The sequence below is a fragment of the Roseomonas sp. WA12 genome, from assembly GCF_054165765.1.
This window is the reverse complement of the sequence record NZ_CM135108.1, coordinates 4721250-4776205: the sequence shown is the minus strand read 5'-3', so window position 1 is coordinate 4776205 and position 54956 is coordinate 4721250. Positions and strand designations below refer to the sequence as shown.

General features: G+C 70.2%; 54 protein-coding genes and 1 tRNA gene (2 of these 55 cut by a window edge). 27 read left to right on the top strand and 28 right to left on the bottom strand.

The annotated features are described in order from the left end of the window. Window positions 1-1311, top strand: the 3' portion of a protein-coding gene (locus tag ACVBD7_RS22440; protein ID WP_458095455.1) for a cation:proton antiporter domain-containing protein. 432 nt of this gene lie to the left of the window's left edge; the window shows 1311 of its 1743 coding nt (coding positions 433-1743); its start codon lies beyond the left edge, outside the window; the stop codon is at window positions 1309-1311. Then, window positions 1308-2033: an alpha/beta hydrolase gene (locus tag ACVBD7_RS22435; RefSeq protein ID WP_458095454.1), complete on the top strand. Its 726-nt coding sequence runs from the start codon at window positions 1308-1310 to the stop codon at window positions 2031-2033. The genes ACVBD7_RS22440 and ACVBD7_RS22435 overlap by 4 nt, the downstream gene beginning before the upstream one ends. A gap of 78 nt (window positions 2034-2111) precedes the next feature. Here ACVBD7_RS22435 and ACVBD7_RS22430 read toward each other — a convergent pair whose 3' ends face one another. Then, entirely contained in the window at window positions 2112-3353 is a 1242-nt protein-coding gene (locus ACVBD7_RS22430) for an amidohydrolase family protein (RefSeq protein ID WP_458095453.1), read from the bottom strand. Window positions 3354-3487: 134 nt separating this feature from the next. On the opposite strand from ACVBD7_RS22430, the gene ACVBD7_RS22425 reads away from it, so the two are divergent. Further along, a complete protein-coding gene (locus ACVBD7_RS22425; RefSeq protein ID WP_458095452.1) occupies window positions 3488-4468 on the top strand; it encodes a Bug family tripartite tricarboxylate transporter substrate binding protein in 981 nt (326 codons plus the stop codon). Window positions 4469-4496: 28 nt separating this feature from the next. Here ACVBD7_RS22425 and ACVBD7_RS22420 read toward each other — a convergent pair whose 3' ends face one another. Then, entirely contained in the window at window positions 4497-4757 is a 261-nt protein-coding gene (locus ACVBD7_RS22420; protein ID WP_458095451.1) for a hypothetical protein, read from the bottom strand. A 131-nt stretch (window positions 4758-4888) separates the two neighbouring features. On the opposite strand from ACVBD7_RS22420, the gene moaB reads away from it, so the two are divergent. Both moaB and ACVBD7_RS22410 read left to right on the top strand, forming a co-directional pair. Then, entirely contained in the window at window positions 4889-5428 is a 540-nt protein-coding gene (gene moaB, locus ACVBD7_RS22415) for a molybdenum cofactor biosynthesis protein B (RefSeq protein WP_458095450.1), read from the top strand. A gap of 106 nt (window positions 5429-5534) precedes the next feature. Further along, a complete protein-coding gene (locus tag ACVBD7_RS22410) occupies window positions 5535-6032 on the top strand; it encodes a cupin domain-containing protein (protein ID WP_458097756.1) in 498 nt (165 codons plus the stop codon). A 9-nt stretch (window positions 6033-6041) separates the two neighbouring features. On the opposite strand, the gene ACVBD7_RS22405 is transcribed toward ACVBD7_RS22410, so the two are convergent. Both ACVBD7_RS22405 and ACVBD7_RS22400 read right to left on the bottom strand, forming a co-directional pair. Beyond that, a complete protein-coding gene (locus ACVBD7_RS22405; RefSeq protein WP_458095449.1) occupies window positions 6042-7016 on the bottom strand; it encodes a threonine ammonia-lyase in 975 nt (324 codons plus the stop codon). Next, entirely contained in the window at window positions 7016-8131 is a 1116-nt protein-coding gene (locus tag ACVBD7_RS22400) for an NAD(P)/FAD-dependent oxidoreductase (protein ID WP_458095448.1), read from the bottom strand. The genes ACVBD7_RS22405 and ACVBD7_RS22400 overlap by 1 nt, the downstream gene beginning before the upstream one ends. A gap of 226 nt (window positions 8132-8357) precedes the next feature. Between ACVBD7_RS22400 and ACVBD7_RS22395 the strand changes: the two genes are divergently transcribed. Genes ACVBD7_RS22395 through ACVBD7_RS22380 form a run of 4 tightly spaced genes read left to right on the top strand, consistent with a single transcriptional unit; the run spans window position 8358 to window position 11742 of the window. Further along, a complete protein-coding gene (locus ACVBD7_RS22395) occupies window positions 8358-9422 on the top strand; it encodes a methionine ABC transporter ATP-binding protein (RefSeq protein WP_458095447.1) in 1065 nt (354 codons plus the stop codon). Next, window positions 9419-10084, top strand: a complete 666-nt coding sequence (locus ACVBD7_RS22390) for a methionine ABC transporter permease (protein ID WP_458095446.1) — start codon at window positions 9419-9421, stop codon at window positions 10082-10084. The genes ACVBD7_RS22395 and ACVBD7_RS22390 overlap by 4 nt, the downstream gene beginning before the upstream one ends. Before the next feature lie 17 nt (window positions 10085-10101). Further along, a complete protein-coding gene (locus ACVBD7_RS22385; RefSeq protein WP_458095445.1) occupies window positions 10102-10902 on the top strand; it encodes a MetQ/NlpA family ABC transporter substrate-binding protein in 801 nt (266 codons plus the stop codon). 21 nt (window positions 10903-10923) lie between these two features. Further along, entirely contained in the window at window positions 10924-11742 is an 819-nt protein-coding gene (locus ACVBD7_RS22380; RefSeq protein ID WP_458095444.1) for a MetQ/NlpA family ABC transporter substrate-binding protein, read from the top strand. 72 nt (window positions 11743-11814) lie between these two features. On the opposite strand, the gene ACVBD7_RS22375 is transcribed toward ACVBD7_RS22380, so the two are convergent. Beyond that, a complete protein-coding gene (locus ACVBD7_RS22375; protein WP_458095443.1) occupies window positions 11815-13347 on the bottom strand; it encodes a transglycosylase SLT domain-containing protein in 1533 nt (510 codons plus the stop codon). 300 nt (window positions 13348-13647) lie between these two features. On the opposite strand from ACVBD7_RS22375, the gene ACVBD7_RS22370 reads away from it, so the two are divergent. Genes ACVBD7_RS22370 through ACVBD7_RS22360 form a run of 3 tightly spaced genes read left to right on the top strand, consistent with a single transcriptional unit; the run spans window position 13648 to window position 15890 of the window. Then, on the top strand, window positions 13648-14235 hold the full coding sequence (locus ACVBD7_RS22370; RefSeq protein WP_458095442.1) for a glycine zipper 2TM domain-containing protein: 588 nt from the start codon (window positions 13648-13650) through the stop codon (window positions 14233-14235). Between the two features lie 60 nt (window positions 14236-14295). Next, entirely contained in the window at window positions 14296-15138 is an 843-nt protein-coding gene (locus tag ACVBD7_RS22365; RefSeq protein WP_458095441.1) for an ABC transporter permease, read from the top strand. A gap of 5 nt (window positions 15139-15143) precedes the next feature. Beyond that, window positions 15144-15890 (top strand): ABC transporter ATP-binding protein, encoded by a 747-nt coding sequence (locus ACVBD7_RS22360; protein ID WP_458095440.1) that lies wholly within the window; start codon window positions 15144-15146, stop codon window positions 15888-15890. Between the two features lie 48 nt (window positions 15891-15938). Here the strand turns inward: ACVBD7_RS22360 and ACVBD7_RS22355 are convergent, their stop codons facing one another. Next, the gene (locus ACVBD7_RS22355; protein ID WP_458095439.1) at window positions 15939-17093 is read right to left on the bottom strand and encodes a DegT/DnrJ/EryC1/StrS family aminotransferase; all 1155 of its coding nucleotides are present in this window, start codon (window positions 17091-17093) and stop codon (window positions 15939-15941) included. Between the two features lie 91 nt (window positions 17094-17184). Continuing rightward, window positions 17185-17841, bottom strand: a complete 657-nt coding sequence (locus tag ACVBD7_RS22350; protein ID WP_458095438.1) for an acetyltransferase — start codon at window positions 17839-17841, stop codon at window positions 17185-17187. A gap of 209 nt (window positions 17842-18050) precedes the next feature. Here ACVBD7_RS22350 and ACVBD7_RS22345 point away from each other — a divergent pair, with 209 nt between their 5' ends. Next, entirely contained in the window at window positions 18051-19469 is a 1419-nt protein-coding gene (locus tag ACVBD7_RS22345) for a glycosyltransferase family 4 protein (protein ID WP_458095437.1), read from the top strand. Window positions 19470-19530: 61 nt separating this feature from the next. Here the strand turns inward: ACVBD7_RS22345 and ACVBD7_RS22340 are convergent, their stop codons facing one another. The 4 genes from ACVBD7_RS22340 to ACVBD7_RS22325 form a co-directional block, all read right to left on the bottom strand. Then, window positions 19531-20502, bottom strand: coding sequence for a GDP-mannose 4,6-dehydratase (locus ACVBD7_RS22340; RefSeq protein ID WP_458095436.1), 972 nt, complete (start codon window positions 20500-20502; stop codon window positions 19531-19533). Window positions 20503-20512: 10 nt separating this feature from the next. Further along, entirely contained in the window at window positions 20513-21496 is a 984-nt protein-coding gene (gene gmd, locus ACVBD7_RS22335) for a GDP-mannose 4,6-dehydratase (RefSeq protein ID WP_458095435.1), read from the bottom strand. A gap of 137 nt (window positions 21497-21633) precedes the next feature. After that, window positions 21634-22791 (bottom strand): glycosyltransferase, encoded by a 1158-nt coding sequence (locus ACVBD7_RS22330; RefSeq protein ID WP_458095434.1) that lies wholly within the window; start codon window positions 22789-22791, stop codon window positions 21634-21636. After that, window positions 22788-23966, bottom strand: coding sequence for a glycosyltransferase family 4 protein (locus tag ACVBD7_RS22325; RefSeq protein WP_458095433.1), 1179 nt, complete (start codon window positions 23964-23966; stop codon window positions 22788-22790). Before ACVBD7_RS22325 ends, ACVBD7_RS22330 begins: the two co-directional genes overlap by 4 nt. A 132-nt stretch (window positions 23967-24098) precedes the next feature. Between ACVBD7_RS22325 and ACVBD7_RS22320 the strand changes: the two genes are divergently transcribed. The 3 genes from ACVBD7_RS22320 (at window position 24099) to ACVBD7_RS22310 (ending at window position 26673) form a co-directional block, all read left to right on the top strand. Then, window positions 24099-24722, top strand: a complete 624-nt coding sequence (locus tag ACVBD7_RS22320) for an SGNH/GDSL hydrolase family protein (RefSeq protein WP_458095432.1) — start codon at window positions 24099-24101, stop codon at window positions 24720-24722. Window positions 24723-24750: 28 nt separating this feature from the next. Next, complete coding sequence (locus ACVBD7_RS22315; RefSeq protein ID WP_458095431.1) at window positions 24751-26142, top strand: leucyl aminopeptidase family protein; 1392 nt, start codon at window positions 24751-24753, stop codon at window positions 26140-26142. Between the two features lie 114 nt (window positions 26143-26256). Then, the gene (locus ACVBD7_RS22310; protein ID WP_458095430.1) at window positions 26257-26673 is read left to right on the top strand and encodes a MarR family transcriptional regulator; all 417 of its coding nucleotides are present in this window, start codon (window positions 26257-26259) and stop codon (window positions 26671-26673) included. A gap of 27 nt (window positions 26674-26700) precedes the next feature. Here ACVBD7_RS22310 and ACVBD7_RS22305 read toward each other — a convergent pair whose 3' ends face one another. The 7 genes from ACVBD7_RS22305 to ACVBD7_RS22275 are packed head-to-tail and all read right to left on the bottom strand — an operon-like array spanning window position 26701 to window position 34094. Then, on the bottom strand, window positions 26701-27117 hold the full coding sequence (locus ACVBD7_RS22305; RefSeq protein ID WP_458095429.1) for a hypothetical protein: 417 nt from the start codon (window positions 27115-27117) through the stop codon (window positions 26701-26703). After that, window positions 27114-28733: an ABC transporter ATP-binding protein gene (locus ACVBD7_RS22300; protein ID WP_458095428.1), complete on the bottom strand. Its 1620-nt coding sequence runs from the start codon at window positions 28731-28733 to the stop codon at window positions 27114-27116. The genes ACVBD7_RS22305 and ACVBD7_RS22300 overlap by 4 nt, the downstream gene beginning before the upstream one ends. Next, window positions 28730-29767 (bottom strand): ABC transporter permease, encoded by a 1038-nt coding sequence (locus ACVBD7_RS22295; protein WP_458095427.1) that lies wholly within the window; start codon window positions 29765-29767, stop codon window positions 28730-28732. Before ACVBD7_RS22295 ends, ACVBD7_RS22300 begins: the two co-directional genes overlap by 4 nt. 10 nt (window positions 29768-29777) lie before the next feature. Beyond that, on the bottom strand, window positions 29778-30887 hold the full coding sequence (locus ACVBD7_RS22290) for a microcin C ABC transporter permease YejB (protein ID WP_458095426.1): 1110 nt from the start codon (window positions 30885-30887) through the stop codon (window positions 29778-29780). A 3-nt stretch (window positions 30888-30890) separates the two neighbouring features. After that, window positions 30891-32741 (bottom strand): extracellular solute-binding protein, encoded by a 1851-nt coding sequence (locus ACVBD7_RS22285; protein WP_458095425.1) that lies wholly within the window; start codon window positions 32739-32741, stop codon window positions 30891-30893. A gap of 46 nt (window positions 32742-32787) precedes the next feature. Further along, a complete protein-coding gene (locus ACVBD7_RS22280; RefSeq protein ID WP_458095424.1) occupies window positions 32788-33561 on the bottom strand; it encodes an inositol monophosphatase family protein in 774 nt (257 codons plus the stop codon). Between the two features lie 2 nt (window positions 33562-33563). After that, entirely contained in the window at window positions 33564-34094 is a 531-nt protein-coding gene (locus tag ACVBD7_RS22275; protein ID WP_458095423.1) for a c-type cytochrome, read from the bottom strand. A gap of 210 nt (window positions 34095-34304) precedes the next feature. Between ACVBD7_RS22275 and ACVBD7_RS22270 the strand changes: the two genes are divergently transcribed. The 7 genes from ACVBD7_RS22270 (at window position 34305) to ACVBD7_RS22240 (ending at window position 41281) form a co-directional block, all read left to right on the top strand. Next, a complete protein-coding gene (locus ACVBD7_RS22270) occupies window positions 34305-35096 on the top strand; it encodes a 3-deoxy-manno-octulosonate cytidylyltransferase (RefSeq protein WP_458097755.1) in 792 nt (263 codons plus the stop codon). After that, a complete protein-coding gene (locus tag ACVBD7_RS22265) occupies window positions 35093-35947 on the top strand; it encodes a prephenate dehydratase (RefSeq protein WP_458095422.1) in 855 nt (284 codons plus the stop codon). The genes ACVBD7_RS22270 and ACVBD7_RS22265 overlap by 4 nt, the downstream gene beginning before the upstream one ends. Before the next feature lie 192 nt (window positions 35948-36139). Further along, window positions 36140-38038 (top strand): autotransporter domain-containing protein, encoded by a 1899-nt coding sequence (locus ACVBD7_RS22260; RefSeq protein ID WP_458095421.1) that lies wholly within the window; start codon window positions 36140-36142, stop codon window positions 38036-38038. A 144-nt stretch (window positions 38039-38182) separates the two neighbouring features. Beyond that, a complete protein-coding gene (locus ACVBD7_RS22255; protein WP_458095420.1) occupies window positions 38183-39286 on the top strand; it encodes a TRAP transporter substrate-binding protein in 1104 nt (367 codons plus the stop codon). Window positions 39287-39372: 86 nt separating this feature from the next. Continuing rightward, on the top strand, window positions 39373-40179 hold the full coding sequence (locus tag ACVBD7_RS22250) for an undecaprenyl-diphosphate phosphatase (RefSeq protein WP_458095419.1): 807 nt from the start codon (window positions 39373-39375) through the stop codon (window positions 40177-40179). Window positions 40180-40254: 75 nt separating this feature from the next. Further along, a complete protein-coding gene (locus ACVBD7_RS22245) occupies window positions 40255-40716 on the top strand; it encodes a hypothetical protein (RefSeq protein WP_458095418.1) in 462 nt (153 codons plus the stop codon). A 121-nt stretch (window positions 40717-40837) separates the two neighbouring features. Next, a complete protein-coding gene (locus ACVBD7_RS22240; protein ID WP_458095417.1) occupies window positions 40838-41281 on the top strand; it encodes a hypothetical protein in 444 nt (147 codons plus the stop codon). A 44-nt stretch (window positions 41282-41325) separates the two neighbouring features. Here ACVBD7_RS22240 and ACVBD7_RS22235 read toward each other — a convergent pair whose 3' ends face one another. Together ACVBD7_RS22235 and ACVBD7_RS22230 are read right to left on the bottom strand one after the other, a co-directional pair. Further along, window positions 41326-41973, bottom strand: a complete 648-nt coding sequence (locus tag ACVBD7_RS22235) for a CoA transferase subunit B (RefSeq protein WP_458095416.1) — start codon at window positions 41971-41973, stop codon at window positions 41326-41328. Window positions 41974-41987: 14 nt separating this feature from the next. Next, entirely contained in the window at window positions 41988-42743 is a 756-nt protein-coding gene (locus ACVBD7_RS22230) for a CoA transferase subunit A (RefSeq protein ID WP_458095415.1), read from the bottom strand. Between the two features lie 121 nt (window positions 42744-42864). Here ACVBD7_RS22230 and ACVBD7_RS22225 point away from each other — a divergent pair. Then, a tRNA-Ala gene (locus ACVBD7_RS22225) sits at window positions 42865-42940 on the top strand. Window positions 42941-43316: 376 nt separating this feature from the next. Here the strand turns inward: ACVBD7_RS22225 and ACVBD7_RS22220 are convergent. The 6 genes from ACVBD7_RS22220 to ACVBD7_RS22195 all read right to left on the bottom strand — a co-directional run bounded on the left by ACVBD7_RS22220 (window position 43317) and on the right by ACVBD7_RS22195 (window position 50062). After that, complete coding sequence (locus ACVBD7_RS22220; protein WP_458095414.1) at window positions 43317-43682, bottom strand: hypothetical protein; 366 nt, start codon at window positions 43680-43682, stop codon at window positions 43317-43319. A gap of 36 nt (window positions 43683-43718) precedes the next feature. Continuing rightward, window positions 43719-45557 carry a potassium transporter Kup gene (locus ACVBD7_RS22215; RefSeq protein WP_458097754.1) on the bottom strand — a complete coding sequence of 613 codons (1839 nt, stop codon included), beginning with the start codon at window positions 45555-45557 and terminating at the stop codon, window positions 43719-43721. A gap of 180 nt (window positions 45558-45737) precedes the next feature. Further along, window positions 45738-46532 carry an amino acid ABC transporter ATP-binding protein gene (locus ACVBD7_RS22210; RefSeq protein ID WP_458095413.1) on the bottom strand — a complete coding sequence of 265 codons (795 nt, stop codon included), beginning with the start codon at window positions 46530-46532 and terminating at the stop codon, window positions 45738-45740. Between the two features lie 23 nt (window positions 46533-46555). Beyond that, window positions 46556-47701 (bottom strand): amino acid ABC transporter permease, encoded by a 1146-nt coding sequence (locus ACVBD7_RS22205; RefSeq protein WP_458095412.1) that lies wholly within the window; start codon window positions 47699-47701, stop codon window positions 46556-46558. Window positions 47702-47715: 14 nt separating this feature from the next. Continuing rightward, window positions 47716-48837 carry an amino acid ABC transporter permease gene (locus ACVBD7_RS22200; protein WP_458095411.1) on the bottom strand — a complete coding sequence of 374 codons (1122 nt, stop codon included), beginning with the start codon at window positions 48835-48837 and terminating at the stop codon, window positions 47716-47718. A 175-nt stretch (window positions 48838-49012) separates the two neighbouring features. Continuing rightward, the gene (locus ACVBD7_RS22195) at window positions 49013-50062 is read right to left on the bottom strand and encodes an amino acid ABC transporter substrate-binding protein (protein ID WP_458097753.1); all 1050 of its coding nucleotides are present in this window, start codon (window positions 50060-50062) and stop codon (window positions 49013-49015) included. Between the two features lie 174 nt (window positions 50063-50236). On the opposite strand from ACVBD7_RS22195, the gene lhpI reads away from it, so the two are divergent. Next, entirely contained in the window at window positions 50237-51241 is a 1005-nt protein-coding gene (gene lhpI / locus ACVBD7_RS22190) for a bifunctional Delta(1)-pyrroline-2-carboxylate/Delta(1)-piperideine-2-carboxylate reductase (RefSeq protein WP_458095410.1), read from the top strand. 4 nt (window positions 51242-51245) lie between these two features. Here lhpI and ACVBD7_RS22185 read toward each other — a convergent pair whose 3' ends face one another. Next, window positions 51246-51806: a hypothetical protein gene (locus tag ACVBD7_RS22185; RefSeq protein ID WP_458095409.1), complete on the bottom strand. Its 561-nt coding sequence runs from the start codon at window positions 51804-51806 to the stop codon at window positions 51246-51248. Then, a complete protein-coding gene (locus ACVBD7_RS22180) occupies window positions 51803-53683 on the bottom strand; it encodes a transglycosylase domain-containing protein (RefSeq protein ID WP_458095408.1) in 1881 nt (626 codons plus the stop codon). The genes ACVBD7_RS22185 and ACVBD7_RS22180 overlap by 4 nt, the downstream gene beginning before the upstream one ends. A 77-nt stretch (window positions 53684-53760) precedes the next feature. Here ACVBD7_RS22180 and ACVBD7_RS22175 point away from each other — a divergent pair, with 77 nt between their 5' ends. Together ACVBD7_RS22175 and ACVBD7_RS22170 are read left to right on the top strand one after the other, a co-directional pair. After that, window positions 53761-54687 carry a DUF4189 domain-containing protein gene (locus ACVBD7_RS22175; RefSeq protein WP_458095407.1) on the top strand — a complete coding sequence of 309 codons (927 nt, stop codon included), beginning with the start codon at window positions 53761-53763 and terminating at the stop codon, window positions 54685-54687. A gap of 88 nt (window positions 54688-54775) precedes the next feature. After that, on the top strand, window positions 54776-54956 hold the 5' end (the start) of the coding sequence (locus ACVBD7_RS22170) for an amidohydrolase (RefSeq protein ID WP_458095406.1). Its footprint extends 1418 nt past the window's final position; only the first 181 of its 1599 coding nucleotides appear in the window; the start codon lies at window positions 54776-54778; its stop codon lies off the right edge, out of view.

Sequence of the window (54956 nt, the reverse complement as noted above, 5' to 3'; positions counted from 1 at the left end):
GGCGAGGCGGGGCGGATCGCGCTGGGCTGGCTGGTGCTGCAGGACCTGCTGGTGGTGCTGGGACTGGTGCTGCTGCCCGCCGCCTCGGGCGGCGGGCTTGCCGGGGCGGCGGTGGACGGGATCGGGACCGCGATCCTGCTGGCCCTGGCCAAGCTGGGTGCCTTCGCCGCGCTCATGCTGGTGGCCGGGCGGCGCACCCTGCCCTGGGCGCTGGGGCAGGTGGCGCGATCGGGCTCGCGGGAGCTGTTCACCCTGGCCGTCGTGGTGGTGGCGCTCGGTGTCGCCTTCGGGGCCTCCACCCTGTTCGGCGTCTCCTTCGCGCTCGGCGCCTTCTTCGCCGGGGTGGTGCTGGGCGAAAGCGACCTGGGCCATCAGGCGGCGGCGGAAACCCTGCCGCTGCAACGGATCTTCGCGGCGATCTTCTTCGTCTCCGTCGGCATGCTGCTTAACCCGCTCTCGGTACTCGAGGCGCCGGTGACCTCGCTGCTGGCTCTGGCCGTGGTGCTGCTGGGCACGGGGGTGGCGAGCTTCCTGCTGCTGGTCGGGCTGCGCGTGCCGCCCGCCACCGCCGCGGTGGTCGCGGCCGCGCTGGCCCAGATCGGCGAGTTCTCCTTCGTGCTGATGGAACTGGCGATCGGCCAGGGCATCCTGCCGGCGGCCCTGCGCGGGCCGATTCTGATGGGCAGCTTCGGCGCCATTCTCCTCATGCCTCTCACCCGTCGCGCGCTGGCGGCGCTGGCGGCGCGGATGCCGGTGCCGCCACAGCCAGGGCGGGAGGGGGCCGCGCTCTTCGCCGCCAACCTGCCGCGGCTGGAGAAGCACGCGGTGCTGGTCGGCTACGGGCGGGTGGGCGTGCTTGTGGCGGCGGCGCTGCGGCGGCACAACCTGCCCTTCATCGTCATCGAGGATGACCGTCATCGGGTGGACGTGCTGCTCGGCCAAGGCGTGCCCGCGTTATGGGGCGACGGCACGCAGCCCGAGATGCTGGAGGCAGCGCATGTGGGCCGCGCCCGGCTGCTGATCGTCACCCTGCCGCTCGCTTTCGAGGCGCGGCGGGTGGTGGAACTGGGACGGGCCGCCAATCCGACCATCGTGGTCACGGTGCGCGCCCATCAGGATGCGGAGGTGGACTGGCTGCATGACCAGGATTCGACGGGGCTTGCGGTGATGGGGGAGCGGGAGGTCGCACTGGGCATCGCCGATTTCGCCCTGCAGCGCATGGGCGTCGCGGCCAGCACGGCGCAGGCGACCGTGGATGTGCTGCGCCGGCGCCGCGTAGCCGACGCCGCCGTCGCGGGGCTGGGCGTTTGACCCTGCGCTTCGATCCGCCCGCAGGGGTGGCGCCGGCCACTCGCATGGTGCTGCTCCACGGCGCCGCATGCGGCCCCTGGATCTGGGCGGAGGGCTTCGCGCAGCGTCTGGCCGCCGCCGGCCATCCCTGCCTGGCCGTACCGCTGCATGGGGAAACGCTGTCGGACCGGGTCTCGGTCGTGCGTGCCGTGCTGGAGGAAGGGCCGGCGATCCTGGTGGGCCATTCGCTCGGTGCATTGATCGCGCAGCGCGTGCTGGACCACCGCCATGTGCGCGGCGCCGCGCTGCTGGCGCCGGTACCGCCAGAGGGGTTGTGGTGGTCCAACGCGCATCTCGCGGCCTCGGACCCGGTGCTGTGGGGCGAGGTTTCGCGGATCGTGGGTCCTGGGGCGCCCTCCCCCGCCGTGCTGCGCGGGCTGTTCGGGCCGGGCATGGATCCGGAGGCCGCGCTGCACCACGCGGCACGGCTGGGGAATGAAGCGCCGACCGCGATGATGGAGGCGCAGATGCCGCAGCCCGTGACGCCGGGCTGGGTGCATGGCCGCCCGGTGATGGTGCTGGGCGCGGCGCATGACCGGCTGATTCCGCGCGATGCCGTGGAGCGCTGCGCTGCGTGGCACGGCACCTCGGCTCGCTTCCTGAGCGAGGCCGGGCATCTGCTGATGCTGGATGTCGGCTGGGAGGATGCGGCCGACCGGATCGCGGCCTGGGCACCCGGGTGAAGGAAGGCCGGGGAGAAGGAATTCTCCCCGGCGCACCAACATTACAGACATCCGGGGGATACATCCCCCCGGCCTTTCTCACACCGGCCGATGCAGCACCGGCACCGCCCGCGTCACCGTCCGCCGCCCGCCCTTAAAGGCCGCGAGCACGGGGCTGATCTCGCGCAGCGCGTCGGCGGGGGATGGTGCGTCCACCAGGGTGAGGTCGGCGGGGTTGCCCACGGCCACGCCGTAGTTGTCACGCCGCAGCAGCTTCGCGGAGCCGGCGGTGAACATGTCCCAGGTGTCGCGCAGGTCGTCGCGCATGCCGCGCTGGACGATGTTGGCGTAGAGATTCGCCTGGCGGATGAGCTGGCCGTCGCCCATCGGGGTGAAGGGGTTCAGGATGTTGTTCGACGAGATCGAACAGGTGACGCCGGACTTCACCAGCCGGTTCGCGTCCACCACGTTGCGGCGGATGTTGTCGACCTGGTCGCGCCCGCCGAGATAAAGATCAGTGGAGGGCAGGACGGTGAGGGCAACGCCCACATCGGCCATGCGGCGCGCCACTGTGTCCACGGCATCCGGCGGAATAAGCGAGAGCTTGCTGACATGGCCAATGGCAACGCGGCCGCCCCAGCCGTACTTCTCCGTCAGCTCGCAGACGAGAAGCGTGTCCAGCCCCTCGGCGGAGTTGCCGCTGTCGAGATGCATGTCGATGTCCACGTCGAACTCGCGGGCCATCTCAAACACGCGGCGGATCTGGCCGGCGCGGTCGCGGTCGAAATTGGGCGCGGCGCCGACGACGCCGGCGCCGTTCTTCAGCGCGGCCACCATCAGCTCATCCGTGCCGGGGTTATCCAGCAGGCCTTCCTGCGGCATCACGCAGATCTCGACGTCGATCGCCCAGGCGTATTCGGCGATGAGGGACTTCACCCCCTCGAAGCCGCGCAGGCCGACCTTGGGATCCACCTCCACATGGGTGCGCATGGTGGTGCAGCCGTGGAGGATGCATTTCTCGAGCGTGCGGCGGGCGCGGGCGCGCACGTCATCGACGGAGAATGTGTGCTTGACCTCGGAGACGCGCTCCATCGCGCGGTGGGCGCGGCCGGTCTCGCAGGCGCAGCGGTCAATCACGCAGCTCTTGTCGAGATGAATATGGGTTTCCACGAAGCCGGGCGCGAGCAGGCGGCCCGCGCCGTCCACCACCTCGACCGCTTCGCAGGACAGGTTCGGCCCGATCTCGGCGATCTTTCCCCCGGCAACGGCGACATCCACCGGCGCGCCGTCCGGCCCCGTATCCACGAGACGCACCTGGCGGAAGAGAAGATCGAAATTCATCGGGGATCCTGACGCAGCTCGGAACGGTCTTGCGGGCATGTGGCACGCGGCGTGCCAGGAACCGCCGAGGAATGGTGATAGCGTTATCCCCGCCCCCTTGCGCTGGCAATCGCCGGCCCGTCGAGAGAAGCACGATGACGATGCAGACCGCCCACTCACGCCGCGCACTTCTCGGGGCGGGTGCTTCGCTGCTCGCGGCCCCTGCGCTGCGCGCGCAGCCAGCCTGGCCGGTGCGGCCGATCCGCTGGATCATCAACTTCCCGCCCGGTGGTGCGGCCGACACCCTCTCCCGCGTGCTGGTCCAGCAGATCGGCAACGAACTCGGCCAGCCGATCGTGCTGGAGAACCGCGTAGGCGCGGGCGGCATGGTGGGCGCCGATATCGTTGCGAAGGCGCGCGGCGATGCGCATGTGGTCATCATGTCGAGCGGCGCGTCGCACGGCACCGGGCCGGTGCTGTACCGCAGCGTGCCCTATGACGCGTTAGGCGACTTCACCCACCTGCATCTGGTGGGCACCTTCTCCTGCGTACTGGCGGTGAACAACGACCTGCCCGCGAAAGACGTGGCGGAGTTCGTGGCCCTCGCGAAGACAAGGCCGGTGATCTACGGCTCGGGCGGGAATGGCACGCTGAACCACCTGGTCGGGCAGCTTCTTGCACGGGATGCGGGCATCACGCTGGAGCATGTCCCCTATCGCGGCTCAGCCGCGGCGCTGACGGACACGATGGGCGGGCAGATCCCCTGCCTGATGGAAAGCCTGCCGATCGTCCTGCCGCATCTGCAGGCAAACCGCCTGCGCCCCCTGGCCGTGAGCGGGCCGGAGCGCGATTCCACTCTTCCTGACGTGCCCACCTTTGCCGAAGCCGGATATCCGGGTGCCACCGCGACGAGCTGGTTCGGCTTCTCGGCCGCTGCCGGCATCCCGGATGCAGTCTCGGATCGCTGGCAGAAGGTGATCGGGGAGGCGCTGAAGACGGAATTCGTGAAGGAGCGTTTTGGCCGCATCGGCGTCACGCCCGGCACGTTGGACCGGGCCGGCTACACCGCCCTGGTGCAGGAGGAGCTGGATCGCTGGCGGCCGGTGATCGCCGCCGCGCGGATCACCGCGGACTGAGAGGGGCCGGGGGAACCAGCCCCAGCCATCACGGCGCGACGGTGTCCTGCATCTCGCGCCGCCACTCGGCACGCGCCGAGATGCGGGCCAGCACGGCGCCGAGGATCAGAAGCACCAGCCCGGTCACGAGCGTGACGAGCATCGTGGTCGTCCCCGCGATCAGCGGCCGGCCGTAGCTGAAGGGATTCCAGCCGACCACCCCGGCCAGCAGGATGTAGAGCGTGACGGCCAGGGCCACGGCCCCGATCACGAAGGCCAGGAAGCCGAGGATGTTCAGCAGCCGGGGCATCCAATTCTCCTGACCCTTGTTGCGTGACTGAGCCGGGCAGACCCTGCCACGGCGGGAACGCGCCGCGAAGGGGGCGGCTTCGCCCAGGGCTGTCCCTATATTCACCGGATCTGCCAGAGGATCTTCCATCCATGCCGATCGATGAAACGCGCCCCTTCCTTCCCGTGAACATCGCGATCCTGACGGTCAGCGACACGCGGGACCTCGCCTCTGACCGCTCCGGCGACACGCTGGCCGCGCGGGTCGAAGCCTCGGGCCACCGCCTGGCGGACCGCGCCATCCTGCGCGACGAGGCGGAGACGATCGAAGCCCAGCTCCGGCGCTGGATCGCGGACCCGCAGGTGGACTGCGTGATCACCACCGGCGGCACCGGCATCACCGGGCGGGACGTGACGCCCGAGGCCTTCGCCCGGGTGCTAGAGAAGGAGATCACCGGCTTCGGGGAGCTGTTCCGCATGCTGAGCTACCAGAAGATTGGCACCTCCACGATCCAGTCCCGCGCTATCGGGGGTGTGGCGGGCGGCACCTATCTGTTCGCCTTGCCGGGCAGCACGGGAGCGGTGAAGGACGGGTGGGACGACATCCTCGTCCACCAGCTCGATTCCCGCTTCCGCCCCTGCAACCTAGTGGAGCTGATGCCGCGCCTGCTGGAGCACCTGCGGGCCGCCTGAAACGGCGCGCCCGCCCTGGCAACTAGCCCTGGCAACTTCCCGCTCCGCCCCCACGTTCGTTGCGCTCGAAGGAATGGAGGCGACAGTGGCGGATAGCGGCTTGCAGATGGCTCAGGCGGGCGAGGCGGTGCCCTTCGAGATCCCGGGCGCCACCGGCGCGTTCAAGATCCAGATCCTGAACGAGGACCGTTCGAAGGGCGTGGTCACCTCCATCGTTCACCTGCCCGCGGGCGGGGTGATCCCGGCGCATTTCCACGATGCCGGGTCCGAGATGCACTACGTTCTCGAGGGAGACCTGATCGAAAAGGGCGAGACACTCGGGGTTGGCGCCTTCCTCACCCATGCCAAGGGCGTGGTGCACGGCCCGCATGAGAGCAAGGGGGGTGCGCGGGTGCTGACGGTGCAGACCTGGCAGAGCGAGGGCGGCAACTTCGACTTCCGCCCGGCCGAGGGGGGTGCTTCCTCCGGCTCCGGCCAGGGCGGTGCAACCCAGCCGGCGTCCGACGGTACCGGCTCAGGCCAGACTTCGGCCGACCAGGTGAACAAGCGCGCCGAGACCCAGGAAGAGGCCTCCAAGGACCACGAGCAGAAGGGCTACTCCTGAGGCCCTGCGCTAGCCCAGGGCGCGGGCGAAGACGGCGGGATCGACATTCCCGCCGCTGATCACCACGCCCAGGGTACGGCCCTTCGCGGGCACGCGTCCGGCCAGCACGGCGGCGAGCGCAACGGCGCCGCCGGGCTCCACCACCAGCTTCAGGTGGTCGAAGGCGAAGCGCATGGCGGCCAGCACCTCCTCCGGCGTCACGGCAACGCCGCCGGCCAGGCGGGGTTGGTTCACCGCGAAGGTGATCTCGCCCGGGCGGATGGAGAGCAGCGAATCGCAGAAGGTCGAGCCCTTCCCGTCCGCCGAGAGCCGTTCGCCGGCGGCGAGGGACCGGGCGGTGTCATCCCAGCCCTCGGGCTCGGCGGCATAGATCTGGGTTGAAGGGCTCGCGCCCTCGAAGGCCAGGGCGCAGCCGGCCGTCAAGCCACCGCCACCCGTGCAGATGGCCATGGCGTCCAGCCGCAGGCCGGCCGCTTCCGCATCCTCGATCAGTTCCAGCGCCAGGGTGCCCTGGCCGGCGATCACGTCCGGGTGGTCGAAAGGCGGGATGACAGTGGCGTCGCGCTCCTCGGCCAGCCGGGCGGCCAGGGCCTCGCGGTCGGTGGTCAGGCGATCGAAGAACTGGATCTCGGCACCCCAGCGGCGGGTGCTCTCCACCTTGATGGCGGGGGCGTCCTGCGGCATCGCGATCAAGGCGCGCACGCCTGCGGAGGCGGCCGCGGAGGCCAGGGCCTGGCCGTGATTGCCGGAGGAATGGGTCACCACCCCGCCGGCGCGGCCTTTTTCCGCCAGCTTCAACACGGCGTTGGTGGCACCGCGGAACTTGAAGGAACCGGTGCGCTGCAGCGGCTCCGGCTTGATCAGGACCGTGCCGCCGGTCAACGCATCCAGCACGGGATGGCGCAGCATCGGCGTGCGGACCACGCGCCCGGCCAGACGGACTGCGGCGGCGCGGACATCGTCATGGGTGGGGAGCGGGATCATCAGGCGGTTCCGGCGAAACGGCAGGGATCGACCAGCGGGATGATGTCCCGCAGGCCCTCGGGGTCCTCGTCATTGACCAGCAGTGCCAGAAGGCGGCCGGCGGCGGGGGCGGTCTGGATGCCGTAGCCGCCCTGGCCGCAATTCCAGAAAAAGCCATTCGTGCCCGAGGGGCCGATGGCCAGGCCGCGATCGGGGGTGAAGGTGCGCAGGCCCGCCCAGCGGTGCTCCACCCGGCGGACGGGGATGTCGAGGGCGCTCTCGAAGCGATCCACGGCGATGGCTACGTCCAGCTCGTCGGGCTGTGCGTCCATCGGGTCGCTGTCCGTTTCGTCGGCGGGGGAGACCATGAGCTTGGTGCGGGCCTCCGGGCGCGCGTACCAGCTGTGCGCCACGTCGCCGAGCAGGGGCCAGTCCGAGACGTCGTGCGGCGCGGGATCGACGATCAGCGCGGTGCGGCGCTTCGGCTGCAGGCCGAGCGGGGCGACGCCGGCGAAACGCGCCACCTCGTCGCCCCAGGCGCCGGCAGCATTCACCAGCACAGGGGCGGCGAAGACGGTGCCGTCGGCGGTTTCGGCGTGCCACAGGCCGGATTCCTGCCAGATGCGGCCGGCGCGCTGCCGCAGGGCGAGGGTGCCGCCATGGGCCTTCACCTGCCGCAGGAAACCCGCATGGAGGGCGGCCACATCCATGTCGAAGGCGTTGCGCTCGATCGCGGCGGCCACTGCGTAGCCTGGGCGCAGGCCGGGGGCCATGGCGCGCACGGCCTCGGGGGTGATCGCCTCAATACCCTCGCCGCGTGCCATCAGGGCTTCCAGCGCGGGCAACTGGTCTTCAGGGGCGAGGTGGACGACCGGACGCGGCGCCATGAGCGGCACATCGGCGAAACCTGGCGGAGGCGCGCGGAAGAAGGGGCCGGAGGCAGCCGTGAGAAGCTGCGCGTCGGCCGTGCCGTAGTTGAGGATCCAGATCGCGGCCGAGCGCCCGGTCGTATGATAGCCGGCGCTCTCCTCCGCCTCGACCAGGGCCGTGCGGCGGGTGGGGGCGAGATGAGCAGCGGCGGTCGCGCCGCCAATTCCGGCACCGACCACCAGTGCGTCGAAGCGTTGGATATCCATGCGCGGCATGGTGCGGCCCGGCCCCGCGGGCGGCAAGTCGGTCGCTCGCGTTGACAGCGTTGCACGACCGCATTAGGTGCCAATCTGGATACCACGCTTCGAAAGAGGAGAAAGGCCGGTGCGCCGGACCAGGGTCTGCCCCGCGGCCTGTTGCATTTCGCGCCCCCTCCATCCGTGGCAGACCCGCCGGGCCTGACCCCCCTCCCCTTCCCTCCGGGTTCCGCCGATGTCCGCTCCACCCGGCCCCGCGCCGGCTATCCTCCTCCGCGACCTGGTTCGCGAATTCCGCGGCCGCGGGACCCCGCTACGCGCGCTCGACGGCGTTTCGCTCGAGGTCGCGCCCGGAGAGATCTTCGGGATCGTCGGGCGTTCGGGTGCCGGCAAATCCACCCTGCTGCGCTGCGTGAACCTGCTGGAGCGACCCGATTCGGGCGAGGTGACCGTGCTGAGCGAGGCGATGACGCGGCTGGACGAGACCGCGCTGCGCGGCGCCCGGCGCGGGATCGGCATGGTGTTCCAGCACTTCAACCTGCTCTCCTCTCGCACGGTCGCCGGCAACATCGCCTTCCCGCTGGAGATCGCGGGCGTGCCCCGCGCCGAGCGGGAGGTGCGGGTGGCCGAGCTGCTGCCGCTGGTCGGGCTGGAGGCGCGGCGGGATGCCTATCCGGCCCAGCTCTCGGGCGGGCAGAAGCAGCGCGTCGGTATCGCGCGCGCCCTGGCCTCCCGCCCCCAGGTCCTGCTCTGCGACGAGGCGACGAGCGCGCTGGACCCGGAGACGACGGAGGAGATCCTCGCCCTCATCCGCTCCGTCCGCGACCGGCTGGACCTGACGGTCCTGCTGATCACGCATGAAATGGCGGTGGTAAAGGCGATCTGCGACCGGGTGGCCGTCATGGAGGCCGGGCGCGTGATCGAGCAGGGACGGGTCTTCGACGTGTTCACCCGGCCCGCCCATGCCACGACGCGACGCTTCGTCTCCGAGGTGATCGGCTATGTCGTGCCGCCCGGCACCGTGGCGCAGCTGCCTGCCCCGAACCCGGGGGAGGAGCGGCGGCTGCTGCAGGTGCTGTTCGCCGGCCCTTCCTCCACCCGCGCCGTGGTCAGCGAGGCATCCCGCCGCTTCGGGCTGGACCTGAACATCGTCTCCGGCCGGATCGACGCCATCGGGTCCGAGCCCTACGGCCTCATGGCCTTCGCGGCCTACGGCCCGCCCGCCGCCATCGCCGATTCCATCACCTGGATGCGCGGCCTCGGCCTCGACGTTTCCGAAATCGGGGAGGACCCGGCATGATCCCCTGGCTGCCCCCCGCGCTGACGGACCTCATGATCGAGGCTGCCTGGCAGACGCTGCTGATGACCTTCGGCAGCGCCGTCATCGCCGTCCTCATCGGCCTGCCGCTCGCGCTGCTGCTGCACACCACGGATTCCAACGGGCTCTCGCCCAATGGCTGGATCAACCGGCCGATCGGGCTGCTGGTGAACGCCGTGCGCTCCACCCCCTTCATCATCCTGATGGTGGCGATCGTGCCCTTCACGCGGATGGTCGCGGGCACCTCCATCGGCACCACGGCCGCGCTCGTGCCGCTCTCGCTGGCCGCCATCGCCTTCATCGCGCGGCTGTTCGACAACGCGTTGCGCGAGGTGGATCGCGGCGTGATCGAGGCGGCGCGCGCCATGGGCGCCACGCGCACGCAGATCATGGCGCGCGTTCTGGTGCCGGAAGCCCTGCCCGGGATCATCGCGGCCATCACCGTCACCCTCGTCAGCCTCGTCGGCTACTCCGCCATGGCGGGGGCGATCGGCGGCGGGGGGCTGGGCGATCTCGGCATCCGCTTCGGCTACCAGCGCTTCATGCCGGAGGTGATGGCGACCGTCGTCATCATCCTCATCCTCTTCGTCCAGGGGCTGCAATCCCTGGGCGACTGGCTCGTCCGGCGGTTCAGCCGGCGCTGACACACGGGACAACAACGATGCAGATCACACGCCGCACCCTCGCGACCCTCGCCGCCCTCGCCCCCGCCGCTGCGTTCGCGCAGGATATCGGCACGGCGCAGCGCCCCCTTCGCATCGGCGCCACGGCCGGCCCGCATTCCCAGGTGCTGGACAAGGTGCGGGAGATCGCGGCCCGCGACGGGCTGGTGATCCGCGTGGTCGAGTTCACCGACTACATTCAGCCCAATGCGGCGCTGACCGCGGGCGACCTGGACGCCAACTCCTACCAGCACCAGCCCTTTCTGGATGCAGCGGTGCGCGACCGGCGCCTGCCGCTGGTGGCCGTTGGCAAGACGCTGATCTTCCCGATGGGCGTCTATTCCCGCCGCCTCAAGGCCGTGGCCGATGTGCCGAACGGCGCCCGGGTGGCCGTCCCGAACGATCCGAGCAATGGCGGCCGCGCCCTGGTTTTGCTGGCCAAGGCCGGGCTGTTCACCCTCCGGCCGGGCGCCGACCACACCGCGACGGTGGCCGACATCACCGAGAATCCGCGCCGCATCCGCGTGGTCGAGCTCGAGGCCGCGCAGATCCCGCGCGCGCTGGAGGATGTGGAAGCGGCCGCGATCAACACGAACTTCGCCATCCCCGCCGGGCTGAACCCCGTGCGGGACTCCCTGGCCGTTGAGGGCGCCGACAGCCCCTATGCCAACCTCATCGTCGTGCGCCAGCCGGACCGCGAGGCGCCCTGGGTGCGCCGCCTGCTCGCGGCCTACCAGAACGACGAGATCAAGCGCTTCGCTGAGACCACCTTCCAGGGCGCCGTCGTCCCCGCCTTCTGATCCCAGAGAGGAAATCCCACCATGCTCCGCCGCAGCCTTCTCCTGGCAACGCCAGCCCTGATCCTGGCGCGTCACGCCCTTGCCCAGGGGGCCGCGATCGGCACCGCCGCCCGGCCGCTTCGCGTCGGCGTCACCGCGGGCGTCCATGCGCAGGTGCTGGAGCAGGTGCGGGACGCCGTGTCCAAGGATGGGCTGGTGGTCCGCATCACCGAGTTCAGCGACTTCATCCAGCCCAACGTCGCCCTACAGGGTGGCGAGATCGACGCCAACACCTATCAGCACCAGCCCTTCCTGGACGCGCAGAAGACCCAGCGCGGCTACGACTTCGTGCCCGTCGGCAAGACCGTGCTGACGGCGATGGCGGTGTTCAGCCGCAAGGTGAAGACGCTTGCCGAGCTGCCGAACGGCGCCCGCGTGGCCATCCCGAATGACCCGACCAATGGCGGCCGCGCGCTGGTGCTGCTGGCAGGCGCCGGGCTGTTCAAGCTGCGCGCCGGCGCCGATTACAGCGCGACAGTGGCCGACATCACGGAAAACCCCCGCCGCATCCGCATCGTGGAGCTTGAGGCGGCGACCATCGCCCGTGCGATCGACGACGTGGACGCCGCTGCCATCACCGGCAACTACGCGGTGCCGGCCGGGCTGCAGCCCGGGCGGGACAGCCTGGTCGCGGAATCGGCCGATGGGGCGCGCACCAACCCCTATACCTGCCTTGTCGTGGTGCGCCGCGCCGATGCGCAGGCGCCCTGGGCGGCAAGGCTGGCCGCTGGCTACGCGGATCCGGCGGTGAAGGCTTTCGTAGACCGCAGCTTCGGCGGGGCGGTCGTCCTGGGCGTTTGAGCCGAAGAGCCCTGAACGGAAAAAGGCCGGGGAGCTGCCTCCCCGGCCTTTTTCATGTTCAGAGCGCGGCCTTCAGCTCTGGGCGTCGGGCGAGACGATCATGCAGGTCCCGCGGGCGCGAAGGCGGTCGCAGGCCGTCTGGGCGGCATCGCGGGAAAGGCCGGTGACGCGTGCGCGGTAGAGGGTGCTGCGGCCCTGCGGCACGGGGGTGACGACCGCCTGGCCGTTGCCGGCGCCGCTGCGGGCCTGTCCGGCGGCATCGCGGGCGAGGTTCTCGCTGGCGAAGGCGCCCACCTGGATTGCCCAGCCGCCGGTGGCCGGAGCAGCCTGGGCGGGGGCGGAGGGAACACCGGCGCGCATCACGCCCGGGGGCAGGCCTCCCTGGCGCGTCATCGGCGCCGGGAGCGTGCCGGCCTGGGCCGGGGAGACGAAGGAGAAGCCGCGCCCGGTCGCCCGCTCGAAGGGGATTGCGGCGGGCGCGCTGGACGCCTGGGCGAAGGGACGGGCCTCGGCCGAGGCGACGGCAATGCCGCCACGCGGCGCGGCGACGGGCGGATCGGGGATCGGATCCATCCGCGCGACCACCGTCGGGGCGGGCTCGCGGGCATAGGTGGAGCCGTCGGGAATGGGGTCCATCCGGGCGACGACGACGGGCGCGGTCTCCCGCGGATAGGTCGACCCGTCGGGGATCGGCTCCATCCGGATCACGTTCGGGCCGAGCGAGGCGAGCTGCGTGTTTGCGGCCGGCGTGCTGCTGTAGGTCGAGCCGTCCGGGATGGGCTCCATGCCGTAGACATTCGGCCCCAGCGAGGCGAGCTGGGACTGCGCGGGCGCCACGGCCGGCGACTGGCGGGCCATCTGGACGGGGGCCGCGTTGCGGCGCTGCTCGCGGATCGCCAGCATCGTGGCGGGGTCGGCGCCGCTGCTGCGGCGGGAGGGCGGGTTCAGGCCGATATCGGCCGCGGCATAGACCTCGTCCGGCGCGCGGCGGCGCGGCTCGCCGCTCAGGCGCGGCCCGATGCGGGCGACGTAGTTGCGCGTCTCGTCCGGCATGCGCCCGCCGGCCCAGAGGTAGTTCTCCAGCCGCCGCGGGCCGCCGTTATACGCGGCAAGGAAGCCCGGCGAGCCGTACAGGTCGTACATCTCGCGGATATAAGCCGTGCCGGCCATCATGTTGGACCAGGGATGGTAGGGGTCGTCGCCCAGGCCGTGCTTGGCGTTCAGCTCGGCATAGGTGCCCGGCATCAGCTGCAGCAGGCCCATGGCGCCGACGCGGGAGGTGGCTGCGACGCGCCCGCCGCTCTCCTGGCGCATCACCTCGCGGATCCAACGCTCCGGCACGTCGAAGCGAGAGGAGGCCTCGCGGATATAGGGGCCCCAGGGGTCGGAGGGCGGGCCGGGCGGGTCGTAGCTGGCGATCCGGGAGGAGGAGGCGGAGATACGGGCACTGGTGGCTGGGCCCGTTTCCGGCTGGCTGCTGCAGGCGGCAAGGGCCGCCACCAGCGAGACCGCCGCCAGGGCCCGCGCACCGCGCTTCATCCCCGACGAGACCGAACCGGGCATGCGCGCATCTGGCGCGAGCGCGCCTCCAGCGATCAGGTTCATCCCCTCAACCCCCTGTCCTGTGGCCCATCCGGTTGCCCGGAGGGCGCGGAAGGCAACGGCACCACGTCCCCACGCGGTTCCGCCAGCTCCCGCCGGCCGCGACAACTGTCGCACCGGCAGGGCTAACGGATGCTTGCGGCCGCGGCAAGGAGACTTTGCGGCCGGGTTGCGGCGAGGCAGCGCCCGCGGCAGGGATGGCACGCCGTACGCCGCGCCCGCATCGGGCACCGGCCGGGGGTGGTGCAGGCCGCGGTCACTCCCAATCTGGCGCTTTCCACGACTGATCCAGGGGATTTTCGCATGTCGATCCGTCACCTCACCCCCATTCTCGCCGTGGCGCTTCTCGCCGGTGGCGTGTCGGCCTGCGCGCCCCAGGATACGGGCGCGGTCTACAGCACAGGGGCGCTCGGCCGGACGGCAATGGTCTCCTATGGCACCATTGTCGGCACGCGGCCGGTTACGGTGCGCGGAAATGGCGGAGGGGTCGGCACAGTGGCAGGCGCAGTGGCGGGCGGCGTCGCCGGGTCCTTCATCGGCGGGGATCCGCGCTCGAACGTGCTTGGCGGCCTGGGCGGGGCGTTGCTCGGCGGTCTGGCCGGCAATGCCATCGGCTCCGGTGTCAGCTCCGGCCAGGCGGCGGAGTTCACGGTGCGCGAGGACACGGGCGGAGACTTCCAGGTGGTCCAGACGAATGAGGAGGGGCTGCAGGCCGGCGACCGCGTGGTGATCTCCCGCGGGGATCGCACGCGGCTGAGCCGGGCCGCTGGTGGCCCCCCGCCTTCCGCCTACGCGCCGCAGGCGGTTCAGAAGCCGGGCTTTGCCGAACCCGCCGGCTACGCGCCCTATCCCGGCGCACCCTATGGCGGGCCCGGCGCTACCGTTCGGTAACGCCTGTCCGGTGCCCCGCCGCTGGCCGGCGGGGCACCGGCCGGTGTATAGGGCCGCCCGATGCTCGCAGGACCTCTTCTCGCCCCTGATTCCTACGCCTTCGACGCGGCGATGCCGCGCCGGGCGGAACTGGCCCGAACGGACCTGCGCGAGGGCTTCGCCTCCTGGCGCCTGGCCTGGGCGCTTGCGCGGCTGGATATGCGCAACCGCTACCGCGGCTCGGTGATCGGGCCGTTCTGGATGACTCTCTCCACCTTGCTGATGATGGTGGGGCTGGGCCTGCTCTACTCCCGGCTGCTGGGGTTGAGCCTGGCCGACTACCTGCCGCACCTGACCGTCAGCCTGGTGGTCTGGAACGTCATCTCGGGCATGGTGGCCGATGCTTGCCTGTCGATGACCTCGGCCGAGGGCGTGATCCGCCAGCTCCGCGTGCCCTTCACCGTGCACGCGCTGCGCAGCGTGTTCCGCAACGTGCTGACCGCGGCGCACAGCCTGCCCCTCATCCCCATCGTGTTCCTGGCTTTCGGCCACATCCCGGGGCCAGAGGCGTTCCTGGCCATCGGCGGGCTGCTGATCCTGCTGGCGAACGCCTTCTTCGCATCCCTCCTCCTCGGCATGATCTGCGCGCGCTTCCGCGACATCGGGCCGATCGTCGCCAACATCCTGCAGCTGGCCTTCTTTCTCACCCCCATCCTGTGGAAGCCGGAACTGCTGAAGGAGGCGGCCGTGTGGCTGCCGCTGAATCCCTTCTACGCGGTGCTGGAGACGATCCGCGGGCCGCTGATCGAGGGCGGGGGCGGCGTGCTCGTCTGGGTATCGGCCCTTCTCTACACCGCCGTGGTCGGCATCGTGTCGCTGGCCTTCTTCGCCCGCTTCCGCGGGCGGCTCGCCTTCTGGGTCTGAACATCATGGCGCATATCGAAGCGCAGGGGCTGCGGGTCGAGTTCCCGCTCTATCATCTGGGCGCGCGCAGCCTGAAGAAACGGCTCCTCGCCAAGGCCGCCGCCCGCGTGCGGACCGACGAGTCCAACCGCGTGGTGGTCAGCGCCCTGCGCGATCTGACCTTCCGGATCGAATCCGGGGAGCGCGTTGCGCTGATCGGCCGCAACGGCGCGGGCAAGACCACGCTGCTTCGCTCGCTGGCCGGAATCTACGAGCCGGTGGGCGGGCGGCTGGCGCTGGATGGGTCCATCGGCTCCCTCATCGACCCCGCCGCCGGCATGGATCCGGACAGCACGGGCCGGGAAAATGTCCGCCTCCGCGCGCTGTACCGGAACCTCGACCCCAGCGGCCAGGCGGCCCTGGAGGAGGAGGTGGCCGATTTCGCGGGGCTCGGCGAATTCATGGATGTGCCCATCAAAGGCTATTCCGCCGGCATGGCCATCCGCCTGGCCTTCGCCATCGCCACCGCCATGCAGCCGCAAATCCTGCTGATGGACGAGTGGTTCATGGCCGGCGACGCGTCCTTCATGGAGAAGGCCGAGGCGCGGCTGACCACCCTCGTCTCGGGCGCGGACATCCTGGTGATCGCCACCCACGACATGGAAATCGCTCGGCGCTGGTGCAATCGCGCCATCCGCCTGGACTCCGGGCGGATCGTGGCGGATGGGCCGGTGGCACCGGTGGTCGACGCGATGATGGCCGAATTGGGCTGAGGCGCCCGGGGCGGCGAAGCCCCGGCGGCCCCCACACGCTCCCGGGGCTCAGGCTTTGCCCTGGGCCCGCAGCGCGTCCGTCAGCGCCTCAACGACCCGGCCCAGCTCGTCATCGGTCAGCGCCGGGAAGCTCGGGAGGGAGATGCCACGGGCCGCGATGTCCTCGGCAATCGGGTAGCGCGTGTCCTCGCGGTACATCGGCATGTGATGCGCGGGGAAGAAGACCGGGCGCGTCTCGACGCCAGCGGCCTGCATCTCGGCCATCAGCCGGTCCCGGTCCGTGCCTTCCGGCAACAGAAGGCTGACGAGCCAGTCCGCGCTCTCCACACCCTCGACCGGCACCTGGAAGGTGACGGGCAGCTCCGCCATCGCGTCCTTGTAAAAGCGGGCGAGGCGGCGCTTGGCGGCCAGGATTTGCGGCAGGCGCTCGGTCTGCGCTAGGCCGATGGCCGCGCAGATATTGGTCATGCGGTAGTTGAAGCCGAGCACCTCATGCCAGTAGCGGCGCGTGAGAGACTGGCCCTGGCCCTTCACCTGACGGAGCTGGGCGGCAAAATCGTCGTCATCGGTCACCACCATGCCCCCCTCGCCGGTGGTCACGGTCTTGTTGCCGAAGAAGGAGAAGCTGCCGGCATCGCCGAAGGTGCCGACATGGCGGCCGTGAATGGTGGTGCCGAGTGCCTCGGCCGCGTCCTCCATCACCTTCACGCCACGGCGGCGGGCGATCTCCATGATCGCCGGCATGTCGCAGGCGCCGCCATAGAGATGGACGGGCATGATGGCCTTCGTCCGCGGCGTGATGGCGCGCTCCACATCCTCGGGGTCCAGCAGCCAGTCGCCGGCGCGGCTCTCGACGAAGACGGGCTTCGCGCCGGTCTGGGCGATGGTGTTGACGGAGGCGATGTAGGTGAAGGCGGGGACGATCACCTCGTCGCCCGGGCCGATGCCCATGCAGTGGAGCGGCAGGTGGAGCGCGACGGTGCCGTTGCAAACGGCAGCAGCGTGCTTCGCGCCGGTGAAGCCTGAGATGGCTGCCTCAAACTTGCCGATATAGGCGCCGATCGAGGAGATCCAGGTGCTGTCCACGCAGTTCAGCACATAGGCCCGCTCGTTCCCCGAGAGGTCGGGGCGATAGACGGGGATCAGGGGCTGCGCCGTGCGGGCCGGACGCTCGCCCTGCGCCGGATTCGTCGCACCGCTCATCGTGACCTCGCCTCCCATGGCCGGCTTGTCGCCGGCGAAACATGCGGGGCCTCTTACACCCCTTTCCGGCCCGGCGCGCCAGGGCATTTCGTCAGCCGCGCTGCCCAAGAACCTTGGCCGGGGCGCCCCCGACACGAGCACCCGGCGGAACGTCCCTCACCACGGCGGAGCCGGCGCCCACCACCGCATCCGCCCCGATGGTGATCCCTGGCCGCACCGCCGAGCCCACCCCCACCAGCGCCCGCTCCCCAACCGTGACATTGCCGGCCAAGGCGCAGCCGGGGGCGATATGGGCTGCCGGGCCAAGAATGTTGTCGTGCTCGACCACCGCGTTGGTGTTGACGATGGCCAGCGCGCCGATCCGGGCGTCGGGGCCGAGGCAGGCCCGGGCCATGATGACGGCACCCTCCTCGACCGTGGCGCTGGGCGAGAGCTGGACCGCAGGGTGCAGCACCGCGGGCAGGGCGTAGCCCAGGGCGGCCAGCCGGTCGCCCACGCGCTGCCGCAGGGCATTGCCGCCCAGCGCCACCACGGCGGCCGCCGCGCCCTCCGCCCGCAGGCGCTCCAGCAACTCGTCCCCGCCGAGCACGGGAAGACCGAGCACCTCGGCGGCGGGCGGGTGCGGATCGATCAGGCCGAGCGGCATGGGGAAGCCGGCAGCCCGCAGAGCCTCGATCACCACCTTGGCGTGCCCGCCCGCCCCGATGATGACGACGCGGGGACGATCGGGGGACGAGGGGTCGGGCAACGGGCAGCTCCGGGGACAGGTCCTGGCCCCCATATGAGGGAAGGCCGGGTAAGACGATCTTCGTTCAGGATCGCACGTGCATCCCCGTCCTGTCGCCCCGGCTGGCCGCGCCTGACAGCCGTCCGTCCCGGGTCCGGTCGCCGGGCCATCCCCGCTTGTCCCCCGGGCGCGGCTGGCCTACCGCTGTCCGGGATGGAAAGCCGGCCCCGATGACTCTCTGGCTCGATGTGGAGGACCTCTTCCACTACGCCCTCCGCAACCCGCGCCCGAGCGGGATCCAGCGCCTTTCGTTTGAGCTCTACGCGGAGTTGCGAGGCCTGCTGGGCGAGGGCGTGCAGTTCTGCCGACACGACCCGATCGGGGATAGCTTCCGCACTGTGACCTGGGAGGCGGTGCAGCAGGTCTTCGCGGGGCTGCTGGAGCCGGCTGTGCAGCCGGCATCCGTGCCGCGCGGACGGCTGCGCAACCCCGGCCGGCCCGGCCTCGTCCGCTCGCTCGCCGGGCGGCTGCCGCTGACCATCCGTGACCCGCTGATGCATGCCGCAGCCGCCCAGCGGGCGGCGCTGGTCGCGCAAAGGACGGCGCTGGGCCATGGCGGGCGGGCGCTGCGGGCGGCACCATCCCTGTTCCGCGGCCCGGCGTCCCGGGGCAGCACGGGTGCGGCCACGGTGGGGGAGGACATCCGCCGTCTGGCCGGCCCGGGGGACGTGCTCGGCGTGCTCGGCTCACCCTGGTTCCACACCGATTACCGTGCCTTCGTGGACCGGGCCACCGCGGGCACCTCTATCCGGACCGCGCTGCTGGTCTACGACCTGATCCCGCTGCTGCGCCCGGAATGGTGCGATGCGGGGCTGGTCCGGGTCTTCGGGCGCTGGTTCGACGGGTTCGCCCCACGGGCAGACCACCTCCTCGCGATTTCAGAGGCCACCGCGCGGGATGTGGAGCGCTGGGCGGCGCGGGAGGGGGTGGCGCTGAACGGGCCCGTCCGTACCATCCCCGTCGGCACCGGCTTCTCCGGACCGACGCAGGAAGCCGCCTCCGCGGCCCTGCCGGGCGGGCTGACACCGGGCGGCTACGCGCTGGTCGTCTCGACGATCGAGGCGCGCAAGAACCACCTGCTGGCCTTCCGCGCCTGGCGCCGGATGGTGGAGGAAATGCCGCCCGAGCGCGTTCCGCACCTCGTCTTCGCCGGGCGGATCGGCTGGCTGGTGCAGGACCTGATGCAGCAGATCGAGAACTCGGGAAATCTCGGCGGCAAGCTGGTGGTGGTGCCGGACCCGACGGATTCCGAACTGGCCGCCCTGTACCGGAGCTGCCGCTTTACCCTGTTCCCCTCCCTCTATGAGGGCTGGGGCCTGCCGGTGACCGAGAGCCTGTCCTTTGGGAAGCTCTGCATCGCCTCGGACCGCACCTCGCTGCCTGAGGCGGGGGGGCCGTTCTGCCTCTATATCGATCCCGAGAACATCACCGCAGCCACTGAGGTTATCCGCCGGGCCTGCACGGATGACGCGCTGGTCGCGGAGCGGGAAACGGCAATTCGCGAGGGGTTCCGGCCGATGCCGTGGCGCCGCTCGGCCGAGGTGCTGGCGGAACATCTGGGTGTCGGCGCCCGCGCGGGCGAGGAGTAACGAGGCTTGTGGTCTGACCGGGTCATCCGGCCGGCCAGCCCGGCCGAGCGGTAACTCGTCCCTACTCGCCCGCCGCGACCCGGGCGCGCCAGTCGGCGAGGACGCTCGCCAGGGTTTCTTCCCAAGGGATTTCCGGCGCCCATCCCAGCGCCGTACGGGCGCGGGTGCCGTCGCCCAGCACCTGGGTCACGTCGGTCGGGCGCAGCCGGGCCGCCTCCTGCTCCACCCGCGCTTCGACCCCGGCCAGGCGGAGAAGGCTGTCCAGCAGGTCGCCGATGCGGCGGGGGGTGCCGGAGCAGATGTTCAGGGCGATGCCCGGGGCCAAGGTCTCCGCCCTGGCCAGGGCCGCGACATAGGCTGCGCAGACGTCCCGCACGTCCAGGAAGTCGCGCCACCGGTCCAGCGCGCCGGTGCGCAGGACAGGCGGTTGCCGGCCGGCCTCGATACGGGCGATCTGATGGGCGAAGGCGGCCACGACGAAGCCGTCCGTCTGGCCGGCGCCGGTATGGGTGAAGGGGCGGAGGCGAATGGCGCGCAGGCCCCGCAGCGCGATCTCCCCGACCGCGAGATCGGCCGCCGCCTTGCTGGCGGCATAAGGGTTGGCCGGGGTGGGCGCGGTGTCCTCCGCCACAGGCAGGCCGCTGCGGAAGGCAAGCCCGTAGACCTCGCCGGAGGAGGCGAGGAGGAAGGATGCGGCGGGCGCCACCCGCAACACCGCCTCGGCCAGGGCCACGGTGCCCGTGAGGTTGGTGCGCCAGGCCCCCATCGGGTCGCGGAAGGAAGCACCGACATTGGCGCGGGCGGCCAGATGGACCACCGCATCGGGTCGGGCTGCCGAGACGGCATCCGGGATCGAGGCGGCGTCGTCGAGGTCGAAGGCCAGCGCCTCGTCCGCACCGGCAGACCGATCTTCCCCGGCACTGCGCGTCGCGGCGACGAGGACGGCATCCGGAAAGGCGGCGCGCAGCGCGGGCAGCAGATGGCAGCCGACGAAACCGCCGGCTCCCGTCAGCAGGATGCGCGCCGGCCGCATGTTGGCGGGCCTAGCGGAGCTGGCGCGCGCGGTGACGGGCGAGGTCGGCCTCGACCATCTCCTTGATCATGTCCTCGAGGCTCGTCTCGGCGGCCCAGCCGAGCTTGGCCTTCGCCTTGGCCGGGTCGCCCAGCAGCACGTCCACCTCGGCGGGGCGCATGAAGGCGGGATCCACCTTCACGAATTCCTCGTAGTCCAGCCCGACATGGGCGAAGGCAATGCGGGCCATGTCGCGCACGGTGACGGTGCGGCCGGTGGCCACGACGTAGTCGTCCGGCACCTCCTGCTGCAGCATCAGCCACATGGCCTTCACGTAGTCCCGCGCATGGCCCCAGTCGCGCTTGGCGTCCATGTTGCCCATCAGCAGCTCGGAAGCCAGGCCGAGCTTGATGCGGGCGGCGCCGTCCGTGACCTTGCGGGTCACGAACTCGATGCCGCGCAGCGGGCTCTCATGGTTGAACAGGATGCCGCTGCTGGCGTGGAGGCCGAAGCTCTCGCGGTAGTTCACCGTCATCCAGTGGGCGTAGAGCTTGGCGACCGCATAGGGAGAGCGCGGGTAGAAGGGCGTCGCCTCGCTCTGCACGGGCTCCTGGATCAGGCCGTACATTTCGCTCGACGAGGCCTGGTAGAAGCGGGCCTTGGGCGCGGCGAGGCGCACCGCCTCCAGCATGTTGCCGGCACCCAGCGCGGTGACCTGGCCGGTCAGCAGCGGCTGGTTCCAGGAGGTCTTCACGAAGGACTGGGCGCCGAGGTTGTACACCTCGTCCGGCTGGACCTCCTGCAGGATGCGCAGGAGCGAGGACAGGTCGATGAGGTTGCCGTCCATCATCGTCACCCGGCCGGCGATGCCGAGCCAGCGCAGCCGCTCGTCGATGACGTCGCCCGAGGAGGATCGGCGCAGCAGCCCGAAAACCTCGTAGCCCTTCTCGAGAAGGAGTTGGGACAGGTAGGCCCCGTCCTGTCCGGTCACACCGGTGATGAGCGCGCGCGGCATTGGATCCAGTTTCGCTGGTGTTCAGGCCGGGTGCGTTTAGCGGCCTTGTTGCGCCGTCGCTAGAGCGGGATGACCAAACGGGCCGGACCACCTGCCGATTATGTCGGGCACTGCCCTGTCGAACCCTGCCCTTCCGGTCAGAGCCCGAGGGCGGCCCGGTAGTCGGGAGGGGGAAGCAGAACGGGCGAAGGCCGCCGCAAGGCGGGGGTGCCAGCAATCCGCCGAAGCGCGGCGGCGGCCTCGTCCAGATCCGGCTCGGCCCAGCGGGCCTCCGGCATGTCGTAGGTGCCCTGCGGGTCCCGGGCGGGAACGGGGGTGAAGGGCACCGCGTGACAGCCGGGCCCGGTCATGAAATCCATGTTCCCGGACCAGCCCGTCGCCACCACGGGGCGGCCGAGCGCCATCGCCTCCGCGATCGCCAGCCCGTAGCCCTCGGCCCGATGCAGCGAGAGGAGGAGGTCGGCGCAGGCCGTCAGCGCCCAGAGGTCGGGGCGGGACAGGTCGGCATCCAGGATCCGGACATTCGGCTGCGCCGCCGCGGCGCGTGCCACCTCGGCCCAGGCAGGGCCGGCCTGGGCGGTGCCGTGGGTCTTCAGCACCAGATGGTGGTCCGGGCTGCTGCCAAAGGCGCGGCGATGCGCCTCGATCGCGCCGAGCGGGTTCTTCCGAGCCAGCGAGGAGGTGGCGTCGAACAGGGCCAGGGTTACGAACGCTTCGGCGGGAAGGCCGAAGCTGGCCCGCCCACGCGCGGAAGGGTCCGGCACCGGCGGCGGATGCGGGACGACGAGGGGCAGCGGGCGGCCAGGCCGGGCGAAGACCTCGGCGCAGAAGTGGCTGGGCGCCCAGATCCGGTGGCAGGCGCCATAGCCGCGGTTCCAGTCCCGCGGCAGGGCAGGCAGTTCCCAGGCCCAGTAGGCGATGATGCGCTTCCCCACCACAGCCCGGCGCCCGAGCGCCAGCAGGCCCCAGGGCAGCATGGGGCCGTTGACGTGCAGGATGATCGTCCCTGGCCCGGGCGGAACGGCGATCGGCGGGCCGGGAGGGCCCTGCCGGTGCGGGCCGGTCAGGTCGGCCGCGATCGGGTCCAGCCCGTCCTCGCGCATGGCGGCCAGCATCCGGCGCGCGCCGACGCCGAGCCCAGTCTGGGCATTGTGGTAGCCCGCGACCACCAGGGTGCCACGGCCATCCGGTTCAGGGCGGGCCGGGCGCGGGGCGAGCAGGGCGGCGGCGCCGAACAGCGCTTCCCGCCGCGCCGAACGGGGCAGAAGGGACCAGAGGCGGTGGGCGAGGCTCATCCGGCAGCTGCCGGGCGCAGGTTCCGCAGCCAGGATTCCAGCAGCCCGGCCTGGGCGTCCCAGTCGGCCAGCTGCCGGCCGGCCTCGCGCGCCCCGGCCGAGAGCGCAGCGTGGCGGGAGGGATCGAGGGTCGCCCCCATGACCTCGGCCAGGGCTTCGGCGGTGGCGTTGCGCGCAAGGAGGCCGCTGACGCCATGCACAAGCTGCCCGGGCAGGCCGCCCACCGGGGTGGCAACCACAGGCACGCCGAGCGCGAGCGCGATAGGCAGCACGCCGGACTGGCTTGCCTCCCGGTAGGGCAGAACCACGGTGCGGCTGGCCGCGACGAGGGCGGGCATCTCGGCATCCAGGACCCATCGGGGCTCCACGGTCACGCCAGGCAGGGCGGCAAGGCCGGGGGCGCAGGCTTCCGGGTCCCCCTCCCCCACCACGCGCAGGGTCACGCCGGGATGGCGGGCGCGCAACGCGGCGAAGGCGTCGCGCAGCAGGTCCAGGCCCTTATAGGCGCGCAGGCGGCCGAAGAAGAGGAAGTCGAAGGGCGGCATTTCGCGCTTGGGTGCCGGTGGATGGGCTTCGGGCAGATGGGCACCGAGGGGCAGGCGCAGGATGGGCAGGCCGGGGCGGCGGGCGGCGATGGCCCGCGCCACGGCGTCAGAGAAGGCGACGGCACCGGCGGCGGCGTTCAGCTCCCGCCGGAGGCGCCAGTCCCAGCCCAGGGCGGGGTCACCCGGATGCGGAAGGGCGTCATGGACGGTGCTGACGAAGGGGATCCCTGCCCGCGGCAGGGCACCGGCGACCAGGGGTGTCCAGACATGATTCATGGCGGAGACCACGGCATCAGCACCGAAGGACCTGGCCTGCTCCACCAAGCGGTGGCGCAGGGAGGGGATGCGGGCAACTCCAAGCGCTGCCCCGGCAGCCCCGGCGAAGGTCGACACGGCGTCGAGCGGCACGCCGAGCGCGCGGGCTTCGGGCAGCAGCTCGTTGCGGTCGGCCAGGGAAAGGCCGAGCGACACGCCGGGTCGGCCGGCCAGCCCGCGCGCCAGGCAAAGGGTGAATTGAGCCCCGCCGCCGCGCCGCCCCCAGTACCAGAGCAGGATACGCATCCGGCGGCCCGTAACACTGGTGCGGCCCGCGGGAAAGCGGAGCTTGGCGTTGGCAGAGGGCTGCGGCATAGGCAAGGGATGGCTTGGCGCCCCCTCCTTCTCTGCCTCCTGCTCCTGACCCCGTCCGCCCGGGCGCAGGACGTACCGTCCGCGCGGGCGCAAGACACACCCTCCTGCCCGCCCGCGCCGGTGCAGCCTCTGGTGCTCCCGCGTCTGGCCGAGGCAGCGCGCGCGGGCCGGCCGGCCATCGTGGTAGCCTTCGGCAGCTCTTCCACCCAGGGGGCTTACGCTTCCTCCCCGGACAAGGCCTATCCGGCGCAACTCGAGGCGGCGCTCCGGCGTACCGGGCTGGCCGTGCAGGTTCTGAACCGGGGCCGGGGCGGCGAGGACGCGGCGGAAATGTATGCGCGGCTGGACCGCGACGTGGTGGCGGCGCGACCGGCGGTGGTGATCTGGCAGGTCGGGGTGAACGGCGCGATCCGCGGCCAAAGCCTTAGCCAGTTCCGTGCCCTACTCGCGGAGGGCGTGTCGCGCATCCAGGCAGCCGGGGCGGATGTGGTGCTAATGGACAGTCAGCGCGGCCCCTGGGTTGCCGCCCATGCCGTGCTGCGCGACGCCTTCGACAGTGCCATGTCCGAGGTGGCCCGGGAGCGGTCGGCGCCGCTCTTCTCCCGGCGGCGCATGATGGATGCCTGGGTGGCGTCAGGCACCGCGGAGGTCGCGATGATCGCGCCCGACGGCCTGCACCATAATGACCGGGGCTATGCCTGCGTTGCCCAGGCGTTGGCGGACGGCATCCGGGCGGGCCTTCCGGTTCCGCCGTGACGCGGAACGTCGTACGATCCAGGGCTGAATGATGTCGTTTACAAATCCCGACTGGGCGCTCTCGGCGCCCGGCGCCGATGCCCGGCCCCTTTTTCCCGTCACACGCGATGGCTTGCCGGCCCTGCTCCAGCGGCTGGACCCGGCGGCGGCGGCCTTCCTGCGGGAGAGTGGCTTCACTGCCGAGTCCGGCAAGCTGCTGCTACTGCCGGGTGGGGCAGGCGTCTCCGGCGCGGTCCTGGGGCTCGGCACCTCGGCCGCTTCGCCCTGGCCCTATGGCGCGGCCCCATTCGGCCTGCCGGAGCACACGGCCTGGCGGCTGGAAGGCGGCGACCCGGATGCCGCGATGCTTGGCTGGATGCTTGGCGGCTACCGCTTCACCCGGCACAAGGCGCCGCCCCGCAGCCCGGCACAGCTGGTGGCGCCCGATGGGACGGAGCGGGCGCGGGTGCTGGCGGAGGCGATGCTGCGCGCCCGGGAACTGATCAACCTGCCCGCGGCCGATCTCGGCCCGGCCGAATTGGCGGATGCGGCGCGCGCGCTGGCGGAGCGGTGCGGCGCCGGGTTCGAGGAGATTGCGGGCGAGGCGCTGGAGCGGGGTTTCCCGGCCGTGGCCGCGGTGGGCGCCGGCAGCCATCGCGCGCCCCGAGTCGCCGTACTGCGCTGGGAGGGAGCGGCGGACGGGCCGCTGATCGCGCTGCTCGGCAAGGGCGTGTGCTTCGACACCGGCGGGCTCGACCTGAAGGGCGCTGACGGCATGAAGCGCATGAAGAAGGACATGGGCGGGGCCGCGATCATGCTCGGCCTAGCGGAGGCGCTGATGCGGCTCGGCGCACCCATCCGCCTGTTCGTCGCGATCGGGGCGGTGGAGAACGCGGTCTCCTCCACCGCGATGCGGCCGCTCGACGTGCTGCGTACCCGCGCGGGGCTGACGGTGGAAGTGGGCAACACGGATGCGGAAGGGCGGCTGGTGCTCGCCGACCTTCTCACCTTCGCCGCGGAGCAGAAGCCCGACTTGATGCTGAATGCTGCAACGCTGACCGGCGCGGCACGCGTGGCACTCGGGCCGGATCTGCCTGCGCTGTTCACGAATGACGAAGAACTAGCTGCTGCTCTTTCCGTGCAAGGAAATGCGTGCCACGACCCGGTTTGGCGGCTGCCGTTGCACGAGGGTTACGCTTCGTGGCTCGACAGTTCGGCAGCCGACATCAACAACGTCGGCAGCCGGCCGATGGCGGGAGCTATCGTTGCTGCGCTCTTTCTCAGTCGCTTCGTTCCCCAGGGCATACGTTGGGCACATCTCGACGTTTATGCATGGAACGACGCGACGAGGCCGGGCCGCCCCGAGGGTGGCGAGGCCATGGGCCTCAGGGCGCTCCATGCCGGTCTGATGGCACTCCTGCCCGCATGGGACGGTTGTTGAGCGGACGTCCCGCGACACCGGCCCGGGCCGCCCTCTCACGGGGTCGGCCCAGCGGTTGATTCTGTTACGGCGTGTCCGGCGATCCGGGACGCCCATGAGAAGGATAGTTTCCGAATGCCCGTGCAAGGCACACCGGACCAGTTCGTCGGCATCCTCAGGGACACGGTGGTGGCGCTGGTGCGCCGTGATGGTCCCGACCTCTCCGCCCGGCAGCTTGGCGTGTTCCTGACGGTCTATCTCGGCGAGGGCCCGCATACCGTGCGCGGCCTGGCCGCCTCGCTGAACGTCTCCAAGCCCGCCATCACGCGCGCGCTGGACCGGCTCGGCGAGCTGGATTTCGCGCGCCGCAAGACCGATCCGCAGGACCGCCGCTCCGTGCTCGTGCAGCGTACCGTGAAGGGCGCCGCGCTCCTCCGCGAGATGCGCAGCATCATGGCCGAGGCTGCTGCTGGCGCCCTGGACGATAGCGACGACGGCAAGGTGACCGCGCAGCCGGCCAATACGCCGGTGGCGACCAAGCGCGCGAGCTGAGACGCGCGATACGGAACGCCGGAGGGCCTAACCCTCCGGCAGTTCGCGCACGAAGGCGCGCCAGTCCTGCCGCTTGGCAGCGGCGCGCTCCGTCCCATCCGGCATCTTTGCGTAGAGGCTGAGCACGCCGCGCGCCCAGAGCGCGTCGAAGGCGGCCTCGCTGGAGAGGGCGAAGGCGGCGCTGCGGTCGAACACGCCGTCGCGGATCTTCGGCAGCACCTTCAGGATCCACCATGCTGCGCCACCGGCAAGAACCGCGAAGCCGACCCATGTGTGGATGTACATGGTCGCGAGCAGGCTGGTCGTGAGCAGGATGGCAGGGACGGTGACGTTCTCCCAGGCTTGGTAAACGGGCGAGCCGGGCGCGTTCATCTGCCGAATGTTGATGCCGAGCTTCACCTGCTCCCGGCTCAGCATGTCACGCAGGCGCTCAAGTTCGGTCACGCAGGCTCTCCCGGTTCGGCCCGCAACTCGAAGGCGGCCTCCATCAGGGCGCGGGTGTAGGCCGCACGGGGCGCCGCGACCACCTGCTCCGTCTCGCCTTCCTCCACCAGCCTGCCGTCCTTCATCACGACGATGCGGTGGGCGAGCGCGCGCACCACGCGCAGGTCGTGCGAGATGAAAATGTAGGACAGGCCGCGCCTGGCTTGCAGGTCCCGCAGCAGCTCCACCACCTGGGCCTGGACGGAGACGTCGAGCGCGCTGGTAGGTTCATCCAGCACGACGAGCTCGGGGCCGAGTACCAGGGCGCGGGCGATGGCGATGCGCTGGCGCTGGCCGCCGGAGAATTCATGCGGGTAGCGCACGGCGGTGGCGGGATCGAGCCCGACCTCGCGCAGCGCATCGGCAACACGCGCTTCTCGCGCGGTGCGGGACAGTTCGGGTTCGTGCACGGCCAGCCCCTCGCCCACGATCTCGCCGACGCTCATGCGCGGGGAGAGGCTGCCATAGGGGTCCTGGAAGACCACCTGCATACGGCGGCGGAGCGGGCGCAGGCCGGCGCGGGACAGGCCCTGGATGGGTTGTCCATCCAGCAGCACCGTGCCATCCGAGCGTTCGAGTTGCAGCAAGGCCAGGCCGAGGGTGGTCTTGCCGCTGCCGCTCTCGCCGACCACGCCGAGGGTCTCGCCGCGCCGCAGGGCAATGTTCACCCCGTCTACGGCACGCACATGGCTGACCACGCGGCGGAACAACCCGCGGCGGATGGGGAAATGCACCTTCATGTCCTGCGCGCGCAGGATCTCGGGCGCATCCGGTGGAAGCGGAGCAGCGCGGCCGCGAGGCTGGGTGTCCAGCAGCATGCGCGTGTAGGCGTGGCGCGGGGTGGCGAAAACCTCGCTCACCGGTCCCTGCTCGACCGCGGCGCCGTCCTTCATCACCACCACGCGGTCGGCATAGCGGCGGACGATGGCGAGGTCGTGGGTGATGAGGAGCATGGCCATGCCCAGCTCGCGCTTGAGGCGGGCCAGCAGTTCCAGCACCTGCGCCTGGATGGTGACATCGAGCGCGGTGGTGGGCTCGTCCGCGATCAGCAGGCGCGGGTCGTTGGCGAGGGCGATGGCAATCATCACGCGCTGGCGTTGGCCGCCAGAGAGCTGGTGGGGATATGCGTCCAGCCTTTCCGCCGCGGCGCTCAGCCCCGCCCGCTGCAGCAGCTCGATCGCGCGGGCGCGGAGGACGGCGCCGCGCATCGGGCGATGCAGCGTGACGGCTTCCGAGACCTGCCGGCCGATCGTGTGCAGCGGGTTCAGCGAGGTCATGGGTTCCTGGAACACCATGCCTGCCGTGCCGCCGCGCAGGCGCTGCAGCGCGTCCGGCGCGGCGTTCAGCACATCGACGCCGTCGAGCGTGATGCGCCCGGCCGGGTTGCTCCCGCCGGGGCCGAGGAGGCGGAGGCAGGACAGAGCCGTGACGCTCTTGCCGCTGCCGCTCTCGCCGACCAGGGCGAGGGTCTCGCCGGGGTTCAGCGCGAAGGAGACGCCCTGCACCACGGGCTGGCCGCGAAAGGCGACGGTGAGGTCCTGCACATCGAGAAGCGGCCCAGGGAGCGGCGTTGTCATCGGCCGCCTCCGGGCTGCTTGCGCGGGTCGAAGGCGTCGCGCACCGCCTCGCCGATGAAGGCAAGCAGGGTCAGCATGCCGCCGAGCACGACGAAGGCGGTGATGCCGAGCCAGGGGGCCTGAAGGTTGTTCTTCGCCTGGGAGACGAGCTCGCCGAGCGAGGGCGAGCCGGGCGGCAGGCCGAAGCCGAGGAAATCCAGGCTGGCGAGCACGGTGACCGATCCGGCCAGGATGAAGGGCAGCATGGTCAGGGTGGCCACCATGGCGTTGGGCAGGATGTGGCGGGCCATCAGCCGGGCATCCGATACGCCAAGGGCGCGGGCGGCGCGGACGTAGTCGAGGTTGCGGCCGCGGAGGAACTCCGCGCGCACCACGCCGGTGAGCGACATCCAGGAGAAGAGGAGGAGGAAGCCGAGAAGGGAGAGGAAGCTCGGCTCGATGACGCTGGCCAGGATGATGAGCAGCAGGAGCTGCGGCATGCCCGACCAGATCTCGATCACCCGCTGGAAGATCAGATCCACCCAGCCGCCGTAATAGCCCTGCACCGCCCCCGCCGCGACGCCGATGACGGAGGAGATGATGGTGAGGGTGAAGCCGAACAGCACGGAGATGCGGAAGCCGTGGATCACGCGCGCCAGCACGTCCCGCGCCTGGTCATCCGTGCCCAGCAGGTTCTTGGCGGAGGGCGGAGACGGCGCGGGGCGGCCGAGGTCCCGCACCACGCTGCGATGGCTATATCGAATGGGCGGCCAGATGGCCCAGCCACGGCGCTCCACCCCCTCGACCAGAGCGGGATCGTGCCAGTCCGCGGCGGTGGGGAAGCCGTCGCTCAGGATGTCGCTCTCGGCATATTCGACGGCAACGGGGAAGAACCACTGGCCCTCCACCCGCGCCAGGATGGGCCGGTCGTTCGCGATCACCTCGGCGAAGAGGGTGACGAGTAAAAGGGCCGCGAAGATCCAGAGCGACCACCATCCCCGCCGGTTGGCGCGGAAGTTGGCGAAGCGGCGGCGGGTGAGCGGCGAGAGGGTCACAATCAAGGGCTCAGCGGCGGGCGCTGAAGTCGATGCGGGGGTCCACCAGCGTGTAGCTAATATCGCCGATGATCTGCATGACGAGGCCGAGCAGGGTGAAGATGTAGAGCGTGGCGAACATCACGGGATAGTCGCGCCGGATGGCGGATTCGAAGCCGAGCAGGCCGAGGCCGTCCAGCGAGAACACGATCTCCACGAGCAGCGCGCCGGTGAAAAGGATGCCGATGAAGGCGGCGGGGAAGCCCGCGATGATCAGCAGCATCGCGTTGCGGAAGATGTGCCCGTAGAGCACCCGCCCCTCCCCTGCCCCCTTGGCACGGGCGGTGAGGACGTACTGCTTGTTGATCTCGTCCAGGAAGGCGTTCTTCGTCAGCATCGTCAGCCCCGCGAAGCCGCCGACGACGAGGGCGATGGTGGGCAGCACCATGTGCCAGGCGTAGTCGGCCGCGCGCTGCCAGAAGGGCCAGGTCTCGCTGCCCGAGGTGGTGAGGCCGCGGAGCGGGAACCACTGCACGAAGGAGCCGCCGGCAAACAGCACGACGAGCAGGATGGCGAAGAGGAATCCGGGGATGGCGTAGCCCAGCAGCACCACGCCCGAGGTCCAGGCATCGAACCGCGTGCCGTCCCGAACCGCCTTGCGGATGCCCAAGGGGATGGAGACGAGATAGATGATCAGGGTGGACCAGAGGCCGAGCGAGATGGAGACGGGCATCTTCTCGAGGATGAGATCGATCACCGGGCGATCCCGGAACAGCGAACGCCCGAAATCGAAGCGGAGATAGCTGGTGATCATCTCCCAGAACCGCGTCGTCGCCGGCTTGTCGAAGCCGAAGGTGCGCTCGATCTCGGCCACCACGGCCGGGTCCAGGCCCCGCGCGCCGCGATAGGTGGAGCGCGGGCCTTCGCCGCTCGTCTGGTCCTGCGGGCGGGGGGCACGGGTCTCGCCGCCGCCCTCGCCGGTCAGGCGGCCCAGGGTGGTGTCACCCTGGCCGCGCAGCTCGGCGATCATCTGCTCCACCGGGCCGCCGGGCGCGAACTGCGTGACGGCGAAATTAATGAGGATGATGCCGAACAGCGTCGGCACCAGCAGCAGCACGCGGCGAAGGAGGTAAGATCCCAAGGCCTAGCCCGCGCGCCGGGCTTCGATGAGGGCGCGTTCCTTCGCGGCATCCACCCACCAACTGTCGAGGCCGAGGGCGCGCTTGGGGTTGCGCTCAGGCCGGCCGAACTTGTCCCACCAGGCCAGGCGGAAGGTGCGGCTGTGCCATTGCGGGATGCTGTGGTGACCCCAGAGAAGCACGCGATCCAGCGCGCGGCAGGCGGCGGTCAGCGCCTCAATGTCCCCGGCGTTGACGATCAACTCCACGATCTCGTCCACGACCGGGTCCTTGATCCCAATCGTGTTCCGGCTGCCATTCTCGTCGGCCTTGGCCGAGGTCCAGTAGTCGCGCTGCTCGTTGCCGGGGGAGGAGGACTGGCCGAAGACATCGACGGTCATGTCGTAGTCGAAGGCGTCCATCCGCACCTGGTACTGCGGCGGGTCCACGGTGCGGACGCGGGCCTCGATGCCCAGCCGCTGCAGCGCCTGGATATAGGGCAGGGCCACGCGCTCAAAGCTGGGGCCGTTCAGCAGGATCTCGAACTCGAAGCGCTGGCCCCCGGCATTGGTGAGGCGGCGGTCGCGCACGGTCCAGCCGGCCTCTCGCAGCAATTCCAGCGCGCGGCGGGCGCCGTCCCGGTTGTTGCCGGAGCCGTCGGTGGTGGGGACCTTGAACTCGCGGGTCAGAACCTCGGGCGGCAGGCGGTCGCGGAACCGCTCCAGGATCTCCTTCTCCCGGCCCTCCGGCAGGCCGCGGGACGCAAAATCGGAGTTGGAGAAATAGGAGCTGGTGCGGGTGTAGGAGCCGTAGAAGAGGTTGGCGTTCATCCACTCGAAGTCGAAAACGAGGCCGAGCGCCTCGCGCACGCGACGGTCGCCGAACAGGGGACGGCGCTCGTTCATGATGAAGCCCTGAAGGCCCGTCGGCAGCTCGTGGCGGATCTCGTCGCGCTTCACCAGGCCGCGGCGCACCGCCGGGAAGTCGTAGGCGGTGGCCCAGTCGCGCGCCACGTTCTCGGTGCGGAAGTCGATGCTGCCGGCCTTGAAAGCCTCCAGCGAGACGGTGGCGTCGCGGTAGTACTCGTAGCGCATCAGGTCGAAGTTGTTGGTGCCCTTCATCGTCGGCAGGTCGCGGGCCCAGTAGTCCTCGACGCGGCGGTAATGGACGGAGCGGCCGGCCTCGAAGCGCTCAATGCGGTAGGGACCGGAGCCGAGCGGCGGCTCTAGCAGCGGGCGGGCGAAGTCGCGGCCCTCCCACCAGTGGCGCGGCATGACGGCGAGCTGGCCGAGGATGAGGGACAGCTCGCGGTTCTGGTCGGTGGAGAAGCGGAAGGTAACGCGGCGCGGCCCCTCGGCCACCACCTCGGAAACATCGGCCCAGTAGGCGCGGTAGAAAGGGCGGCCGTGCTGGCGGAGCGTGTTGAAGGTCCAGACCACGTCGTCGGCGGTGATGGGGCGGCCATCGTGCCAGCGGGCGGTCTCGCGCAATTCGAAGGTCACGCCCCGGCCATCGGCGGGCAGCTCCACGGCGCCGGCGAGGTGGCCGTACTCGGCGCTGGCCTCGTCCGAACTCTCCTTCAGCAGCGTGTCGTACAGCATGGTGCTGCCGACGGCGGCGGTGCCGCGCAGGATGAAGGCGTTGAAGCTGTCGAAGCTGCCGAGGGCGTAGAGGGTGATCTCGCCGCCCTTCGGGGCCTCCGGATTCACCCAGGGAAAGTGGGTGAAGTCTGCCGGAAGGGCAGGCTCGCCCAGCAGCGACAGGGCGTGCACCCGGCGCGGCGCTTGCGCGGCCCCCTGGGCGCGGGCGGCCGGCAGGCGCAGCCCGGCGGCAAGGCCCGTGGTGAAACCGGTGGCGAGTAGGGTGCGGCGGAGCATGGGGTGGAGAGTGGGGGTTATCGCCCCAACCCTCAACAGGCCGGCATCAAACGGAAAGCAACGCGGCGCAGGCCGGCAGCAGGGCCGGGTCGCCCACGGCCAGCACGTCGCCGGGTGAATCCAGCGTCAGCACCCGCCCGGCATGGTCGGTGACGCGGCCGCCGGCGCCCTCCACGATGGGGACGAGGGCGGCCCAGTCCCAGGGCTTCATCGTGGCGTCCACCACCACGTCCAGCAGGCCGAGCGCGACCAGGCCGTAGATGTAGCAATCCCCGCCCCAGCTCGTGCGGCGGACGCTGCGGCGCAGGGCCTGGAAGCCGGCATCCTCGCCGGGCGGGAAGATGTCGGGGGAGGTGCTGGCCAGCTCGGCCGCGGAGAGATCCGGGCAGGGGCGGCAGCCGATGGTGCCGCCGAAGGGCCCGCGGAACACCGTGCGGCGGCCCTCCACGCCGATCCAGCGCTCGCCGGTAGCGGGCTGGTCGATCAGCCCGAGGACGGGGCGGCCGTCGTGAAGAAGGGCGATCAGCGTGCCGAACAGCGGACGGCCCGTGACGAAGGCGCGCGTGCCGTCGATCGGGTCCAGTACCCAGACCCATTCGGCATCGGGGCGGTCGGGGCCGTATTCCTCCCCGATCACGCCGTGATCGGGGTGGTGGCGGGCGATGTGGTCGCGCAGCGCCCGCTCGGCGCCGCGATCGGCCTCGGTGACCGGGCTAGCATCGCCCTTGGCCTCAACCAGAAGGGCGGAACGGAAAAGGGGGCGAATGACCGCCCCCGCCAGATCCGCCGCGGCCTCGGCCGAGGCGACCAGCTTTTCCACGACTAGGGCAGCGGCTGCGGGTTGGCCGCCAGGGTGCGCAGATAGGCGATGACGTCGGCGCGGGCCTGGGCCTGGTTCAGCCCGGCGAAGGCCATACGCGTGCCAGGGATGGCGCCGGCGGGACGGAGGAGGAACGCGTTCAGCGCCTCGTAATCCCAGTTCTTGTCGTGCAGCGCCTTCATGGCCGGGGAGTAGTTGAAGTCATCCCGGTGTGCATGCGGCCCGCCGACCACGCCGTAGAGGTTCGGGCCGACGGCATTGCGCCCGCCCTCCGTCCAGGTGTGGCAGGCGGCGCACTGGCGCGTCATGATCGTCTGGCCGTTCTGCGCGTTGGCGCTGGCCAGCAGCGGCCCGATCGGCTCGATCGCGGCCGGTGCAGCAGGGGCAGCGGCAGCCACCACCTCACCGGTCTCGATGGCGGGCTTTTCCAGGGGGTGCGGATGCACCGCCAGCCCGCCCACCAGGCCGGCCACCATGAAGCTGATGCCGGCGGTGAGTACCGCCGCGAACGCCTTGTTAGCTTCCAGGCTCATACGCCTTGCCCGAATCCCGTGTTGTGCCGCTTCAAACGCACCGAGAGCCGCGAGTTTGCGCGGCCCCGCCGTCGCGGCTAGAAGCGGGCGGACCATAATGTTCCCGGGCCTCCACGACAACCCGTGCTGCCGGGTCTCGCAGCCGGTCTCGCCAGGCCTCCGCCGCGAAGGGCCCGCATTCCAGACATGAGCGCGACCATCACCCCGCCCATGAAGCCGATCATCCTGATCCCCGCGCGAATGGCCTCCACCCGCCTTCCCGGCAAGCCGATGGCGGACATTCATGGCCGACCCATGATCGTCCATGTGCTGCAGGCGGCCCAGGCAGCCGGGATCGGCCCCGTGGCAGTGGCCTGCGACGACCAGGCGATCGCAACGGCAGTGACCGGCGCGGGCGGCACCGCGGTGATGGTCGAGGAGGATCTACCCTCCGGCACCGACCGGATCGAGCGGGCGCTTGCGGTGCTGGATCCGGCCGGCGTGCATGACGTGGTGGTGAACCTGCAGGGCGACCTTCCGGCTATCGCGCCCGATCTCCTCCGCGCCGTGCTGAGGCCCCTGGCCGATCCGGTGGTGGACATCGCCAGCCTCGTCGCGCCGGTGGTGAGCGCAGAGGAGGCGGCATCGCCGAGCGTGGTGAAATGCGCCTGTGCCTTCGCCCCCGGCCGTGACCTCGCGCCGGCCCTGTATTTCTCCCGCCAACCCGTTCCCGGGGGCGAAGGGCCGCTCTGGCACCATATCGGCCTCTACGCCTATCGCCGCCCGGCCCTGGCGCGCTTCGTTGCCCTGCCCGCCAGCCCTCTGGAGATCCGCGAGAAGCTGGAGCAGCTCCGCGCCCTGGAGGCGGGAATGCGGATCGCGGTGGCGCGGGTGGACCATGCGCCCTTCGGGGTGGATACCCCGGCCGACCTCGCCCGCGCCCGCGCCGTGCTGCATCCCGGGCTTGCTGCCCAGGTGGCCGCCCAGAAAAGCACCCTGAAAGAGCCAACGAGCCGCCCGTGACACAGATCATCGCCTTCCAGGGCCTGCCCGGCGCCTATTCCGACCTGGCCTGCCGCGCCGCCTACCCAGGCTGGACCACCCTGCCCTGCCCCTCCTTCGAGGCCGCCATGGCCGCGGTGCGGGAGGGACGGGCGGAACTGGCCATGCTCCCCTGCGAGAATTCGCTGGCCGGGCGAGTGCCCGATATTCACCGGCTGCTGCCGGAATCCGGCCTGCATGTCGTGGGCGAACATTACGAGCGGGTGGAGCACTGCGTGCTCGCCCCACCGGGCGCCACGCTGGAGACGATCCGCCGCGCCCATTCCCATCCGGTGGCGCTGGGCCAGGTGCTGAACCTGCTGCGGGACATGCGTTGGGGGGCGGTGATCGAGGCCGATACGGCGGGCGCGGCTAGCCTGATCGCCGAGCGCGGAGGGGTGGAGGACGCGGCCATCGCCTCCTCGCTCGCCGGCGAGATCTACGGCCTGCAGGTCCTCCGCCGGAACGTGGAGGACGAGGCGCACAACACCACGCGCTTCTATGTCATGTCGCGCGAGGCGGCGCTGCCGCCGGTCATGGCGCCGGATAGTGTCACCACCTTCGTCTTCCGCGTCCGCTCCGTTCCAGCCGCGCTCTACAAGGCGCTAGGCGGCTTCGCGACGAATGGCGTGAACATGACGAAGCTCGAATCCTACATGCTGGATGGCCGCTTCACCGCGGTGCAGTTCCTCTGCGACGTGGACGGGCACCCGGAGCAGCCGGCGCTGCGGCGCGCGCTCGAGGAGCTGCGATTCTTCTCGCGCGAGGTGCATGTGCTGGGCTGCTACCCCGCCCATCCATACCGCCGGGCGCAGGCTGAGGCAGCGGAATAACTCGCTGAAAACAAGGCTATTTCCGCATCGCAGAAATAGCATCCGCATCTTGACGGTGCGGTTTTAGAACGCTCTCATTCCTTCTGCGCCGTGTGCTTGCCCCGGCCACCCGGTATGGCCGGGTGACCCCGGGGAGCGCGCGGACGCGACACTGCACCTGCACAAAGCAGGACAGACGGGGAAGAAACGACGTTGAACCAGCAGTCCTGCGGGCGCCCCTGGCGCTCAACCCTTTCGCTTGGCCTTCTCGCGGCCACAGCGCTGATGTCGGTGCCGCTCGCCGCCCAGGCCCAGCCAGGCTTCAGCGGTATCACCACCTTCGGCGACAGCTACGCCGACAACGGCAACGTGCAGCGGCTGCTTCGCGGCTCGGGCGGATACCCGTCCAGCACCAACGACCCGGCGATCTCCTACTACACCTTCCCGTACTATCTGCAGCGCATCTACAACGTGCCGGATCAGGGCATTCGCAACTACGCCATCGGCGGCGCGACCACGACCTCGCTGAACGCCTCCGCCGGCCGCGGCCTCAGCCTTCCTTTCGAGCTGCAGACCTTCGCGGCGCGCGGCGAGCGGATCGCCCCGCGCGAGCTCGTGCTGTTCTCGATCGGCGGCAATGACGGCGGCGCTTCCAGCGGGCAGGTGCCGCTCTCGCAATCGGCGGCCGTGGCGGCCCAGGCGAATGCGAACTCGCTCGCGGCGGTGAACCAGCTTGTCTCGGCCGGAGCGCGCAACATCGTCTTCCGCTCCACCAGCGATCTCGGCGCCCTCGCCTCCGTCCGCAACGGCCCGAACGCTGCGGGCAGCATCGAGTACGGACGGCTGTATTTCGAGGGGCTGCAGCGCGACCTTGCACCGCTGGGAAGTCAGGGTGTGCGCGTCTTCCTGTTCGACACCGGGCGGCTGCTGCGCGCGGTGCAAGCGGATCCGGCGGCCTATGGCTTCACGGACGCGCAGACGCCCTGCAACAGCATCGCCGCCTGCCGCGACCCGAACTCGCCCCTGCAGCAGCAATACCTGACCTATGACGGGCTGCACCTGACCAGCCGGGGCTTCGAACTGGTCGCCCGCTACATCTCGGCCCAGATCGCAGCGCCGGACGCGATCGCGGTGCAGCCGGAGATCGGCCTGGCCGGGATCACCGCCTTCACCAACTCGGTCTTCGAGCGGCTGGACACCTATCGCTTCGCCGGCATCGGGGGCGGGCACATGACGGCGCTGGGCGGTGCGCCGGGCGCGACGGCGCCGCTGCCGGTGACCCCGGGCAGCGCCGTGTCCGTCTTCGTGCAGGGCCATTACGCAGCGGGCGACCGCGACCGGCGCAACGGCGTGGCGGGCTATAGCTACGACATCGGCGGCGTCACGATCGGCGGCGAGGTAAACCCGGCGCCGGGCTTCCGCCTGGGCCTGGCCTTCAACTACGCGAACACGGATGCCGATCTGAACGGCCGGCTGGGCAAGGTCGAGGTCGACAGCTACCGCATCGCCCTCTACGGATCCTTCTCCTACCCGAACTGGTTCGCCGATGCCGTCGTCAGCGCCTCCTACGACGACTACGAGATTTCCCGGCGTGGCGTGATCTCGCCGGTGCGTAGCGACCCGACGGGCAACAGTGTGAGCGCGGGTCTGCGAGGCGGCTACCTGTTCGGGCTCGGGCCGGTGCGCCTGGGGCCGATCGCCGGGCTGACCTACAACCTCACGCAGGTGGACGCGCAAACCGAGACCGGTGATTCACTGCTGACCAACGATGTGCGCCGGCAGCGGGTGGACAGCCTGACGGGCAGCCTCGGCGTGCAGCTGCGGCTGAACACCCAGGCGGCGGGGCGCAGCATCACGCCCTATGTCAACGTCACCGCCGAGCACGACTTTCTCGGCAGTGGCCGGACGCTGGTGACGAACGCCACCTATGCCTCCTCCCTTCCCGTCCGCAGCAGCGTGGAGGACCAGGGCCGCACCTATGGCCAGGTGACCGCCGGCGTCAGCGCGGAGGTCGCGCGCGGCGTCGCGCTGATGGTGAACGGCGGCACGACCTTCGCCCGCCGCGATGGCAACGACTACGCCTTCTGGGGCGGCGTCCGCGTCTCCTTCTGAAGATCCATGGCCACGGGGCCGGAAAGCTCCGTGGCGTTCCCGACGGGGAGCGGCGATGGGGCCTGCCTCATCGCCGCTTCCGCCCCAGGCGCCTATGCCGTATCACGCCCCTAATCATCTTCTTAGGGAAAGGAACGTCCTCGCATGACCTCCCGCGTGAACCGCCGCGCCCTGCTCTCCGCGGCGCCCGCCGCCGCCGTCCCCGTGATGCTGGCCGCCCCGGCCGTGGCCCAGACCAACCCGGAGGTGCGCTGGCGCCTCACCTCCTCCTTCCCCAAGAACACCGACATCCTCTGGGGCACCGCCGAGGCTGTGGCCAAGCGGGTGGGCGAGCTGACGGACGGCAAGTTCCGCATCCAGGCCTTCTCCGGCGGCGAGATCGCCCCGGCCCTGGCCGCGCTGGACGCCGTGCAGTCCGGCAGCGTCGAGTGCGCGCACACCGCATCCTACTATTACATCGGCAAGGACCCGGCCCTGGCCTTCTTCACGGCCGTGCCCTTCGGCCTGAATGCCCGCCAGAACACCGCCTGGCTCCGCTACGGCGGCGGGCAGGAGCTGATGAACGAGATGATGCGCGAGTACAACGCGATCGCCTTCCCTTGCGGCGATACGGGCGCGCAGATGGGCGGGTGGTTCCGGCGCGAGATCCGCACTGTGGACGACGTGAAGGGACTGAAGTTCCGCATCACGGGCCTCGCCGGCCAGGTGTTCCAGCGCATGGGTGCCACCCCCTCCGTGACGCCTGCCTCCGACATCTACTCCTCGCTGGAGCGCGGCACGATCGACGCGGCCGAATTCGTCGGCCCGCATGACGATGAGAAGCTCGGCTTCGCGCGCGTCGCGCCGAACTATTACGCCCCGGGCTTCTGGGAGCCGGGCGCGCGGCTGCACTTCATCGCCAACCAGCGCGCCTATGACGCCCTGCCCGCCCAGTACAAGGCCGCGATCGCGGTCGCGACCGCCGAGGCGGATGCCGAGATGGTGGCGAAATACGACGTGGCGAACCCGCTGGCCCTGCGCCGGCTGGTTGCATCGGGCGCCCAGCTTCGCTTCTGGTCCCGCCCCATCCTCGAGGCCGCCTGGCGCGCCACGAACGAGGTGATGGACGACCTTGGCAGCAAGAACGAGCGCTTTAAGCGGATCCTGGAAAGCCACCGCAAGTTCCGGGACGATGTTTACACCTGGCACCGGGTAAGCGAGAATTCTTTCGATAACTTTGCCTTCACGGCCTCGCAGACGGTTCGCTGAACCCGCTGCAGGCGTAAAGGAAGGGGGCGGGGCCGGGGGGTTCCGCCCCTTTCTCTTTTCGGCCCCCTTCGATCACGGATCGCCCCATGGACATCTACGGCCTGTTGTCCGCCCTTCTGATGGGCGTGGTGGAGGGGCTGACCGAGTTCCTGCCCATCTCCTCGACCGGACACCTCATCCTGCTGGGGGAGCTGATCGGGTTCCAGGGACCGCCGGGCAAGGTCTTCGAGATCGCCATCCAGCTCGGCGCCATCCTGGCCGTCGTCGTCATCTACTGGCGAGACCTGTGGCGCATCGCCGCGGGAATGTGGCGGCCGGGAACGCTGGAGCGCTACGCCGCGGTCAACCTGCTCCTCGCCTTCCTGCCAGCCCTGGTGATCGGCGCCCTGCTGCACGGGCCGATCACCCGGCTGCTGTTCAACCCCTGGGTGGTGGCGGTGGCATTGGTGGTGGGCGGTGTCGCCATCATCCTGATCGAGCGCGCCCGGCCCGAGCCCTCCATCCATTCCGTGCCCGAGATCGGGCCGGTGGCGGCGCTGCTGATCGGCTTCGGGCAGGTGCTGGCCATGATTCCTGGCACCAGCCGCTCGGGCGCCACCATCATCGCAGCCCTGCTGCTGGGGGTGGAGCGCCGGGCTGCGGCCGAGTTCTCCTTCCTCCTGGCCATTCCGACCATGCTGGCGGCGACGGTCTTCAGCCTGTGGAAGGCCCGGGCGGAACTGGACCTGTCCGGGCTGGGGCAGATCGGAGTCGGCTTCATCGCCGCCTTTGTCGTTGCGCTGGTCGTGGTGCGGGTGGTGCTCGCCTCCATCTCAAAGATCGGCTTCGCACCCTTTGGCTGGTACAGAATCGCGCTTGGAGGGATCATTCTCGCCTGGCTCGCGATCCGGTAGAGATGCCACCCAGAGGCCTTCCGTAGCGGGGGCGGGTCACGTAACGCTGCGGGACAGCGGGAAAGGAGAGGCCGCATGCAGAAGGCGCGGAAACCCAGAAGTCTCTGCGGGCTGCTTGGGCTGGGACTGCTCGGCCTCGCGGCGATGCCCGCAGCGGCGCAGACATGGCCGTCCGATTCGGGGCCGACAGGGGATTACCTCGGATCGACCGTTCGCCAGTTCGAGCGCCTGTCGCCTCCCCCGGTGGAGTCGGTCCAGCGCGCAGAGCGGCCGGTGCCAGGCATGCCGCTGACGGATGTGCCGATCGGCACGGTCGATGTCGGCTTCCCCGTGGTGGCGACCCCGCTGCGTGCGCCGGAGGCCGGATCCCGGCGAGCGATGCGGCGAGGCGCGCAGCCCCGGACGGTGCGGGCCTCCGCGCGAGGTTCCGCCTCCACCACGCGGCGCTCGGGCAACCGCGAGGCGGAGCTGACCCGTGAACTGGCAGAGCGCGACCGTGAGATCCAGGAGCTTCGGCAGCGCCTCAACGGCCGCTAGTCGGACTCTCACGGCCGGGGCGGGCGCCGTGGCGAATTCGCAACGGTCGAAAGCAACCAGCGGGCGGTGCCGGCGTCATCTCTGCAACGGGCCATGAAGGCTTCGTTAAGGATACACGCCCATGAAGATCGCCCTCGCCCTGCTGCCGGCCCTGGCCCTGCTCTCTGCCTGCGCCACCGAGCGTGCGGCGCCGCCCCCTCCCCCGCCCGTCGCCATGGCGCCGCCCGCCATGTCCGCCCCGCCGCCTCCGATGATGGGGGACCGTGACGGCCGCTATGTCGGCGTCGCCCGCCTCTCGCCCGGCCAGCGCGGCTGCCGCGTTCGGACGTCCAACGTCTCGGCGAATGTGATGGGCGACCGGGTCTCGGTGATGAGCGGCCGCCACAGCATGGAGGGCATGATCGGGCCCGACGGCACCGTTACCTTCAACGACGGCATGATGATGACCAACACACGGTTCGAGAACGGCATGCTCATGGGCGAATCCGCCATGAACAACTGCCGCTACACCGTCTCGCTCCGGAAGGCTGGGATGCGCCCCGGCCAGCGCCGCCAGGCGATGTGATGCGGGGCCGCCCCTCCTCTCGCGGGGAGGGGCGGCTCAGCCCTTCAGGCGGGCTGCAGGGCCACCTCGTAGTTGGCCTCGGTCTTCGACCGCATCTCCTCCTCGGTGACCCCCGGGGCCAGTTCCACCAGCCTCATGCGGCCCGCGGCCTTGTCGATCGCCATGACGCCGAGATCGGTGACGACGAGATCCACCACGCCCTGGCCAGTCAGCGGCAGGGTGCAGCTCTTCAGCAGCTTCGGCTTGCCGCCGGCGGTGTGCTCCATCAGCACCACCACGCGCTTCACCCCGGCAACCAGATCCATGGCGCCACCCATCCCCTTCACCATCTTGCCCGGGATCATCCAGTTGGCGAGGTCGCCATTCTCGGCCACCTGCAGAGCGCCGAGGATGGACAGGTCGATATGCCCGCCGCGGATCATTGCGAAGCTGTCGGCCGAGGAGAAATAGCTCGTCGTCGGCAGTTCGGAGACGGTCTGCTTGCCGGCGTTGATGAGATCCGGGTCCTCCTCCCCTTCCAACGGGAAGGGACCGATCCCGAGCATCCCGTTCTCGCTCTGCAACTGGACGGAGACGCCGTCCGGGATGTGGTTAGCGACGAGGGTCGGAATGCCGATCCCCAGGTTCACGTAGAAGCCGTCCTCCAGCTCGCGCGCGGCGCGGGCGGCCATTTCGTCACGGGTCCAGGCCATGATCGGCGCTCCTCTCAGCGAGCCGGAAGGGAATCGGTGCCGGCGGCGGCCGGGGTGGCGGGCTCGGCGCGCTTTCTCGTCGTGCGCTGCTCAATCCGCTTCTCGGTGCCGGGGGGCACGAGGACCATGCGCTTCACGTAGATGCCGGGGGTGTGGATGTTGTCCGGGTCCAGCTCGCCCTGGCCAACCATCTCCTCCACCTGCACCACCGTCATGCGGGCGGCGGTTGCCATCACCGGGTTGAAGTTCCGCGCGGTCTTGCGGAACACGAGGTTGCCCTCGGGATCGGCCTTCCAGGCATGGACGATGGCGAGGTCGGCCATGATGCCGCGCTCCATCACATAGGTCGCGCCATCGAATTCTTGCGTCGGCTTGCCCTCGGCAACGGCGGTGCCGACCCCGGTGCGGGTGAAGAAGGCCGGGATGCCGGCGCCGCCCGCGCGGATGCGCTCAGCCAGCGTGCCCTGCGGGTTGAACTCGATCTCCAATTCGCCGGCCAGGTACTGGCGCGCGAACTCCGCGTTCTCGCCGACATAGGAGGCGATCATCTTGCGGATCTGGCGCGTCTTCAGAAGCAAGCCCAGCCCAGCATCGTCCACGCCGGCATTATTGGAGACGAAGGTGAGCCCCTTCACGCCACTGTCGCGAATCGCCTCGATCAGCAGGCTGGGCACGCCGCAAAGGCCGAAGCCGCCGGAATGGATAAGCATTCCGTCCTGCAGCAGGCCGTCCAGCGCGGCAGTCGCGTCCGGGTAGAGTTTTCCTCGCATAGGCTCGCTTCCTCCGGCGCGTTGGTGCCGGGAAGCTAGCCCTCCCTTTTCAGGCAAGAAAGGGTGCAAAGGGGGATTGCCTGCCCCCGAGTGCCAAGCTATATCGCCGCACCCCGGGTGGGGGGCCATAGCTCAGTTGGGAGAGCGCTTGAATGGCATTCAAGAGGTCGTCGGTTCGATTCCGATTGGCTCCACCAGTTTAGCGGGTTCGAGCGGGGCGCCTGGAAACGGGCGCCCCGTTCTTTTTTATGCTGGCGGCTAAGTTTAGGCCGTGTTGGCGTTCGCGGCGCCGATTGCGATTGCGATCACCCTGCCTGTCCGCTTCAGGATACGTCGGACCATCCCATCGCAGGGTGACGTGACACGGCTTTCAGGCACGTCTCTGCCGTTTCTGATTATTCTAAGCCGCGGTAAAATCTAGGCGCAGCCCGTCCACTCACGCGAGCGGCGCCGGGCGTCACACCTATCGATAGATCTTGGTCCCGCCCGTCATCGACGCGCAGCTTGGGAGGGCAACCTCAACGAGAAACGGTCGGCCTTGTTGGGCCAACGCGCAGATCGCCGCAGAGCCGCTCAACCGACCCCGACGATGCGCCAGGCGTATTCCTGACCATCCGGCTCCGTGATGGTCACGTTCTCGCCCGGGCGGCAGGGGGCCCCGCTGCGAATCACTGCCTGGATTGGAGCGTCCACAGGACTGTCGTCCCGGCGGAAGAAGCGCAGCGCCCAGCCAGTGTCAGGGTCGTACACCACATCCCCGTCCATCAAGCCTTGCCCCGGCCAGAAACGGCGGGCGGGCCAAGTGGCGGGATCCGCATGCCAGGCTCCCGGATCGGGAAAGCCCTGCGGGTTCAGCGTGAGCTGAACCTCGTAGCGGTACTCGGGACTGCCCTCGGGAAGGCCGGTTCCGCCGCTCGGCGACAGGACGACGAGCGGCATGATGGAACCCTCCTTAGATACGTGCCGGCAGTGCGGCTAGATGGCGACGCGGACGCCCAGCTCGACCACACGGTCGCTGGGGATACGGAAAAACTCGGTCGCGGGAACCGAGTTGCGCGACATGATGCCGAAGAGCCATTGCTGCCAGCGCGCCATCTTCGGCATGGCAGAGGCGACCACGGTCTCCCGCCCCAGGAAATAGGAGGCCTGCATCGGCTCGTAATCCACGCCCAGCTCGCGCAGACCTTCCAGTTCCTTCGGGATGTTCGGGCTCTCCTGGAAGCCGTAGCAGAGGGTGACGCGGTGGATATTGGGCGCCAGTTCCTCGACCTTCCGGCGGTCTATCACCTGCGGCACATCCTCGTTGTTCACGGTCACGAACAGCACGCGCTCGTGCAGCACCTTGTTGTGCTTGAGATTGTGCAACAGCGCATTCGGCACATAGTCGGCCTGGCTGGTCATGAAAACGGCGATCCCAGGCACGCGGACTGTGCGCGACTGCGGCAGGCGCGCCAGGAAGGATTTCAGCGGCAGGCTGTCCTGGCGGAAGCGGCTGAACAGCAGGTCCCGCCCGCGGCGCCAAGTGAGCATCATGGTGAACAGGATGGCACCCAGCAGCAGCGGCACCCAGCCACCATCCGGCACCTTCAGCACGTTCGAGACGAAGAAGGCGAGGTCCAGCACGAAGAGCGGGGTGAAAACCGCGATCACCAGCGGGAGCGACCAGCCGAAATTGCGCCGGAAGACAAGGCCGGCCAGGGTGGAGGTGGCGACGAAGGTGCCCGTCACCGCCAGGCCGTAGGCGGCGGCGAGGCTGTCCGAGTTGCGGAAGACCACGACAAGGATGACGACGCCCAGCAGCAGCGCAAAGTTTACCTGGGGCAGGTAGATCTGCCCTTCCTCGGTCTCGCTGGTGTGGCGCACGACGAGGCGGGGCAGGAAGCCGAGCTGCACGCACTGCCGCGCAATGGAGTAGGCACCCGAGATCATGGCCTGACTGGCGATGATGGTGGCGGCGGTGGCGAGGATCACCAGAGGCAGGCGCATCCATTCCGGCGCGAGCAGGTAGAAGGGGTTCTCGAGCGCGGCGCGATCGGACAGCAGCAGCGCGCCCTGGCCGAGATAGTTCAGCGCCAGGGCGGGCAGCACGAATGCCACCCAGGCGAGCTGGATCGGGCGGCGGCCGAAATGGCCCATATCGGCGTAGAGCGCTTCCGCGCCGGTCACCGCCAGCACCACGGAGCCGAGGGCAATGAAGGCCGCGAGGTGATAGGCGACGGCGAACTGCACGGCGTAGTGGGGCGAGAGCGCGACGAGCACGCCAGGCTCACGCACCACCTCGATCAGGCCGAGCAGCCCGATAACGCCGAACCAGACTACCGTGATGGGCCCGAAGATGGCGCCCATGCTGCCCGTGCCGCGGTACTGGAACAGGAAAAGGGCCACCAGCACCGCGACCGAGATGGGCACGACGGCGCCGTCGAAGGTGGGCGAGATGATCTTCAGTCCCTCGATCGCCGAGAGGACGGAGATGGCGGGGGTGATCACGCCGTCGCCGAAAAACAGTGCGGCGCCGGCGATCCCGATCACGGCGATGGTCCAACGCCCCCGCTCCGTGCGGGCGGCGCGTTGGGCCAACGCCATCAGCGCGAGAATGCCGCCCTCGCCCTTGTTGTCGGCCCGCATGACAAGCCAGACATATTTCACGGTCACGACGATGATGAGCGACCAGATGATCAGGCTGAGGATCCCGAGGATCTCCCAGCGCTCGAGTCCGTCGGAGGAAAAGTGAAGCAGGGCGGCCCGCATGGCGTAGAGCGGGCTGGTCCCGATATCGCCGTAGACGATCCCCAGCACACCCAGCAGCACCGCCATGCTGATCGGTTGCCGGTCGCCCGGATTGGGCCCTGATGTCACGTTTGTCGTCCGCGAGAGTTGGAGGGTCGCGGCATATGACCGCTGCCCCGGACCCTGCAACCCCCGCCCCCGTCCCCTGGTTGCAGGGCCGTCATGCGTTTGGCCCCGGAACGAGGGGGCGGAGGGCGAAGCCGGTCCTCAGTGACCGCGCAGGATCTGGGACAGGAACGCCTTGAAGCGGTCGGTGGAGGGGTTGTTGAACACCTGCTCAGGCGCCCCCTGCTCCACCACCTCGCCGCGGTCCATGAACACCACCCGGTCGGCCACCTGGCGGGCGAAACCCATTTCATGGGTGACGCAGATCATGGTCATGCCGTCCTCGGCCAGCCCGACCATGGTGTCGAGCACCTCCTTGATCATCTCGGGGTCGAGCGCCGAGGTCGGCTCGTCGAAGAGCATGATCTTGGGCTTCATGCACAGCGCGCGGGCGATGGCGACGCGCTGCTGCTGCCCGCCGGAGAGCTGGCCGGGATACTTGTTGGCCTGCTCGGGGATCTTCACCCGGTTCAGGTAGTGCATGGCCAGCTCCTCGGCCTCCCGCTTCGGGGTGCGGCGAACCCAGATGGGGGCGAGGGTGCAGTTCTCGAGTATGGTGAGGTGCGGGAAGAGGTTGAAGGACTGGAACACCATCCCGACCTCGCGCCGGATCGCGTCCAGCGCGCGCACGTCGTCGGTCAGCTCGGTGCCGTCCACGACAATGCGGCCTTCCTGGTGCTGCTCCAGCCGGTTGATGCAGCGGATCATGGTGGACTTGCCGGAGCCCGAGGGGCCGCAGACCACGACCCGCTCGCCGGTGGCGACCTGGAGCGAGATGTCGCGCAGCACGTGCATCGCACCGTACCACTTGTTGACCTTGTCCAGCAGGATGGCCGGTGGCGCATCCACGCGGACGGCGGATGCGATCGAGGGGCCTTCGGAGAGGGCGGCGCTCATGGCGGGATCCTTATCCGTCCGGTTCAGCGGACCCGGTGGCGGTTCAGCTCCGCCTCCAGATTCTGGCTGTAGCGGGACATGGCGAAGCAATAGATGAAGTAGACGACGGAGATGGCAATGTAGACCTCGACGCCGAAGCCTTGCCAGGCAGGCTCGACGATCGCGGTCTTGCCGGCGGTCAGCAGGTCGAAGATGCCGATGATCAGCACCAGCGACGTGTCCTTGAAGAAGCCGATGAAGGTGTTGACCAGCGGCGGGATCACCAGCCGCAGGGCCTGCGGCAGGATGATGAAGCCGGTCTTCTGCCAGTAGGAGAGGCCGAGCGCGTCGCCCGCCTCGTACTGGCCCTTCGGCAGCGCCTGCAGACCGCCGCGCACCACCTCGGCCAGATAGGCGCCGGCGAAGAGGATGACGGCCACCTGAGCGCGCAGCAGCTTGTCGATGTTGATCCCCTCGGGAAGGAACAGGGGGAACATCACGCTGGCCATGAACAGCAGCGAGATCAGCGGCACGCCGCGGATCAACTCCACATAGGCGACGCAGAGAATGCGAATGGCCGGCATGGAGGAGCGCCGGCCGAGGGCGACGAGGATAGCCAGCGGAAAGGCAAAGGCGAGGCCGAAGGTGGCGAGGATGAGGGTGATCGGCAGCCCGCCCCAGCGCTCCTGCGGCACATAGGTGAGGCCGAACACGCCACCCCACATCAGCACGCCGATGAGGACGAGGGTCGCAGCCCAGACCACCGCCAGCTCCCACCGCCAGAAGCGGCGCATGGCGGAGACGACATAGAGCGCCGTGAACAGCACGCAGACCAGCGCGGGCCGCCAGTGCTCCTCATAGGGGTAGGTGCCGAACAGGATGAAGCGGTGCTTCTCCGTGATCACCGCCCAGCAGGCACCCGGAGTGGGTGAGGCCTTCAGCGCACGGCAGGCCTGGGTCTGGCCGTTCGGCACCGCCCAGATGGCGTTGATGAAGGCCCAGTCGACGAAGCCGATCGCCCAGCGGACGATGAAGTAGGCGAGCACGAGCGTCAGCGCCGTGTTCAGCCAGGAGGAGAACAGGTTCGCCCGCAGCCAGGCGACCGGCCCGGTGGTGAGGGCGGGCGGGTTACGCGGTGCAGCCGCTTCCGGCACGCCCGCGACCGCGGTGTTGAGGGGGATGTCGCTCATGCCAGGTGCTCCCCTCAGCGCTCAACCAGCGCGATGCGCGTGTTGTACCAATTCATGAAGAAGCTGATCGACAGCGAAATGGTCAGGTAGACCCCCATGATGATGGCGATGCCCTCGATGGCCTGTCCGGTCTGGTTCAGCGTGGTGTTGGCGATGCTGACGATGTCCTGATAGCCGATGGCAACCGCGAGGGAGGAGTTCTTCGTCAGGTTGAGGAACTGGCTGGTCATCGGCGGCACGATCACGCGCAGGGCCTGGGGCAGCACGATTTGGCGGAGCACGACGCCGGACTTCAGCCCGAGCGCCTGGGCCGCTTCCCACTGACCATGCGGCACGGCGAGGATGCCGGCGCGCACGATCTCGGCGATGAAGCCGGCGGTGTAGGTCACCAGGCCGATCAGCAGCGCGAAGTATTCCGGGCTGACCGTCATGCCGCCCACGAAGTTGAAGCCGCGCAGCGCCGGCCAGTCCACGGCCGTGGGCGCGCCGCCCAGCAGCCACACCGCCAGCGGGAAGCCGATGATGAAGCCGAGCGCTGCCGGCCAGATACGGCGCGGCTGGCCGTCCTGGAACTGGCGGCGGCGCATCGCCTTGGCGAAGAAGTAGGTGGCGAAGCAGCCGGCCACGAAGGCGAGCAGCGCCCAGCTATGCGCCTCCTGCCAATTGAGGAAGGGCAGCTTCAGGCCGCGGTTAGAGAGGAAGACGCCGGCCACCGGGTTCATGGCCTGGCGCGGGCCGGGAAGGCTCTGCAGAATGGTGTACCAGAACAGCAGCTGCAGCAGCAGCGGGATGTCGCGGATCACCTCGACATAGACGGCCGCGATCTTCGCTAGCAGCCAGTTCTTGGAAAGCCGGGCGATGCCGATCAGCGTGCCGAGGATGGTGGCCAGCACAATGCCGATCACCGCGACCTTCAGCGTGTTCAGCACGCCGACGGTGAGCGCGCGGGCATAGGTGCTGGCGGGAGTGTACTCGATCAGGTGCTCGCCGATCGGCAGCCCGGCCTCACGCTGAAGGAAGCCGAAGCCGGTGGCAATGCGCCGGACCTCGAGATTGTGCTGCGTGTTGCGCACCAGCCACCAGATCAGGGCGGCGACGGCGCCGACGATCAGCACCTGCCAGACGATGGCCCGCACGCGCTCATCCGCCCAAGACAACCGGAGCTGTCTTTTCGGCGGGGCGCGGAACTGCCGCGGGTCGGAGGCGGTCTGCGACATCCGGTGGGGCCTTCGTCTCTTCTTGTTCTTGGTCAGGTCCAAAGGGGCGCGCGGAACCTTTCGGCCCGCGCGCCCCTTCGGGGTCAGATGCCGATCAGCGGAAGGGCATCGCGTATTGCTGGCCGCCCGGCGTGGTCCAGAGGGCATTCGGGCCGCGCTGAATGCCCAGCGGGGTCAGATGGCGCGTGAAGATCTCGCCGTAGTTGCCGGTCGCGCGGATGACGTTCACCACCCACTCGTTCGGCACGCCAAGCATCTGGCCCAGGCCGCCATTCTTGCCGAGCATGCGCTGCACCTCGGGGCGCTGGTCGTTCGCGGCCATCTGCGCGACGTTGGCCTGGGTGATGCCCAGCTCCTCGGAGGCGACGAGGGCGAAGTGCACCCAGCGGACGAGGTCGGCGTAGCGCTGGTCTCCATGGCGGATCAGCGGGCCGAGCGGCTCCTTCGAGATGACGTCCGGCAGGATCAGGTGCTCAGCCGGGTTGGGCTGGCTGGAGCGGGTGGAGGCAAGGCCCGACACGTCCGTGGTGTAGGCGTCGCAGCGGCCGGAGGCGTAGGCGCTGACCAGCTCCTCGAGACGCTCGATCACCACGGGGGTGAACTGCACGTTGTTGGCGCGCGCCCAGTCCGTCAGGTTCTGCTCGGTGGTGGTGCCGGGCTGCACGCAGATGGTGGCGCCGTTCAGCTCCTTGGCCGTCTTCACGCCGGTCGAGGTCTTCACCATGAAGCCCTGGCCGTCGAAGAAGTTCACGCCGCCGAAGTCGAGGCCGAGCGAGGTGTCGCGCGACAGCGTCCAGGTCGTGTTGCGGGCCAGCAGGTCGACCTCACCGGACTGCAGGGCCGTGAAGCGGCTCTGCGCGGTAGTCGGCACGTAGCGGACCTTGTTGGGGTCGTTGAAAATGGCTGCAGCGAGGGCGCGGCAGTACTCGACATCGAAGCCACGCCAGTTGCCCTGGCTGTCCGGCTGCGCGAAGCCGGCGATGCCGGTGTTCACGCCGCAGACAAGGGTGCCGCGGGCCTTGATGGCGTCCAGAATCGAGGCGCCGCCGGCCGCGGGGGCCTGGGCCGCCGCGGGCAGGGCCGCAAATGCCGTCATGACAAGTGCGCCGAGCGCACCGAGCGTTGCGCGCCGCAAGGGCTGCATGGTCATCAAACTCTCCCTGAGTCTCATTGAGAAACTCCCGGCGTCATGCTGCGCCAGGGTTGTGCCTTGATCAACGCGGGATTGCGCGGGCCGCAGAGCCCGCCCTTAGCGTTCCGCCGCGTCCAGAGCAATTCCACCCGGGCTGGGTTCCCCTGCGGGTTGCGCGACGGCACGATGAATGGGGCGGATAGCACACGACACAAGCTGTGCAAGCCGCGTGCCGTGCAGCGTGAGGAGGCCGACCTGTTGCATCTCGACCACGCCGCGGTGGAGGCCCTCCTTGCCTGGGAGGCGCTGGCCGGCGCGCTGGACTCCATGTTCCGGACGGGCTGCGAGGCCCCGCTGCGCCACGCCCATGGCTGGGAGGAGGGGGCGGCCCGGAACAGCCTCCTGCTCATGCCGGCCTGGCAGGCCGGGCGGTACACGGGGGTGAAGATTGTGCATGTGGCGCCCGGTCACGCGCCCGCGGTGCACGCCGCCTATCTTCTCTCGGACGCGACGACGGGCGCGCCTCTGGCCCTGCTCGATGGCGGTGCGCTGACCGACCGGCGGACGGCCGCGGCCAGCGTTCTGGCGGCACGGCATCTGGCCCGGCCAGACAGCAGGCGCCTGCTATTGCTGGGCAGCGGCAAGGTCGCCCATGCGCTCGCCGGGGCCTATCGCGCTGCCTTTCCCATCGAGGACATCGCGGTCTGGTCGCGCGAGTTCACCAACGCAGCCCGCCTCGCCGCGCGGCTGCGGGCTGAGGGCCACCCGGCAAGGGCGGTGGGGGATCCGGATCCGGGAGAGGCCGATATCGTGTCCGCGGCCACCCTCTCCCGCACCCCGCTGGTGCGGGGGGACGGGGTGCGGCCGGGCACGCATGTGGATCTCGTCGGCGCCTTCCGGCCGGATATGCGCGAATCGGATGCCGCCCTTCTCGCCCGCGCCACGCTGGTGGTGGACACGCGCGCGGGCGCGCTGGCCGAGGCGGGGGATGTGGTGCAGGCGATCGCCGAGGGCGCCTTCGGGCCGGACCATCTGGCCGCGGATCTGGCCGCCCTGTGCCGCGGCGAGCATCCCGGCCGGCGCGACGATGCAGAGGTGACCGTGTTCAAATCCGTAGGCTGGGCGGGCGAGGACCTGGCGGCCGCCATCCTCGCCTATGAGGGCGCGCTTGCCGCGGATGCCCAGGACTAGGTTCTCAGGCCGGGCGGAGAGTAATGGCGACCCCCTCCCCGTCCGGCTCGACCGTCGCGCCAAGCCCCTCCAGCGCCGCCCGGGCCTCGGTGGGCAGCGACCAAGCCATGCTGAGGCGCGCCCCATCCAGCCGCAGCGGCGGGCGCGCGCCTGCGGGCAGCGCGGCGGCGCCGGAAGCGGCAAGGATCAGCGCCCCCTCGATGGCGGGCGAGCGGCGCTCGATGACGGCGGTGCCGAGCACGCGCAGCTCTACGGGCCCGCCGGCAGCCAGGGTCAGAAGGGGCAGCAATTCCTGCAGGACTCGGGCGGCCGGGGCGGGGCGCAACCCCTCTTCCCGCCCGAGGGAGAGGAACCCGCGCGCGAGGTGGTCGTAATCCAGCGCCGCTTCCCGCGCACGGGTGATCTGGCGTGTCACCATCTCCCCCGCCGGCAGGCGCGGCAGGGCGGAGTCCAGATTCGCCGTGAGCACCATGGAGAGGTTGTTTACCGCGTGGCGCACCGGCCGCAGCAGCAGCGCCATGGCCTGTTCGGCCGGGGAGCCGCCCGGTGTGCCGTTCTCGCTCATCGGGGCATTCCCTCCAGGATGTCGTGAAAGAGGCGGGCCGGCAGGGTGCCGCCGCGGACGTCGTCCATCGGCGTGGCGTCGTCATTGCCCAGCCAGACCCCGATGACGGTGCCGCCGGAGAAGCCGACGAACCAGGCATCGCGGAAGTCCTGGGTGGTGCCGGTCTTACCGGCGGCCGGGCGTCCCGTCACGGCGGCGGCACGGCCGGACCCGCGGGAAACCACGGCCTCCAGCATCCGGCGGATCGCCGCGGCATTCTCCGGCTGCACCACCCGCTCGGCGGCCGGGTTACCCGCGGGCAGCGTGCGCCGTTCGGCCCGGGCGGAGGCGATGCCATGCGGCACCACCCGCATCCCGCCATTGGCGAAGGCCGCATAGGCGCCCGCCAGCTCCAGCAGGCTCGCCTCCCCGGTGCCGAGCGCGATGGTGGCGTCGTTCGGGAAGGGCCCGGCCAAGCCCAGGCGGCGGGCGGTGGCGGCCGCCTCCCGCGCGCCACCGGCCCGGGCCAGCACGCGCACGGCGGCGGTGTTCACGGAATGGGCGAGCGCCTCCTCCAGCGGCAGGTCGCCGCGGGAGCGCCAGGCGCCGTTGCCAGGGGACCAGCGGCCGAGGGTGATCGGCGCGTCGGAGACGGTGGATTCCGGATGCAGCCCGTGCTCCAGCGCCGCGAGATAGACGAAGGGTTTGAACACCGAGCCAGGCTGCCGCCGGGCCGAAACCGCGCGGTTGAAGGGGTTGCGGCGGTAGTCGCGCCCGCCAGCCATGGCGCGCACGGCGCCTGTGGCGGCATCCAGCACGACAACGGCACCCTGGCCGGCATCGGCCGCAGCACCCGGGCCGGCCAGCATCGCCTCGAGTTTCGACTCGACCAGTGCCTGCACGCGCAGGTCCAGCGTGGTGCGAAGCGTGAGGTCGGCGGAGCCGGGATAACGGGTGGCGAGGTCGTCGTTCACCCAATCGGCGAACCAGCCGGAATCGCGGGAGGGGCGCGCGGGGAACGCGATTCGCTCGGATTCGGCATCGGCCTGGGCCTCGGTCAGGGCGCCGATGGCGGCCATGGCGTGCAGCACCTCGGCCCCGCGCTCGGCCGCGGCGGCGGGATTGGCGCGGGGATTGAGGCGGGAGGGGGCCTTGGGCAGGCCCATCAGCACCGCCGATTGCCACACCGCCAGCCGGCGCGCCGGCACGCCGAAATACAGCCGCGCGGCCGCATCCACCCCATAGGCACCGCCTCCGAGATAGACGCGGTTGAGATAGATCTCGAGCAGCTGGTCCTTGGTGAAGCGGCTCTCCAGCCATAGCGCCAGCATCGCCTCCTGCACCTTGCGGCGAAGGGACCTCTCGGGTGTCAGGAACAGGTTCTTGGCCAGCTGCTGCGTCAGGGTGGAACCGCCCTGTGCCACCCGGCCTGTGGTGAGGTTCACCCAGACGGCGCGCAACAGCCCGATCGGGTCCAGCCCGAAATGGTCGCGGAAGCGCCGGTCCTCGATGGCCAGCAGGGCGGTGGGCAAGTGGACCGGCACATCCCGCAGCCGCACCGTCTCGCCATACAGGTCGCCGCTGGTGGAGAGCAGGCGCCCGTCGCTCGCCTCCAGCGTCACCGAAGGGCGGCGCGTGGTCTCCAGCGCGTCCTCGGGCCGCGGCAAATCCCAGGCGAAGACGAGGAGAAGCACGGCCAGGGCCAGCCCGCCCCAGACCACGCCCATGAGCGCCCAGGCCGCGAGGCGGCGTGCCAGGCGGCGCCGCTTGACCAGCTTGACCGGCGCGGACTGCGCCGGCGCAGCGCCCTGCGGGCCGGCTGCACGGCCCCCGGCCCGCGCGCCCGCGAGCTTCTGGGGCGACGTACGCGCAATGGTTGCGATCGGAACCCTCGGCATGGCAGAGGGACGGTTAGCACGGTCCTGTGATTCCTGCACTTGCGGGCACGAGGAGGACCGAGCCGAGAGGGTGCAGGATGCACGCGACGGTTTGGGGACGGGTGGCGGGATACTGGCGCGCCGCGGCCTTCGGGCTTGCGGGCGTGCTTGTCCTGGCACAGGGCGCCGCGGCGGCCCCGGACAGCCAGCAGTGCCGGATCGAGTGTGCCGCGACCTTCCCCGAGCGGTCCGACAATACCGCTGTGGTCCAGACCTGCCTCGCCCGCTGCACGGCCCGGGCGGCTGCGCTGGGCAGCGCGAACGTCACGGGCACCACGGCCATGCCGATGCCCCAGACGCCCTGGACCCAAGGGCCCAACGGCCGCCGCCAGACGGCGCAGGTGGCGGCAGTGCCGCGTGAACTGGGCCGGCAGGCGCAGCGGATGGCGCAACGCCAGGCTGCAGCCGTGCGAGCTTCCGGCGAGCCCGGACGGCGCGGCGCCGCCGCACGGGAACAAGCAGCCCCGGCCGAGTCATCCCCGGCGCCGGTGGCGAATGCTGCGGCCACGGCACCTTCCTTCTTCGGTTCGCTCATGGCGGCCCAGGCGGCGGCACCCGGCGCGCCGGGAACGACCACGGGCTCGTCGCGCGCCCCCGACGCGGGGCGCAGCTCCTTCGGTGCCATCTATCTCGCGGCCGCCCCGTCGCGCCGTTACGGGCTGGTTGTGGGGGCGTCGGATCGCGGCGTTGCGCATCGCATCGCCGAGAGCGCCTGCAAGGGCGGGATGGGAAACACCTGCCGCCTAGCCGGCGACTTCACCCTGCGCTGCGCTGCGATCGCGCACGGCCTGCGCTCAAACGGCTCGGTGGTGATGACTGCACATCCCAGCACCTACACGGTGATGGTGGGCACGACCGGCACCGGGCCGACGCAGGCGGATGCGGAGCGCCAGGCTCTTGCTGCCTGTGTTGAGCGCGGGCGCGACATGACCTGCCAGATCACCGAGGCGCGCTGCGCCCATTGAGCGGCCGAGGCGGGTTTCACGCCCCCGTCCATCCGCCCTAGGCTTCCAGCCTGCGCCGACCGGGCGCGCTGGGGAGCCGATTGCCGCGATGACCGATCCGACCACCATTCGCCAGACCGCACTGGACTGGATTGCGCGGAACGAGACACGCCTCTCCGCCTTCAACGAGCGCATCTGGGGCTACGCGGAGCCCGCCTGGCGCGAGTACCGCTCTCTGCAGGCATATGCCGAGATCCTGCGGTCCGAGGGGTTCACGGTGGAGGAGAGCT

Bases quoted from the DNA above. Each gene is read 5' to 3' on its own strand.
- ACVBD7_RS22430 (WP_458095453.1), bottom strand. From the start codon at position 3,353: ATGAATTTCGATCTTCTCTTCCGCCAGGTGCGTCTCGTGGATACGGGG.
- ACVBD7_RS22425 (WP_458095452.1), top strand. From the start codon at position 3,488: ATGACGATGCAGACCGCCCACTCACGCCGCGCACTTCTCGGGGCGGGT.
- ACVBD7_RS22420 (WP_458095451.1), bottom strand. From the start codon at position 4,757: ATGCCCCGGCTGCTGAACATCCTCGGCTTCCTGGCCTTCGTGATCGGG.
- moaB (WP_458095450.1), top strand. From the start codon at position 4,889: ATGCCGATCGATGAAACGCGCCCCTTCCTTCCCGTGAACATCGCGATC.
- ACVBD7_RS22410 (WP_458097756.1), top strand. From the start codon at position 5,535: ATGGCTCAGGCGGGCGAGGCGGTGCCCTTCGAGATCCCGGGCGCCACC.
- ACVBD7_RS22405 (WP_458095449.1), bottom strand. From the start codon at position 7,016: ATGATCCCGCTCCCCACCCATGACGATGTCCGCGCCGCCGCAGTCCGT.
- ACVBD7_RS22400 (WP_458095448.1), bottom strand. From the start codon at position 8,131: ATGGATATCCAACGCTTCGACGCACTGGTGGTCGGTGCCGGAATTGGC.
- ACVBD7_RS22395 (WP_458095447.1), top strand. From the start codon at position 8,358: ATGTCCGCTCCACCCGGCCCCGCGCCGGCTATCCTCCTCCGCGACCTG.
- ACVBD7_RS22390 (WP_458095446.1), top strand. From the start codon at position 9,419: ATGATCCCCTGGCTGCCCCCCGCGCTGACGGACCTCATGATCGAGGCT.
- ACVBD7_RS22385 (WP_458095445.1), top strand. From the start codon at position 10,102: ATGCAGATCACACGCCGCACCCTCGCGACCCTCGCCGCCCTCGCCCCC.
- ACVBD7_RS22380 (WP_458095444.1), top strand. From the start codon at position 10,924: ATGCTCCGCCGCAGCCTTCTCCTGGCAACGCCAGCCCTGATCCTGGCG.
- ACVBD7_RS22375 (WP_458095443.1), bottom strand. From the start codon at position 13,347: ATGAACCTGATCGCTGGAGGCGCGCTCGCGCCAGATGCGCGCATGCCC.
- ACVBD7_RS22370 (WP_458095442.1), top strand. From the start codon at position 13,648: ATGTCGATCCGTCACCTCACCCCCATTCTCGCCGTGGCGCTTCTCGCC.
- ACVBD7_RS22365 (WP_458095441.1), top strand. From the start codon at position 14,296: ATGCTCGCAGGACCTCTTCTCGCCCCTGATTCCTACGCCTTCGACGCG.
- ACVBD7_RS22360 (WP_458095440.1), top strand. From the start codon at position 15,144: ATGGCGCATATCGAAGCGCAGGGGCTGCGGGTCGAGTTCCCGCTCTAT.
- ACVBD7_RS22355 (WP_458095439.1), bottom strand. From the start codon at position 17,093: ATGAGCGGTGCGACGAATCCGGCGCAGGGCGAGCGTCCGGCCCGCACG.
- ACVBD7_RS22345 (WP_458095437.1), top strand. From the start codon at position 18,051: ATGACTCTCTGGCTCGATGTGGAGGACCTCTTCCACTACGCCCTCCGC.
- ACVBD7_RS22340 (WP_458095436.1), bottom strand. From the start codon at position 20,502: ATGCGGCCGGCGCGCATCCTGCTGACGGGAGCCGGCGGTTTCGTCGGC.
- gmd (WP_458095435.1), bottom strand. From the start codon at position 21,496: ATGCCGCGCGCGCTCATCACCGGTGTGACCGGACAGGACGGGGCCTAC.
- ACVBD7_RS22330 (WP_458095434.1), bottom strand. From the start codon at position 22,791: ATGAGCCTCGCCCACCGCCTCTGGTCCCTTCTGCCCCGTTCGGCGCGG.
- ACVBD7_RS22325 (WP_458095433.1), bottom strand. From the start codon at position 23,966: ATGCCGCAGCCCTCTGCCAACGCCAAGCTCCGCTTTCCCGCGGGCCGC.
- ACVBD7_RS22315 (WP_458095431.1), top strand. From the start codon at position 24,751: ATGATGTCGTTTACAAATCCCGACTGGGCGCTCTCGGCGCCCGGCGCC.
- ACVBD7_RS22310 (WP_458095430.1), top strand. From the start codon at position 26,257: ATGCCCGTGCAAGGCACACCGGACCAGTTCGTCGGCATCCTCAGGGAC.
- ACVBD7_RS22300 (WP_458095428.1), bottom strand. From the start codon at position 28,733: ATGACAACGCCGCTCCCTGGGCCGCTTCTCGATGTGCAGGACCTCACC.
- ACVBD7_RS22285 (WP_458095425.1), bottom strand. From the start codon at position 32,741: ATGCTCCGCCGCACCCTACTCGCCACCGGTTTCACCACGGGCCTTGCC.
- ACVBD7_RS22275 (WP_458095423.1), bottom strand. From the start codon at position 34,094: ATGAGCCTGGAAGCTAACAAGGCGTTCGCGGCGGTACTCACCGCCGGC.
- ACVBD7_RS22270 (WP_458097755.1), top strand. From the start codon at position 34,305: ATGAAGCCGATCATCCTGATCCCCGCGCGAATGGCCTCCACCCGCCTT.
- ACVBD7_RS22255 (WP_458095420.1), top strand. From the start codon at position 38,183: ATGACCTCCCGCGTGAACCGCCGCGCCCTGCTCTCCGCGGCGCCCGCC.
- ACVBD7_RS22250 (WP_458095419.1), top strand. From the start codon at position 39,373: ATGGACATCTACGGCCTGTTGTCCGCCCTTCTGATGGGCGTGGTGGAG.
- ACVBD7_RS22245 (WP_458095418.1), top strand. From the start codon at position 40,255: ATGCAGAAGGCGCGGAAACCCAGAAGTCTCTGCGGGCTGCTTGGGCTG.
- ACVBD7_RS22240 (WP_458095417.1), top strand. From the start codon at position 40,838: ATGAAGATCGCCCTCGCCCTGCTGCCGGCCCTGGCCCTGCTCTCTGCC.
- ACVBD7_RS22235 (WP_458095416.1), bottom strand. From the start codon at position 41,973: ATGGCCTGGACCCGTGACGAAATGGCCGCCCGCGCCGCGCGCGAGCTG.
- ACVBD7_RS22230 (WP_458095415.1), bottom strand. From the start codon at position 42,743: ATGCGAGGAAAACTCTACCCGGACGCGACTGCCGCGCTGGACGGCCTG.
- ACVBD7_RS22220 (WP_458095414.1), bottom strand. From the start codon at position 43,682: ATGCCGCTCGTCGTCCTGTCGCCGAGCGGCGGAACCGGCCTTCCCGAG.
- ACVBD7_RS22215 (WP_458097754.1), bottom strand. From the start codon at position 45,557: ATGGCGGTGCTGCTGGGTGTGCTGGGGATCGTCTACGGCGATATCGGG.
- ACVBD7_RS22210 (WP_458095413.1), bottom strand. From the start codon at position 46,532: ATGAGCGCCGCCCTCTCCGAAGGCCCCTCGATCGCATCCGCCGTCCGC.
- ACVBD7_RS22205 (WP_458095412.1), bottom strand. From the start codon at position 47,701: ATGAGCGACATCCCCCTCAACACCGCGGTCGCGGGCGTGCCGGAAGCG.
- ACVBD7_RS22195 (WP_458097753.1), bottom strand. From the start codon at position 50,062: ATGCAGCCCTTGCGGCGCGCAACGCTCGGTGCGCTCGGCGCACTTGTC.
- lhpI (WP_458095410.1), top strand. From the start codon at position 50,237: ATGAATGGGGCGGATAGCACACGACACAAGCTGTGCAAGCCGCGTGCC.
- ACVBD7_RS22185 (WP_458095409.1), bottom strand. From the start codon at position 51,806: ATGAGCGAGAACGGCACACCGGGCGGCTCCCCGGCCGAACAGGCCATG.
- ACVBD7_RS22180 (WP_458095408.1), bottom strand. From the start codon at position 53,683: ATGCCGAGGGTTCCGATCGCAACCATTGCGCGTACGTCGCCCCAGAAG.
- ACVBD7_RS22175 (WP_458095407.1), top strand. From the start codon at position 53,761: ATGCACGCGACGGTTTGGGGACGGGTGGCGGGATACTGGCGCGCCGCG.